Here is a 53,352-nt window from a genome sequence, read left to right as displayed (position 1 = left end):
CCACCGCGGGTGTCGCGCGCCACCAGCACGTCGCCCGCGACGACATAGGCCCTGCTGGGCTTCGGCTTCGCCCCCTCGACATCGTCGAAGAAAGCGAGCTTCGCTCCCGGCTTCACCTGGACGAGCCAAGCATCCGCAAGCGGATCGGCGGGCTGCGCCACCGGCGCCGCCAGCAGCATCGCCGCCAGCATCATATCGTCAGCCCCTGCAACAGCTTGGGCACATCACCGCTTTCGCCGCGCGCTTCGGCCATGAACCAGTCCTTGAGCGGCGGCAGCTTGTCGACTGCCGATAGGCCGAAGCGGCGCACCGCCGCGGCGGTCTTGCCGGGGATGCCGAACAGGCGGGTCAGCCCATCGGTGGCGGCGGCGACCATGAAGGTGTCGAGCCCTCGCCAGCGCTGGTAACGCGCGAGGAGCTGCGGGTCGCCGAGGTCCATGCCGAGCCTTTTGCCGTCGACGAGCACTTCGACCAGAGTCGCGACGTCGCGAAAGCCGACATTGACGCCCTGACCCGCGATCGGATGGATGCCGTGCGCGGCGTCGCCGACCAGAGCGAGGCGGTTCGAAGTGATCCACGCTGCGTGATGAAAGCCGAGCGGGTGGCTGAACCGCCCCGAAAGCGGCCCGAGTTTGCCTAGGAAACCGCCCATCTTCTTTTCGGCCTCGGCGAGATAGGCGCGGTCGGAGATCTTGTTCATTCCCGCCGCGTCGCGCGCATTGACGGTCCAGACCACCGCGGAGCGATGGCCGTTGGCGTCGTCGAGCAAAGGCAGGATCGCGAACGGTCCCTCGGGGTAGAAGATCTCGAAGGCGATGTTCTCGTGAGAATGCTCATGCCCGAGCGTCGCGACCATCGCGGCGTGGTCATAGCTCCACCGCGCTGTCTTGAGCCCGGCGGCATCGCGGGTCGGCGAATTGCGGCCTTCCGCCGCGACGAGCAGCGGCGCGCGGACGACGGCACCCGAATCGAGCGTTGCAGTGACGCCGAACTCGCCGCGCTCGACCGAGACCGCGCGGGTCTGCATCCGCAGATCTACGCCCGGTGCCGCCTGCGCAGCCTCGAACAATGCCGTCCGCAAGATGCGGTTCTCGAACATATGGCCGAGCGCGCCGCCGTCCGGATCGGGCGCGAAATCGAGCTTGCCTGGGGCGAGACCATCGCTGACCCGGATGCCCTCGATCGGGCACCCCTTGCCCGCCAGCCGCGGCGCGACGCCGATCGCTTCGAACATCCGCATCGGCGCGCTGGCAATCGCCGAGGCGCGGCCGTCGAAGCCCGCCGCGAGGATCGTCGCGGGATCGGCGGGATCGACGACGATCGAGCTCAGGCCATGCGCATCGAGCGCCGTTGCCAGCGCACTGCCAACCAGTCCGCCGCCGAGGATGAGAACGTCCGCGCTGTCCATGGCCCTGCCCTAAGAGGTTTTGGGTAGCGGTGCCAGCCCGCGGGACGGGTACAAAACAGGTCCATACTTGACGTCAGACTCCGTGTAGGCGATGAATCCCCCGCACCCCCTGACATTTGCGGAGACTGGGCCATGGCGTCCCGGGCACAACCGTCGCTGTTGCGCGACACCATGAAGGCCGGCGTGCGCCGCAGCAGCGCGCTGATCGTCGGAACCCTGTTGTTCCTCGCGACGGTGGGCGTCGTGCTGGCGCTGCTCACCTATAATTCGCAGGACCCGTCGCTGAACACGGCGTCGGGGGGGCCCGCCCGCAACCTGCTGGGCCTGCCCGGTGCCTGGATCGCCGATCTGCTGCTCGCCACACTCGGGCTCCCGGTGGCGCTGATCGCGCCGGCCGGGCTGATCATCACCAACCGGCTGTGGCTCGATCGACCGCTGGGCAACTGGAAGAAGATGCTCCGTGGCGTCGTGATCGGCGTGGTGCTGATGGCGACGGCGCTCACCTTCTTTTCGAGCGATTCGGTGCTGTGGCTGGTCGGTGGCTGGGGCGGCGTGGTCGGGCTGTCGGTCGCCGGGCTGTTCAACTGGATGACCAGCTTCATCGGCGATCCGGTACTGGTCTTCTGGATCGGGCGCGGGCTGGGGCTCATCTTCGGGCTCGCCGGGCTGTGGATCTGGTGGCGCAGCCTCGACTTCACGCTGCCCGAACGTGCCGGGATCGGCATGCCACGGCTGTTCGGCCCGCCGAAGACGCCGCTGCTACGCGGACCGGACCCTCAGGAGTTCCGCGAGACTGCCCGCGAAACGCGCGAAGCCCGCGAGCCCCGGAAACTGGTGGTGCCCGACAATCGTCCCGGCCCGGTCATCGCCGAGCCCAGCATCGGGCCGTCGCCGGCCAGGCCCAAGCCGCCGGTGCAGAGCAGCCTCGACTTCAAGGATACCTATAAGCTGCCGCCGCTCGACCTGCTCAAGCCGGCGCCGCCGAACCAGAATGCCGGGATCGACAAGCTCGCGCTCGAACGCAACGCGCGGTTGCTCGAGAGCGTGCTCGACGATTTCCATGTGAAGGGCCAGATCGTCGAAGTGAAGCCGGGCCCGGTGGTGACGATGTACGAGCTCGAGCCGGCATCGGGTATCAAGGCCAGTCGCGTGATCCAGCTCGCCGACGATATCGCGCGCAACATGAGCGCGATCTCCGCGCGCGTCGCCACGATCCCCGGCCGCAGCGTGATCGGCATCGAGCTGCCCAATGTGAAGCGCGAATCGGTCAATCTGCACGAACTGATCGGCAGCGAGGCATTCGAGGCGCAGGGTGCGACTTTGCCTTTGGTGCTGGGCAAGAACATCGCCGGCGATCCGGTGATCGGCGACCTCGCCCCGATGCCGCATCTGCTCGTCGCCGGCACCACCGGCTCGGGCAAGTCGGTCGGCCTCAACGCGATGATCCTGTCTTTGCTCTACCGGCTGACACCGGACCAGTGCCGGATGATCATGATCGATCCCAAGATGCTCGAACTGAGCATCTACAAGGACATCCCGCATCTGCTCGCCGACGTGGTGACCGATCCGCCCAAGGCGGTGCGCGCGCTCAAATGGGCTGTCGAGCAGATGGAGGATCGCTATCGGATGATGGCCTCGGTCAATGTCCGCAGCCTCGCCAGCTTCAATGACAAGGTGCGCCAGGCCAAGGCCAAGGGACAAAAGCTCGGCCGGAAAGTCCAGGTCGGCTATGATCCGGACACCGGCCGACCGATCTACGAGGAAGAGACGCTCGACCTCCAGGCATTGCCGCAGATCGTCGTCATCGTGGACGAACTCGCCGATCTGATGATGACCGCGGGCAAGGAAGTCGAGTTCCTGATCCAGCGGCTCGCGCAAAAGGCGCGCGCGGCAGGCATCCACTTGATCATGGCGACGCAGCGCCCCTCGGTCGACGTCATCACGGGCGTGATCAAGGCCAATCTGCCGACCCGCATCTCCTTCCACGTCACGTCGAAGATCGATTCGCGTACCATCCTCGGCGAGCAGGGCGCCGAGCAGCTGCTGGGCAAGGGCGACATGCTCTACATGCCCGGCGGCAAGCAGATCGTCCGCGTCCACGGCCCCTTCGTCAGCGACGAGGAAGTCCAGGCAGTCGCCGATTTCTGGCGTGCGCAGGGCGCTCCCGATTACATCACCGCGGTAACCGAGGAGCCCGAGGATGGCGGATTCGCATTGGAAGGCAGCCCCGATGGCGATGACAGTCCCGAGGACCAGCTCTATCGCCGCGCCACCCAACTCGTCGCCGAAAGCCAGAAGGCTTCGACGTCATGGCTTCAGCGCCAGTTGCGCGTCGGCTACAACTCGGCCGCACGGCTGGTCGAGCGGATGGAGAAGGACGGACTCGTCTCGCGCCCGGATCATGTCGGCCGCCGCGAAGTGCTGATGGATACCGACGGGCGTCCGCTTTGAGGATCGTTTCGGGAGCATGAGGGTTCAGGGGGCATTCAAGCCGAGTTCTTTACCCGCCCTTTCCAAAGCATTCGGAGAAGATAGACGTGTTTGCACGGCCCCTCGCCTTTACCGTTCTCGCAGCGCCCGCGCTGATCGCCGCGGCGCCGACGGGAGAGCTCGCACAGGTGCAACAGCATCTGGCCGGCGTGACCAGCATGACCGCGAATTTCAGCCAGACCGACCGCAACGGCCGCGTGCTGACCGGCACGATGACGCTCAAGCGCCCGGGCAAGATCCGCTTCCAGTACCAAAAGGGCGTGCCCCAGCTGATCGTCGCCGACGGGCGAAGCCTCTATTTCATCGATTATCAGGTTCGGCAGGTCGATCGTTGGCCGATCGGCAATTCGCCGCTCGCGGTTTTGCTCAACCCCAAGCGCGACATCACAAAATTCGCCAAGCTCAACCCGACGAGCGATCCGCGGGTGGTTTCGATCGAAGTGCACGACAGCGCGCATCCCGAATATGGCCGGATCACGATGATCTTCCAGAAGAACGCGGCCGGGCCGGCGGGGCTGATGCTCCAGGGCTGGGTGGCGCTCGACTCGCAGAATAACCGCACGACGATCCGCCTCACCAATCAGCAGATCAACGGCAACGTATCCGACGGAGTGTTCCGCTGGAACGACCCGCGGAGCCAAGGCCCGCGGAATCGCTGAGTTTTCTGAACATCGTTCATGCTGGCGACAGGTTGCGGCCATTAGAAACCAAATTGCGGATGTGGGGCGGTACCCGGGATTTTCCCCCTGTTGCTCGGGATCGAACCATTTCCCGCCTGCGTGACGAACGCTAGGTCGGCCCTCGCTCCATTGCCCCCGGAGCGGGGGCCTTTCCTTTTTAGCCTTTCGCGGCTCCGGCCTGGCGGAGCCCCGTCTCGATCCAGGCGAGCGCGTGACCAGCGGGACCGCGCACGCCCTTCTTCGGATCCTCGGGACGGTCCTGCAAGATATACGGATGCGCGATGAGCCGCTCGAACACCGCCTTGGCACGGATCAGCAGCGCGTGATCGGGCCGGGGCGTCGCCCCGTTCTTGTAGATTGCGACGAGCGTGAGATGCACGGCGCTGGCGAGATGCCAGATCGAATTGAGGCGGATGCCGTCAAGATCGGCGGCCGAACTCAAGCGATCGAGGCACGCGACGAGCGTGGCAAGCGCGGCGGGGTCCGCACGCTTGCGGGCGATCACGGCCGCGGCATGGAGCGCGGCGGGGCTGGCGCCCGGCTGCAGTCCCACCAGAGCTTCGGCAAGATCCTCGTCCGACAGATGTGCCGCACGCGTCTTGAGGCCCCGCGAGGCGTCGCGCAACTCGCTCACCGTTCCCGCGGCATCGAGCTTCTCGATCAGCGCGCGGACCTCCGAATGCGATTCGACCAGCTTTTGCTTCGTGTCCTTCAGCTCCTCCTTCAGCGAGGCGAGCTCCAGTTCGAAATCGCCGAACTTGACCCGTGAAATATAGCGAAGGACGCTCGGCCTGCAGAGGACGTAGAGCGTGACCGCGATGGGGATGAGCAGCCAGAGATGGTCGAGGATCATCTTGGTCCACTGAAAGACCGAGTCGTTCTCCATGCAATTCTCCTCCCCGCCAGTCAGTCTGACGTCGGGTGCTGCACGTGACAATGGGCGCCGTCATGTGGGGCTTGGCGCAGTCCGTGGCGGATCGCGTTGCTCGCGCTACTGGAACCACGTGGGAAACGCGCTACATGCCGGGCGATGAAGATCGCCTCCTGGAACATCAATTCCGTCCGCTTCCGCATCGAGATCGTCGAGCAGTTCCTGCGCGAAGAGGTGCCCGACATCCTGTGCCTGCAGGAGACCAAGGTCATCGACGGCGATTTCCCCGAAGCGCCCTTCCGCGCGCTCGGCTATGATCACGTCATCAAGCACGGCCAGCGGATGCATCACGGCGTCGCGATCATCAGCCGCGTGCCGGTGGCGGAGGATGACCGGTTCGACTGGCAGGCCAATCAGGAAGCGCGGCATGTCGGCGTGCGGCTGCCCAACGGCGTGCGGCTCGAGAATGTCTATGTGCCTGCCGGCGGCGATATCCCGAATCGCGACGTGAACCCGAAGTTCGGCCAGAAGCTCGATTTCGTCGAGCGGATGACGCGCTGGTCCGAGTCGCTCGAGGTGCCGTCGATTCTGACCGGTGATTTCAACATCGCGCCGCTCGAATGCGACGTGTGGAGCCACAAGCAATTGCTCGATGTGGTCAGCCACACGCCGATCGAGGTCGAGGCGCTGGGACGGCTGCAGGCGGCGCATGACTGGGTGGATCTGGGGCGCCGGTTCATTCCCGCGCCTGAGCGCTGCTTCACCTGGTGGAGCTATCGTTCGAAGGACTGGACCGCCAATGACCGCGGGCGCCGGCTCGACCATATGTGGGCGAGCCGCGAAGTCGCCGACAAGGCGACCAGCCACAAGGTGTGCGAGCCGTGCCGTAGCTGGCTCAAGCCCTCGGACCATGTGCCGATCGTCACCGAGTTCGACTTTTGACCGATCCGCGCGCCGTCGCCCGCGCGATCGACGCGCTGCGCCGCGGGTGGCCGGTGGCGATTCGCGGCAGCGACGGCACGCTGAAGCTGCTCGCGATCGAGACTGCGGACGCCGAACGGTTGAAGGCGTTCGATCCCGACAGCGCGGCGCCGGTTCTGCTCTCGGCCGGCCGCGCGGCGACGCTCAAGCTCGCCAACCAGCGCGAAGCGGCGGCGCCCGACGGGCCCGTGCTCGTCGAACGCGTGCCCTGGCTCGATTTCGATACCGCGACGGCGCTCGCCGATCCGCAGCTCGATCTGGCGACGCCGCTCAAGGGACCGTTCCGGGCGATCTGCGTCGAGGCGCCGGAGGCCGCGGCGGCGGCGCTGCGGCTGGCACGGGTGGCGGGGCTGCTGCCGGCGTTCTTCGCGATTGCCGGCGATGCCGACGAGGCGATCACGCCCGCCGATATCGATGCGCACGAAGATGCCGACCGGCTGCGCATCGTCGGGCGGGCACGGCTGCCGGTCGAAGGCGCCGAAGATGCCGAGATCATTGCGTTCCGTACCGACGAGATGCCCGGCGAGCATGTCGCGCTGCTGATCGGCCAGCCCAATGGCGAGCCGCCGCTGGTCCGTCTGCACAGCGAATGCCTGACCGGAGACGTGCTCGGCAGCCTCAAATGCGATTGCGGGCCGCAGCTCAAGGCCGCCATCGCCGCGATCGAAGCCAGCGGCTGGGGGATCCTGCTCTATCTGCGCCAGGAAGGCCGGGGGATCGGGCTGGTCAACAAGCTCAGGGCCTATGCGCTCCAGGACCAGGGCTTCGACACGGTCGACGCCAATACGCGGCTCGGCTTCACGGTGGACGCGCGCAATTTCGGCATCGCCGGACGGATGCTCGCGCTGCTCGAGCAGAAGCGCGTGCGGCTGCTGACCAACAATCCCGACAAAGTCGCCGCGCTCGAGGCGGCGGGGATCGTGGTCTCGGAGCGGGTGGCGCACAAGCTTCCCCCCAATCCGCACAACGAACGCTATCTCGCCACCAAGCGCGACCGCACCGGGCATCAGCTCTGAAAGGTTAGTAAAGGTTAGGCGAAATGCATCTCAGGCGATCAGCCGGGCGACTTCGTCGAAATCATTGGCGATGACGTCGACGCCGAGCGCGAGCAGGCGATCGGCATGGTCGGGCGCACAATGCGTGCCGGCGCACAGACCGATCACATAAGCGCCCGACGCTACCGCACCGGTGACGCCGACCGGCGAATCCTCGAGGATCACGCAGCGGCGGATATCGACGCCGAGCGCCTGCGCGGCGTGGAGATAGATGTCGGGTTCGGGCTTGCCGCGCTCGACATGCTCGCGGCCACTGAAGATCTTGTCGCCGAACGCCGCACGAACGCCGAGGTGATCGAGATGGCGGGTGATCCACTCGGTGCTGCTCGACGAGGCTATCGCCCGGGGCAGCGTTTCGGGAAGGTCCTCGATGAAGCGGATCGCGCCGGCGACCGCGGGAAGCCCCTCCTCCAGAACGCGATTGTCCTCCTCGGCACGCACGGCATGGAAGTCGTCCGGAATCGCGCGGCCGATCCACGATTCGATCGCGCCGAAGAAGTCGGCGCCGGCGAGCCCCATGAAGTTCGCCATCGAATCCTCGGGCGTGGTCGGATGGCCGATGCTGGTGAGATACTCGGCGATCTGGCGGTTCCCCGCATATTCGCTTTCGAGCAGGACCCCGTCGAAATCGAAGATCATCGCATCGAACTTCACGCACGCTCTCCAAACAATATGGTACCGAGGCGGACATGGGTGGCGCCGATCGTCACCGCAGTCTCGTAATCGCTCGACATCCCCATGCTGAGCCCGGTGACGCCGGAATCGCGCGCGAGCTTGGCGAGCAGCGCGAAATAGGGCGCGGGCTCGATTTCCAGCGGGGGAACGCACATCAAACCGGCGACCGGCAGGTCGGCGGCACGGGCCCCGGCGAGCAGGACGGGCAGATCGGTCACCGCGCAGCCGCCCTTTTGCGGCTCATCGCCGATATTGACCTGGACGAAGCAAGTCGGGCGCCTTCCGGTCTTGTCCATCGCCCGCGCCAGTGCATCGACCAGCGAGGGCCGATCGACCGAATGGATCGCGTCGAACAAGACGACGGCTTCCTCGGCCTTGTTCGACTGGAGCTGGCCGACGAGATGGAGGGCAATTCCTGAAGTCGTCTCGCGCAACTCGGGCCATTTGGCCGCGGCTTCCTGGACGCGATTCTCGCCGAACACGCGCTGGCCGGCGTCGATCAGCGGACGAATCGCCGCCGCATCGTGCATCTTTGAGACGGCGATCAGTTCGACATCCGTGGGTTCGCGGCCGGCGATGCGCGCGGCGCGGGCGATCTTCTCGCGAACGTCTGCGAGGCGGGCTGAGGCATCGTCCAGAGGCATGCGGCGCGCTATAGGCGGGCAGATGCGCCCCCGCCACCCTCTGCCGCACCTCTGGCTGATGACCGACGAGCGAATGGGCGATTCGCTATGGAAAGCGCTCGAGCGGTTGCCCCGGGGAAGCGGCGTGGTGTTCCGGCATTATGGACTGGGGCTGGCAGAGCGGCGGGCGTTGTTCGCGAAGGTGGCCAATGTGGCGCGCCGGCGGGGTCTGCTGCTGGTCCGGGCCGGCGCCGAGCGGCTGGGCCGGGAGGACGGCGTGCATGGACGGCGGGGCCACGGCATCCGGACCCGCGCGGCGCATTCGCGGCGCGAAGCAGTCGCGGGAACCCGGGCGGGCGCCGACATGCTGTTCGTCTCGCCGGTATTCGCGACCCGGTCACATCCGGGTGCTCGCGCGCTGGGGCGGGCGCGGCTGGGATTGATGATCCGCAACCTTCCGGTGCCGGTAATCGCGCTCGGCGGCATGAACGGACGCCGGGCAGCCAGCTTGCAGCCGCTGGGGATTTACGGCTGGGCGGCGATCGATGCGTGGACGCCCACTCCTTCGTCATCCCCGCGAAAGCGGGGACCCATCTCCTGAGCGGGCGATAAAATACACCGGCGAAGCCTGGGGACGGCGCCGGGAGATGGGCCCCCACTTTCGCGGGGGTGACGGAATTGGGAAATATTCGAGATCCCGACTTTCGCCGGGAAGGACGCGTGCGGCGTCAGAAGCGGAAGGCGGTGCCTACATAGACCGCCTGGCTGTCACGCCGGTTGTCGGTCAGCTTGGGCAGGCGATCCTGCTCGCTCTTGTAGCGCACGCCCGCGGTCACATCGAGGTTGCGGGTCAGCGAATAGCTGCCGCCGACATCGATCGAATAGCTGGGCTTGTCACCGATCAGCACCGGCGTATCGGCGAGCGGACGCTCGGCGGCGGCCTGGACCCGGCCGGTGACCCGGCCACCGGTATAGCTGACGCCGAGATTGGCGCGTTCGGTGCTGCCCGGCTGGGCCGGAAGCTCGATGCGGGTCACGTCACCGGCGACGGCAAAGCGTTTCCAGCCGACCGAGACGCCCAGATTATAGGCGATCGGCGCGAGGCTGACCGGCGTGGCCGCGGCGACCAGGCTGCGATCGGCGAGCGCGGTGCGAGTCGAGCGCGCCCGAACCGCCACGGTGACGGCGCGGCTGCTGCGGCGCGATTCGGACGGCGTGAAACGGAAGCCGCTTTCGGGCAAGCCGCTGCGCGCGAGGATCGCGGCGAGCTTGGGATCGGCGGCGGCGGGCGTGAAAGTGCCGATGCCGCCGCGCACCGCGGTGCTGCGCTTGGCATAAGCGCGCTCGCCGCGGCCTTCCTGCGCCTGGAGCGCGGGCGCGACGAGAGCGCCGGCGGCGCAGATCGCCCCCAGCCCCATCAACGTCGTCCACCGTGCCAAACGCATTTTCATCCCCTTTTATATGGAGGTGCGTACCATGATTCGGAAGCCAGGTTCCACCTTTCGCTCAAATTTCGCGCCAGTGTTGCCCTAGGCCCACAGATTCAGCAGCGAATCGCCCCTTCTGCCGATGATTCGCCGGCGAGTCGTCGAGGCGCTGCCGCCTTGCTCCCGCCACACGAGCCCCTATAGATGCTTTCGCTTTTCCCTTTCGCCTTTAGGAATGTGTGAATGAACCGCCTGTTGCGCACCGCGATCCTGGGGTCGCTCGCTCTTTCGATCACCGCGTGCGGCGGCCACAAGCGCCCTGAGGCGGATCTGGCCGCTTCGAAGGTGACGACGATCGGGGTGAACTCCTATCTGTGGCGCGCGAGCCTCGACACGCTGAGCTTCATGCCGCTGCTCCAGACCGATTCGAACGGCGGCGTGATCGTCACCGACTGGTATGTGAACCCGAACACGCCGACCGAGCGGATGAAGGTGACCGTGACCGTGCTCGACCAGGATCTGCGCGCCGACGCGCTCCGCGTCGCCGCGCTGCGCGAAGTCAACCGCACCGGCCAGTGGGTCGCAGCCCCCGTGCAGGCCGCGACGGTGCAGAAGCTCGAGGACATCATCCTCACCCGGGCCCGCGATCTGCGCCGGGCCGCCATCGCCAATTAATGGCCCCATCAACGGGACGCGGCGCCGAAGCCGCCCCCGCCAGAGGAAGTTTGTAACGTGTCGCGCTTCAACCCCCTGAAGGCGGACGCGGCGTGGCAGAAGGCGTGGGAAGAGCGCCGCACCTTCGCCGCGCGCGACGATTCGCCCAAGCCCAAGTCGTTCGTGCTCGAGATGTTCCCCTATCCCTCGGGGCGCATCCATATGGGCCATGTCCGCAACTACACGATGGGCGACGTGCTCGCGCGCTTCCGCCGGATGAAGGGCATGGAAGTGCTCCATCCGATGGGATGGGACGCGTTCGGCATGCCCGCCGAGAATGCGGCGATGGAAAAGAAGGTCCATCCGGGAAACTGGACCCGCCAGAACATCGCGACGATGAAGGCGCAATTGAAGCGCCTCGGCTTCGCGCTCGACTGGACGCGCGAGCTGGCGACCTGCGAGCCCGATTATTACGGGCACGAGCAGGCGATCTTCCTCGATTTCTTCGAGAGCGGGCTGGTCTATCGCAAGGAATCGGCGGTCAATTGGGACCCGGTCGACATGACCGTGCTCGCCAACGAGCAGGTCATCGACGGGCGCGGCTGGCGCTCGGGCGCATTGGTCGAGCGCAAGAAGCTCAGCCAATGGTTCCTCAAGATCACCCAATTCGCCGACGAGCTGCTGGAAGGCGTGCAGGGCCTCGAGCACTGGCCCGACAAGGTCAAGCTGATGCAGGAGAACTGGATCGGCAAGAGCGAGGGGCTGCGGTTTAGGTTTGCACCGCTGACGCCGCTCATGGAGCCGATCGAAGTTTATTCGACACGGCCCGACACGATCTTCGGCGCGAGCTTCGTAGCGATTTCGCCCGATCATCCGATCGCCCGTGAAGTCGCCGAGCACTCAGCGGAGGCGGCCGCTTTTATCGACCGTTGCAAGCAGGGCGGCACCACCGCAGCCGAACTCGACACACAGGAAAAGCTGGGTTTCGACACCGGCTATGAGGTCCTACATCCGTTCGACGACGGATGGACGTTGCCAGTCTACATCGCCAACTTCGTATTGATGGAATACGGTACCGGCGCGGTCATGGGCGTGCCTGCGCACGACCAGCGTGATCTCGAATTTGCCCGTAAGTACGGCCTTGAGGTTTGCCGCGTTATTTCCGATCGGGATAAGACTGCGCTCGAGTTCACCGAGAGCGAAGCCTATTCGGGTCCGGGCACACTGGTGAACTCGCACTTCCTCGACGGGATGGACGTGACCGACGCCAAGCGCGCGGTGATCCAGCGCGCGGAAGAAGGCGGCTGGGGCACCGGCACCACCGTGTGGCGCCTGCGCGACTGGGGCGTCAGCCGCCAGCGTTACTGGGGCACGCCGATCCCGATCATCCATTGCGAATCGTGCGGACCGGTGGGCGTCCCGCGCGACCAGCTCCCGGTGGTGCTGCCCGAAGATGTGTCGTTCGACATTCCCGGCAACCCGCTCGACCGGCACCCGACCTGGAAGCATGTCGACTGCCCGAAATGCGGGTCCCCTGCCCGGCGCGAGACCGACACGCTCGACACTTTCGTCGATTCCTCATGGTATTTCATACGCTTCGCCAGCCAGCCGAGCGACAAGCCGTTCGACAAGGCAGTGGCCGAGCAATGGCTGCCGGTGGGCCAGTATATCGGCGGAGTCGAGCATGCGATCCTGCATCTGCTCTATGCGCGCTTCTTCACCCGCGCACTCCAGCATATCGGCAAGCTCGACGTCGCTGAGCCGTTCGCGGGCCTCTTCACGCAGGGGATGGTGACGCACGAGACCTACAAGGCGCGGGACGGGCGCTGGCTCTCGCCCGAGGAAATCCGCAAGGACAGCGCCGGCGTGATCGAGATCGCATCGGGCGATGTCGCCGAGGTCGGCCGCATCGAGAAGATGTCCAAGTCGAAGAAGAACACCGTCGATCCCGAGCCGATCGTCGACCAGTACGGCGCAGACGCGGTGCGCTGGTTCATGCTCTCCGACAGTCCGCCCGAGCGTGACCTCGAATGGAGCGAGAACGGCATCGAAGGCGCGTGGCGCTTCGTCCAGCGGCTGTGGCGGCTGTTCGACGGTCTGGAAGACGCCACGGGCGAGGACAAGGACCTCGACCGCCGCCTCCACCGCACGATCGCCGGTGTCGCCGCCGACATCGAGGCGTTGACCTTCAACAAGTCGGTCGCGCGGCTCTACGAGCTGGTCAACGCGGTCGAGAAGGCGCCGCCCTCGGCATCGCGGAACAGCGCGATCCGCACGATCGTCCGGATCGTCGCGCCGATGGTGCCGCACCTCGCCGAAGAGGCTTGGGCCGCGATGGGCAATGCCGGACTGATCGCCGACGCGGCCTGGCCCGACGTGGACCCCGCACTGCTGGTCGACGACGAAGTCACGATCGCAGTGCAGGTGAATGGCAAGCTGCGCGATACGCTGGTAATGCCCAAGGGCGCGCCGAAGGATGTGATCGAGGCGGCGGCACTTGCCGCCGACAAGATCGTTCGGTCGCTCGAAGGAAAGGCTCCGAGGAAAGTGATCGTCGTGCCCGATCGCCTGGTGAATATCGTCGCATGAGGGCCGCGGCGCTCCTCTGCGCAGCGGCGCTGGCGCTTTCGGGCTGCGGGCTCAAGCCGCTCTATAGCGGCGGGGCCGGTGGGCCGGTCCAGACCATGCTCGCCGGCGTGCAGGTCGCGCCGATCGAGGGAAAATCGGGCTGGCTGGTCTCCAACGCGCTGCGCGACCGGCTGCAGGCGGGCGATACGACGCCGCGCTATCGGCTCGAAGTCCAGCTCGACGATTCGATCGCGGGGCTCGGTGTGCGCAGCGACGACAGCGTCGCGCGCGAGCGGCGGACACTGCGTGCGCGCTATCAATTGGTCGATCTTTCCAGCGGCGGCGTGGTGCTCGACGCGACTGCGGGATCGGACGCGGGCATCGACGTGGTCGGATCCGAATATGCGACGATCGCCGCCGAGAACACCGCGCTCGAGCGGCTCTCGGGAATCGTCGCCGACCAGATCGTCGCGCGAGTGGCGCGCTTCGCCCGGTCGGGCGGCAAGCCTGCGGCCGTGCCCGCGAGCGCGGGCGCTACGGGGCAATGAAGGCTAGCGCGGCGCAGATCCGCGCCGCCGTCGACAAGCCCGATCCGGCGACCCGACTCTATCTGTTCCACGGGCCCGACGAATCGGGTGCGGCCGAGCTCGCCGAGCGGCTGGCGCGGGCGCTGGGGCCTGACGCCGAGCGCGTCGATATCGATATGAAGGCGCTACGCGATCAGCCTGGGCGCTTGGCCGACGAGGCGGCGTCGATGTCGCTGTTCGGAGGCGCGCGTTATCTGCGGATCACCGGCGTCGAGGAAGGCGCGAGCGAGGCGATCGCCTTGCTGCTCGGCGCCGAGCGCGCGGGCAATCCGGTGATCGCGATCGGGCCGGGGCTCAAGGCGAGCGGCAAATTGGTCAAGAGCGCGATCGCAGCGCCCGCTGCGCTGACTTTCGCCTGCTATGTGCCCGAGGGAGTCGACGCGGCGCGGCTGGCGACGACGGTAGCGCGCGAACAGGGCCTGCGGCTCACCGGCGACTTGCCGCAGCGACTGGCGGCGGCGACCGGGGGCGATCGCGCGATCCTGTCGCGCGAAGTCGAGAAGCTGGCGCTCTATCTCGACGCCGCGCCGGACCGCCCGCGCGATGCCGATGGCGCAGCTTTCGATGCGATCGGTGCCGATCTGGGCGACACCGAGTTGTTCCACGCGATCGAAGCGGTGCTCGACGGGCGCGTTGCCGAGATCGGCACCGAACTGGCGCAATTGGGCGACGGCACTGCGATCCCGCTGTTGCGTCAGCTGGCGCGCCGGCTGATGACCCTGGCCGAGCTGCGCGGCGACATGGATCGCGGTGCCAGTGTCGATGAAGTGCTTGAGAAGCATCGTATTTTCTTCCGTGAGAAACCCGCGACAGGGCGTGCGCTGCGCCGCTGGAACGCCGCCCAGATCACCCGCGCGATCGATCGCGTGCGCCAGACCGAACGCGCATTGATGCATTCGGGAAGCGCGGGCGAAGTGCTGGCCGACGCGGAATGTATCGCGATTGCCCGCGCCGCCGCACGGGCGCGAGGCTAGATCCGCTCGCCGGTGAGGCGCTGGCAGACCATATCCAGCTGGTCGAGCGTCGAATAAGCGAGCGTGAGGCTGCCGCCCTTGGCGCCGTGAGCGATCTTGACGTTGAGACCGAGCACGTCGCCGAGCTGGCGTTCGAGCGCTTGAATGTCGGCATCCCGGAACGCGCTCTCCCCGCTCTTGCGCTTCGCGGGCTTGGCATCGCGCGCGAGCTTCTCGGTTTCGCGGACAGACAGGCCCTTCTCGGCGACCACGCGCGCGAGGCGTTCGGCATCAGGAACACCGATGAGCGCACGGGCATGGCCCATCTCGATCGTACCCTCGACCACCATCTGGCGGACGGGTTGAGGAAGATCCAGCAATCGCAACAGGTTAGCGACGTGACTGCGCGATTTGTGGACCAGCCGGGCAAGCGCTTCCTGAGTATGGCCGAATTCACCGATCAACCGCGAATAGGCCTCGGCCTCTTCGATCGCGTTGAGGTCCTCGCGCTGGATATTCTCGACCAGCGCGATTTCCATCGTCTCGGCGTCGCTCAATTCGCGGACGATGACCGGGACTTCGTGGAGCCGGGCGCGCTGCGCCGCGCGCCAGCGACGTTCGCCGGCGACGATCTGGTAACTATGGCCGTGCGGCCGGACGACGATCGGCTGAATCAGGCCGCGTGCGGAAATCGATTCGGCGAGGTCGTCGAGCGCGGCCTCGTCGAAATGGCGGCGCGGCTGGCCGGGATGCGGCGCCATCGCGCTCACCGGCAGCGTGCGCAGCCCGGGCGTGCTGCTGGTCTCCGCCGCGCCCGAAATCGGCGTTTCGGGAACGGTATCGCCGAGCAGCGCGCTAAGGCCGCGGCCGAGGCCGTGCTTGCGGGGGGCGGGTTCGGTCATGCGGCCTTCCTGAGCTTGGGCAGGCGCTCGATCACTTCGCGGGCGAGCGCGATATAGGCCTCGGAACCGGCGCAGCGATAATCATAGATCAGCGCCGGCATGCCGTGACTCGGCGCCTCGGACAGACGGACGTTGCGCGGAATCACCGTATCGAACACCACCTTGCCGAGCACCGCGCGGACATCGTCTGCGACCTGGTCGGTCAGCCGATTACGGCGATCATACATGGTGAGCGCGACGCCGAGGATCGACAGGCCGGGATTGAAGCGACTGCGGATACGATCGATCGTGCTGAGCAATTGGCTGAGGCCTTCCAGCGCGAAGAACTCGCATTGGAGCGGCACGAGGAGCGCGTGCGCGGCGACCATCGCATTGATCGTCAACAAGCCCAGCGAAGGCGGACAATCGATCAGCACGACGTCCCAGCGTTGCGCGGTGTGCCGGCTGAGCGCGGCGTCGAGACGATGGGTGCGCGCTTCAAATTCGATCAGCTCGATTTCGGCACCGGACAAATCCTGTGTCGCGGGGACGATGTCGAGCCGCGGCACCTTGGTAGCGATCGCAACCTGTTCGAGATCGAGCTCGCTGACGAGCAGATCATAGCTCGATTGCGCGCGATGGGCGCGGCCGATGCCGAGACCCGTGGAAGCATTGCCCTGCGGATCGAGATCGATCAGCAACACGCGCTTGCCGGTCGCCGCCAGCGCGGTGCCGACATTGATCGCGGTAGTGGTCTTCCCCACCCCGCCCTTCTGATTGGCGATCGCTATGCAGATCATCTGGGCCGCACCCCTCGGGCCACCACGATACCGGAATCCGGCTGTGTGATGCTTGGTTCCACGTGGAACACACCTTGCCATTTCGGTCGCGCGGCATCCACCTCTGATTGCGCGTTTCTGCCCTTTGGAAGCACCCAGATTGTGGATGAATCTGTGCAGTGGGTTGTGGACACAAGGATCTCGGAGAGCTCGGCCACCGCGCGGGCGGAAACGATTGCGGCGCGATTCACCGGACGGTAGCTTTCGATCTTGCTCTGTTGGACGGTAACGCGGGAAAGTCCGAGTTCAGATACGACGTACCGTAAAAACTCCGCGCGACGAGCACGCGGCTCGACCAGGACCACCGGACGATCGACCAGGATACCGACGACGACGCCGGGTAGCCCCGCCCCGCTTCCCACGTCGACCCACGCCCCGGACGGTGCTTCCACGGCCAAAGGGATGAGCTGTGCCGAGTCGACGAAATGCCGGGCCCACAGCGAATCGAGCGTGGACGCCGCGATCAGATTCTGGTTCGCGGCCTCCGCCAGCAGAAGCGTCCGATAGCGATCGAGCAACGTTTCACGTGAAACACCGAAGGCGTTCCGAATCCAGGCCCGGGCTTCCTCCTCGGTCACGCCGCGGTCCTTCGGGCGTGCAGCAAAATAGCCGACAGGGCTGCGGGCGTGATGCCGCGGATGCGTGACGCCGCCCCGAGCGTATCCGGGCGTGCGGCGCTCAACTTCTCCACCATTTCGTTGGACAATCCCGGGATCTCGGCGAAGTCCAAGGCTGCGTGCAGACGAACATTATCCGTGGCGCGGAGCTGCTCCACCTCTGCTTGCTGCCGTTCGAGATAGGGCGCGTATCGCGCGTCCTCGATGAACTCGGCGAGAAGCTGGCCATCAGCATCCACCTCTTCGACGACGTGCGACAGCTCTACGCCGGGGAAGCGCAGCCATTCCTTTGCCGAACGTCGAGCGCCGTCCAGGCCGACAGGGGCACCGCGCGCATGGACTGCCGAAGCGGTGAGCGACACGGCGAACTGCTTTTCCAAACCCTCGCGCGCATCGCGCCGCGCTGCATGACGTGCAGTCCGCAGGGTACCGAGCACCCCAAGCCTCTCGGCGACCTCGCCCAACCTAGTCTCGGCATTATCGGCGCGCAGGCGGAGGCGGAACTCCGCACGGGCCGTGAGCATACGATAGGGTTCGGTAACGCCCTGCAAGACAAGGTCGTCGACCATCACCCCCAGATAGGAAGTCGCGCGATCGAGGATCAGCGGCTCCAGCCCCCGCGCGTGCGCGGCGGCATTGATACCCGCGATGAGCCCCTGCCCCGCCGCTTCCTCATATCCGGTCGTACCGTTGATCTGGCCCGCGAAATAGAGGCCGGCGATCTCGGGCAGTTCCAGAGTCGCGGCAAGCGCTCGCGGATCGATATAATCATATTCGACCGCATAGCCGGGCGTGACGATGCGAGCGCGCTCGAGTCCCGGAATCGAAGCGACCATCGCCTCCTGGATATCGACCGGGAGCGAGGTCGACATGCCATTGGGATAGATCAGATGCGTGTCCAACCCCTCGGGCTCGAGGAAGATCTGGTGGCCGTCGCGATCGCCGAAACGGTGGATCTTGTCCTCGATCGAGGGGCAGTAGCGTGGCCCCTGCGCATCGATCGCGCCCGTGAACAAAGGCGAGCGGCTCAGGCCGCTGCGGATCGCATCGTGGGTCGCTTCGGTGGTCCGCGTCACGCCGCAATGCAATTGGGGCAGCAAACGCCCAGCGGTCAGCGGCGACATCGTCCAGGGGTCGTCGTCCGAAGGCTGCTCGGCGACGCGCGCCCAATCGACCGTCCGGCCATCGAGGCGGGGCGGCGTACCGGTCTTCAACCGCGCCATCGGCAGCGATAGCGCGCGAAGTTGATCGGCGAGACGTGTCGCCGCCAACTCGCCCACCCTTCCGCCGATCTCACGCTCTTCGCCACGGAAAATCCGCCCGCCGAGGAAGGTACCGGTGGCGAGCACCACCGCGCACGCCTTCAGCAGCCTTCCGTCGGCGAGCCGAACTCCCGCGATCTTCCCACCGACGAGGTCGAGTGAATCCGCTTCGCCTTCGATCAGGTCGAGTCCCGGCTGAGCACGCAGCATCGTCTGGATAGCGGCGGCATAGCGCACGCGATCGGCCTGCACGCGCGGCCCCTGGACCGCAGTGCCCTTACTGCGATTGAGCATTCGATAATGGATGCCAGCGGCATCGGCGGCACGCGCGATCAGACCGTCAAACGCGTCGACTTCGCGGACGAGATGGCCCTTGCCGAGCCCGCCGATAGCAGGGTTGCAGGACATCGCGCCGAGTTTGGTCAAGTCGAAGCTCAGCAACGCCGTCCGCGCGCCGCGGCGCGCAGACGCCGCCGCGGCCTCCGTGCCGGCATGGCCTCCGCCGATTACGATGACATCGAACATGCGCCGTTCGCTAGAGATTCGTGCGCGCGCCGTCAAAACGTTCCACGTGGAACGTCCTATTTGCCGATGCAGAAACGCGCGAAAAGCGAGTCCAGCATCGCCTCCACCCCCGCCCTTCCGGTAATGGCGTCGAAGGCGCCCCGGGCGGTGCGCAGCTCCTCAGCGACCAACAGCAAGTCATGCTGCGTCGCAGCACGGTCCAGTGCACCGGCCGCCGTTGCGGCAAGATCCCGCTGTCGGCGATTGAGCGCCAGAAGGTCCGGCGGCGGCAGGAGAGTCGCCGCCAATGCCTCGAGCCGCTTCCAAAGCAATTCGATTCCCGCCCCGGTGGCCGCTGAGACGGCCAAATCCTTGCCCGTCGCCTCGCGGCCTGGAAGATCGGCGCGCGCGTGGAGCCAAAGCACCGCCGGATGGTCGGGCGGCGGCACGTCGCCGAGCCACAACAGGATGTCGGCTTCCTCCAGCGCGGCGCGTGCGCGATCGATTCCGATCGCCTCGATCGGGTCGGCGGTCGCCTCGGCGAGGCCGGCGGTGTCGATCAGCAGATAGGCCGTACCGCCACGCGCCACGGGTGCTTCGATCCGGTCGCGCGTGGTGCCGGCAATCGGGGATACGATCGCAGCTTCGCGTTCGACCATTGCGTTGAGCAATGTCGACTTGCCGGCATTGGGTGGACCGGCGAGCACGACGCGCAACCCGTCCCTGAGCCGTTCGACCGGCGGGCGCACCGTGACCTGCCGGATCTCCGCCGCCAGTGTGGCTGCCGCATCGTGAAGCCCGGCCAGCGAATGCGCGCCGGCGACATCGTCTTCGTCGCTGTGATCGAGCTGGGCTTCGACCTCGGCGGCCAGCATCAGCAGGCGACGCGACCAATCCTCCACCTGCCGGCGGACCGCACCCTCGGCCGAACGCACGGCGATTCGGCGCTGCGCCTCGGTCTCGGCCATCAGCAGGTCGCCCAGCCCTTCCGCTTCGCTCAGGTCGATCCGGCCGTTGAGCAATGCCCGGCGCGTGAATTCGCCCGGCTCGGCATGGCGTAGGCCTTCGAGCGCGCCGAGCGCGGCCTCGATCGACCGTACGACCGCGCGACCGCCATGGAGATGAAGCTCGACGAGATCCTCCCCGCTGGCGCTGCGTGGGCCGGGAAAGAGCAGGACGAGCCCGCGATCGAGCAATTCTCCGCTCGCCGGATCGCGCAGCGCGCGCAGCCCTGCATGTCGCGGAGCGGGAAGGTCACCTGCCAGCAGCGCCGCCGCTTCGAACGCACGCGATCCGCTCAGGCGCACTATCGCGATGGCGGCGGGCGGGGTTCCGCTCGACACCGCAAAGATGGTATCCATTTCAGCCGCTTTGCTTGCCGCTCTCGAACATCGTCCGCCAGAAGCTCATCGCCCCGTCGCCCATCGGCCCCCAATTGCGGATCATGTCGGCGAATCCTTCGGGAGTTCCTTGTTTTTCAATGGCTTCCACCATCATCTGGACATAGCGGTCGTGTACCGGCGAGAGGTCAGGAAGTCCCATGGCGCGGCGCGCCTCCTCGGGCGTGCAATCGACTTCGACATTGATCTTCATAGGCGCCGTCTCCGTTGCGCGGGCCGCGGGGCGGCTGCTAGTCTTGCCGCATGTATGCGCGCGACCATGCCCTGATCGCAACGCCCATCGGAGCGATCCGGATCGAGGGCGACGAGGCGGTGCTGACAGCGATCCGCATCGGCGGCGACCCCACGCGCTCGCCAGGCAGCGCGCAGGCGGTGCGCGAAGCCGTCGAACAACTCGAGCAATGGCTCGCCAAAGAACGTCAGGAATTCGATCTGCCGCTGGCCCCGATGGGTACGCCGCGCGGCGAGGAACTGCGCGCCGGGCTGATCGCGATCGGCTATGGCGAGACGCTGAGCTATGGCGCGTTGGCGCGGGTGCTGGCGTCGAGCCCGCGGGCCATCGGCCAGCTTTGCGCGCGAAACCCCTTCCCGATCGTCGTCCCCTGCCACCGCGTGGTCGGCAGCGGCGGAACGCTCGGGCATTATTCGGGTGGCGACGGGCCCAAGACCAAATCCTGGCTGCTCGAGCATGAGCGACGGCCTTCAGAAGGGACCTTGTTATGACGGTGCGCATCGATGCGAGCGACGGCAGCGGCAGATTCCTTGCCTATGTCGCCGAACCCGAGGGCATTCCGCGCGCCGCGATCGTGGTGATTCAGGAGATCTTCGGAGTGAATCCGGGGATCCGCCAGAAATGCGACGATTGGGCCGCGATGGGCTATCTCGCGCTCGCGCCCGATTTGTTCTGGCGGCTGCAGCCGGGGATCGAGCTCGATCCCGACATTCCCGAGCAATTCCAGCAGGCGCTCGGCTGGATGAACAAGTTCGACCAGACCAAGGGCATCGAGGACATCGAATCGACGATAAAGGCGGCGCGGGCGAAGCTGGGCGGCAGCGGCAAGGTCGGCGCGGTGGGCTATTGCCTCGGCGGGCGCCTCGCCTTCATGACCGCGACGCGAACCGATTCGGACGCGACCGTCGGCTATTACGGCGTCAACATCGACAATCTGCTCGGCGAGAAGCACGCGATCGCCAACCCGGTGCTGCTCCACATCGCGGGCGCCGATCACTTTGTGACGCCGGACATCCAGGCGAGGATGCACGAAGGGCTCGACGACCATCCCAAGGTGACCTTGTTCGACTATCCCGGCGAGGATCACGGCTTCGCGGCGGAGATGGGCAAGCGCCGGTCCGACGCCGCGGCGCAGCTGGCGGACGAACGCACGGCGGCGTTCTTCGCGGAGCATCTGGGCTAGCTATCGGTGAACACGCGCGCCCGCTGGACTGTCTCCATTCTTGTGGTCGGAGCGGCGCTGCTGGCACTCGCAAAGGCAGATAATCTGATCTTCGGCGCTGCCGTCGCGAACGCGGAGCACCGACCCGCTTTGCTGCGAAACGCTGAATGGAAGAAGCCAGCGCCCGTGTTTGGGAGAAGGTTCCACAAGGGTGTGCCCGAAAGCGAACTCCTCTCATGGCTGCGCGCCAACCAGTTCGTCATCGAACGAGCGACGCGCGTCGCCACGCGACGAATCCAGAGCCTACCATGCAACGAACGCGTCGAGATCAAATGGTCGACCAGCGGCGAAGGACTGCTTCAGGGAGCCGATGCCAGAGTCTCGGAGGCAGGCTGCCTCTAGCGTTCACCCGAAGAAGCTTAGAATCCCCGGCGTCTGGTGCGTGCCGACCCAGCCTTCGTAGATCATCCGGAAGGCCACGAAGACGATCACCGCGAGGCCGATATAGGCGATCCAGCGGTGGCGATCGATCAACTTGGCGATGAAATTGGCCGCCAGGCCCATCAAGGCCACCGAAAGCAGCAGTCCGACCACGAGGATGCCGGGATGCGCCCGCGCCGCGCCGGCGACGCCGAGGACATTGTCGAGGCTCATCGACACATCGGCGATCGCGACCGCCCAGGCGGCACCGGCGAAGGTGCGCGCAGAACGGACGCCAGAGCGTTCGTCCCCCGCGATTTCCTCCGAGCCCGGGCTCTCGCCCATATGCCTGATTTCGCGCCAGAACTTCCAGCTCACCCAGAGCAGCAGCAGCCCTCCGGCAAAGACCAGCCCGACGATCCCCATCAGCCAGCTGACGAGCAGGGCGAAGATGATACGCAGCACCAATGCAGCGCCGATGCCGATCAGGATGACCTTCCTGCGCTGGTCGGCGGGAAGGCCCGCGGCGAGCGCGCCGACGACGATCGCATTGTCGCCGGCGAGGACGAGGTCGATCATCAGCACCGAGCCAAACGCCGCGAGCGCCGCCGGCTCGGTGATGTTCGAGAAATCGGCGACGATATGGTGCCAGATGTCGAGCGGCGATCCCATCCCGCCGGCTGTGGCGGCGGCAGACAACAATGCGAACAGGCTCAAACGATCGACTCCCCGAAATATTCGACCACCGGCATCGGCTCATAGAAGCCGTGGAGCAGCCTGCGCCAGTCCTGATAACGGTCGGACATGCGGAAACCCTCGCGATGCGCGGCGATGTCGGTCCAAACCACGCGGAGCAGATATAGGTCCGCGCGTTCGGCAGCGGGACGAACCTCGATCTCGACGAATCCCGGCGAGGCGGCGATCAGCGGCCGTGCTTCGCGCATTGCGGATTCGAAAGCCTCGCTTTGGCCTGGGCGAACGTTGAGGAGGGCGTGTTCTACGATCATCCCCGTCCCGCTTCCTGGCGGACCTGGCCGCGCGCTCGTATAATCCATACTCGTCATCCCGGCCGAAGTGCCGGGATCCACTGTGCCGCGAGGGCAAAGACAGGAGCCTCCTGCGCTTCGCCCAGCCTCGCGGTGGACCCCGGCACAAGGCCGGGGCGACGGTGTTGGCTATTGATTCATGCTGTCGAAGAAGTCCTCGTTGGTCTTCGAGTCCTTCATCTTGTCGAGCAGGAATTCCATCGCGTCGATCGTGCCCATCTGCATGAGGATGCGGCGCAGCACCCACATCTTGGAGAGCTTGTTCTTGTCGACGAGCAGCTCTTCCTTGCGGGTGCCCGACTTGCCGACGTCGAGCGCCGGGAAGATGCGCTTGTCGGCCACCTTGCGGTCGAGGACGATTTCCGAGTTGCCGGTGCCCTTGAACTCTTCGAAGATGACTTCGTCCATGCGGCTGCCGGTATCGATCAGCGCAGTGGCGATGATCGAAAGCGACCCGCCCTCCTCGATATTGCGCGCGGCACCGAAGAAGCGCTTCGGACGCTGGAGCGCATTGGCATCGACGCCGCCGGTCAGCACCTTGCCCGACGAGGGGACGACGGTGTTGTAGGCGCGGCCGAGACGCGTGATCGAGTCGAGCAGGATCACTACGTCCTTCTTGTGCTCGACGAGGCGCTTGGCCTTTTCGATCACCATCTCGGAGACCTGGACGTGGCGCTGCGCCGGCTCGTCGAAGGTCGAGGAGATCACCTCGCCCTTCACGCTGCGCTGCATGTCGGTGACTTCCTCGGGCCGCTCGTCGATCAGCAGCACGATCAGGAACACCTCGGGGTGGTTCTCGGTGATCGCGCGGGCGATGTTCTGGAGCAGCACGGTCTTGCCGACGCGCGGCGGCGCGACGATCAGTGCGCGCTGGCCCTTGCCCTGCGGAGCGACGATGTCGATCACGCGCGCCGACTTATCTTTGATCGTCGGATCGAGCGTGTCGAGCGTCAGCTTGCTCTCAGGGTAGAGCGGGGTGAGATTGTCGAAATTGACGCGGTGGCGAACCGCGTCGGGATCGTCGAAATTGACCGAGACCAGCCGCGTCAGCGCGAAATAGCGCTCGCCGTCCTTGGGTCCGCGGATCTCGCCTTCGACCGTGTCGCCGGTGCGCAGGCCGAATTTGCGGACCTGGTTGGGCGAGACATAGATGTCGTCGGGGCCGGCGAGATAATTGGCCTGCGGGCTGCGCAGGAAACCGAAGCCGTCGGGCAGCACTTCGATCGTGCCTTCGCCCATGATCTGCTCGCCATTCTCGGCCTGGGCCTTGAGGATGGCGAACAGCAGATCCTGCTTGCGCAGCGTCGACGCGCTTTCGACGCCCAGCTCTTCGGCCATGCTGACCAATTCTGCGGGCGGGGTTTTCTTGAGTTCCTTGAGATGCATGGGGAGTCCGGGTGCTGGGAAGCTATGGGGAGAGCGTCGGTCGGCGGATGCGCACGATGGGCGATGCTGGAAGGAAGGAACCGCCGCCCGGAAGAGCGTTCGGTCTGATCTGCGAATTAGGTGTGGGTCTCGGTCAAGTCAACGGGCATCGCACCGATTTGCGCGCAGGATAATTGCGGAAAGCCCCGGAGCTGCCGCAAAATTAGAACGGCTTGACCACCACGAGCACGACGATGAGCACCACTGCCAGCGCGGGGACCTCGCCCAGCAGGCGCAGCCGGCGCGGCGAGAGGCTGCCCTGCCCCCTGGCCAGCTTCTTCGAATAGCCGACCGCCCAGCCATTATAGCCGCTGAGCGCGATCACCAGCAGCAGCTTGGCATGGAGCCAGCCGAGCCCGGGCTCGCCGTCGAACAGCCCGAAATTGGCGGCGAGCGCGAGCCCGAGCAGCCAGACGATCCCCATCGAGGGCACGAGGATCGTACGCCGGAGCAAGGCCTCGCGTTTTTCCCAATCGGCGGCCTGCGGGGTACCGAGCGCTTCCTGGTGATGGACGAGATAGCGCGGCAGCAGAAACAGGCCCGCCATCCAGAAGATCACGAAGATGATGTGAAACGCCTTGACCCACAGATAGGCGTTGCCGAGAAATCCAGTCATGCTCGCCTCCGCTCGCGGGCCGTCATTTTCCGCTCCTCACCCGCGCCAGCAACTGCTCGACATGCGCGATCGGCGTGTCGGGCAGGATGCCATGGCCGAGATTGAAGATATGCGGGCGTTCTGAAAAGGCCAAAAGGATACGGTCGACCGCGCTTTCCAGTGTCGGACCGCCGGCGATCAGCGCGAGCGGATCGAGATTACCCTGCACCGGTAGGTTCGCGGTCAGCGAGGCATGCGCCCAGACGGGATCGACGGTCTCGTCGACACCGATCGCATCGACGCCCGTCTCGCGCGCATAAGCGGGAAGCTTGCCGCCGGCACCTTTCGGAAAGCCGATCACCGGCACGCCGGGCGCACGCTGGTGGAGCGCCGCCACGATGCGTGCGGTCGGCGCGATTACCCATTGCTCGAACTGCGCGGGAGAAAGACTGCCCGACCAGCTGTCGAACAACTGGACCGCCTCCACGCCCGCCTCGATCTGGCCGAGCAGATATTCGATCGTGCAATCGGCGATGCGTGTCACCAGCGCCTGCATCAGTTCGGGATCGCGATAAGCGAGCCGCCGTGCCTCGGCTTGCTCGCGGCTGCCCTGCCCGGCGATCATATAGGTCGCGACGGTCCAGGGACTGCCTGCAAAGCCGAGGAAGGTGGTCTGGGGGGGCAATAAGGCCGCTACCCGCCGGACGGTGCCATAGACGGGTTCGAGTGCCTCAGCGTTCGGCTGAAGGGCGTCCAGTACATTCCGGGCCTGGACGGTCGGTGCGAGCCGCGGGCCTTCGCCAGTTTCGAACCAGAGATCCTGTCCCAGCGCCATCGGCACGATGAGGATGTCGGAGAACAGGATCGCGCCGTCCATGCCGAAGCGTCGGATCGGCTGGAGCGTGATCTCGGCGGCCGCGTCGCTGTCCATCGCCAGGGCGAGAAAGCCGCCTTTCTCCTCCCGGAGCGCACGATATTCGGGGAGGTACCGGCCCGCCTGGCGCATCAGCCAGATCGGCGGCACCGACTGGCGTTCACCCTTGAGAGTCGCGAGCAACGGTTTGGACGACGGGGAGGTCAGAAACGCCTCTTTCCTATATCTATAAGATAAGAATCTAAGGGTTGTTGGAGTCAGTAGGAGCGTGGAAGCCGGGGCTTAGCCACTTGCCCGGAAACTGCCAACAGATTGACTCCGCGCAGCCCACGGCGCCGCCCGGATTCGGATTCCGTGTCCCCGCTTTCCACAGCCTGTGAACCGGAACCGGGGGCTGGGGACGGGGTTGTGGAAGAATCGCGCATCGGGTCCCCGGTTTCGCGCGCTTGGCCGCCGCGCACGGTTGCGCTAGCGGCTGTTGGGCATGTTCTCCACAGATTCACGCACGGCCTCCTGATGCGCCTCCATCTCCATCTGCTCTCCGACTCCACCGGCGAGACTTTGGAGAATATCGCCAAGGCCGCGCTGGCGCAGTTCGACGATGTCGAGACGCTGCGGCACTTCTGGCCGATGGTGCGCAGCGAAGCGCATCTCGAGCGGATCCTCGAGGAAATCGCGCAGAATCCCGGCCTGGTGATCTTCACTCTGGTCAACAACGACGTCCGCCGCACGCTCGAGACGCGCTGCCGGGCGATGGGCTTGCCGGCGATCGCGCCGCTCGATCCGGTGAGCCATGCGCTTTCCAATCTGCTCGGACAGGAAGCAAAGGCGCGCCCCGGGCGGCAGCACACGCTCGACGCCGCTTATTTCGCGCGCGTCGACGCGATCCAGTTCACCATGGCGCATGACGACGGCATCGGCGCCGAGGATTGGGAGGAATGCGACATCGTCCTCGCCGGCGTGTCGCGCTCGTCCAAGACGCCGACGTCGATCTACCTCGCCAATCGCGGCTACAAGACCGCCAACATCCCGATCGTGGTCGAATCCCCGCCGCCGCCCGAACTCTTCACGCTCCGGCATCCGCTGATCGTCGGGCTCACCACCAGCGCCGACCGGCTCGTCCAGATCCGCCGCAACCGGCTGCTCTCGCTCAACCAGAGTCCGGAAACCGCCTATGTCGACCAGGATTCGGTCCAGCGCGAGATCGCTTATGCCCGGCGCATGTTCGCCGACAATGGCTGGCCGGTTATCGACGTGACGCGACGCTCGATCGAGGAGACGGCGGCGGCGATCATCCAGCTCTGCAACGAGCGGACATTGCGGGAGAAGGATGCATGAACCCTTCGACTCCGCTCAGGCCAGGTCTGATCCTCGCCTCGCAGAGCGCATCGCGCCGGGCGATGCTCGATGCGGCCGGCGTGCCCCATGAAGCCGTCGCCGCGCTGGTCGACGAGGCTTCGGCGAAGGATGCGCTGATCGCGGGGGGAATTTCCGCGCGGGATCTCTCGGATGCGCTCGCCGAATTGAAGGCGCTCAAGGTCTCGCGGATGGCGCCGGGTGCGCTGGTGCTCGGTTGCGACTCCGTCGTCGCGCTCGACGACGGCACCTTGCTCGACAAGCCGGTCAGCCGCGAGAACGCCGCCGAGCATCTGCGGATGATGTCGGGCCGGCACCACGATCTCTACAGCGCGGCGGTGATCGCCGAGGGTGGACGCGGCGTCTGGCGGCATGTCGATCGCGCGCGGATGCATGTGCGGACGCTGTCCGAGACCTTCATCGCCGAATATCTCGATCGGGAATGGCCGGCGATCGGCGGATGCGTCGGCTGCTATAGAATGGAGGGGCCGGGCGTGCAGCTCTTCAGCCGCACCGAGGGAAGCCATTTCACCATTCTCGGCATGCCGATGCTACCATTGCTCGATTATCTGCGCGTCCGGGGAGTGCTGACGCCATGACGCCATATGCCGAAGTCATCGGCGATCCGATCGCGCATTCGAAGTCGCCGCTGATCCACGGCTTCTGGCTCAAGGCGCTGGGAATCGACGCAGAATATCGCGCGACGCACGTCACGCCCGAGGGGTTGGCCGACTATTTCGACGCGCGCCGCGCCGATCCCGCCTGGCGCGGGACCAACATCACCATCCCGCACAAGCAGGCGGCGCTCGACCATGTCGAGGATCGCGGCGACGTGCGCGGCACGATTGGCGCGATCAACACGGTGGTGCGCGCCGAAGACGGCGCGCTGGTCGGCACCAATACCGACGCCGGTGGATTCTATGCGCCGATCGCGGGGCTCGACCTCGAAGGCCGGCACGCGGTGGTGATCGGCGCGGGCGGGGGGGCGCGCGCGATCCTGTTCGCATTGTCGAGGATCGGGATCGGCCGCGTGACGATCCTCAACCGCAACGTGCTCAAGGCCGCGGCCCTGCTGTCGAGCTTCGGGATCAAGGGCGATGCGGTGCCGCTCGGCAGCCCGCTTCCGCCTGCCGACCTGCTGGTCAACGCCAGCGCATTGGGGATGGGCGGGCAGCCGCCGCTCGATCTCGACCTCGCACCGTTGCCCGAGGACGCAGTGGTCTACGACATCGTTTATACGCCGCTGGAGACGCCGCTGCTCGCGCAGGCGCGGGCGCGGGCGCTCGATACGGTCGACGGGCTGGACATGCTGATCGGCCAGGCCGCTTTGGCGTTCGAACTGTTCTTCGGTGCCGAGCCGCCGCGCGCGCGCGACGACGAACTGCGGGAATTGCTGGAGAAATGATCACCGTCGGCCTCACCGGGTCGATCGGCATGGGCAAGTCGACCGTCGCGCGGATGTTCGCTGACGAAGGCGTGCCGCTGTTCGACGCGGACGAGACCGTGCACGATCTGCAGGGCCCCGGCGGCGCGCTGGTCGAGGCGATCGAGGCGGCCTTTCCCGACACGACCGGCAAACAGGGCGTCGACCGCGCGGCATTGCGCGACGCGGTGTTCGGCGACGAGGCGGCGTTTGCCCGGCTGGAGGCGCTGGTGCATCCGGCGGTCGCGCGCGCGCGCGACGCGTTCCTCGCGGCCAATGCCGGCGCGCCGATCGTGATGCTCGACGTACCCTTGTTGTTCGAAGCGGGCGGCTGGGCGGCGGTCGACAAGATCGTGGTCGTATCGGCGCCGCCCGAAGTCCAGCGGGCGCGGGTGCTGGGCCGTCCGGGCATGACCGTCGAGCGTTTCGAATCGATCCTCGCGCGCCAGCTTTCCGATCCGGAGAAGCGCGCCCGCGCCGATTTCGTGATTTCCACCGATGGCCCGCTGGAGGAAACCCGCGCGCAGGTGCGCCACGTCCTCACTTGCCTAGCCGCGCGCGCGGGAGGATAAGGCGGCATGCGCGAAATCGTGTTCGATACCGAAACGACGGGGCTCAGCTTCGCGGGCGGAGACCGGCTGGTCGAGATCGGCTGCATCGAACTGGTCAACCGCGTGCCCACCGGCCGGCATTTGCACCATTATATCAACCCCCAGCGCGACATGCCGGCCGAGGCCGAACGCGTCCACGGGCTGAGCGCGCGCTTCCTTTCGGACAAGCCGCTCTTCCACGACGTGGTCGAGGAGCTGATCGAGTTTCTCGGCGATTGCCCGTTGGTCGCGCACAATGCCGGGTTCGACTTCTCGTTCCTCAACGGCGAGCTCGGCCGCTGCGGCCGGCCGGTGATCGACCATGGCCGGATGGTCGACACGCTGGCGATCGCGCGGGTCAAGCATCCCGGCGCCAAGCACACGCTCGATGCCCTGTGCACGCGCTACGGAATCGACCTCAGCGCACGCACGCTCCACGGCGCGCTGCTCGACGCGCAATTGCTCGCGCAGGTCTATGTCGAGCTCACCGGCGGGCGGCAGATCACTTTGGGCCTCGCGGTCGACGCGCCGGTGATGCGCGAGACGCCCGCCGAGGCCGCGAACCGGGTCCATGTGCGACCTGCCCGGCATTTTGCGGCATCGGCCGTGGAACTTGAGCGCCACGCAGCCTTTGTCCAGAAGTTGGAGGACCCGCTCTGGGCATCGGCGGCATCCGGTTGATTGGATGCGGTCGACGCTCGCGTCGGAGCGACCTCATTTTGAAGCGGAGGTAATGTCATGGATATCCGAGTCTCTGGCCATCAGGTCGAAACCGGCGCAGCACTCAAGACGCTGGTCACCGAACGACTCCAGGGTATCGCCGACAAATATTTTTCGCGCGCCCTCTCGGCGCAGGCCACGTTCGGCAAGGGGCCGCACGACAATGGCTTCACGTGCGACATCGTCATGCACGTGATGCAGGGACTGGTGCTCAAATCGTCGAATTCGGGGATGGAGGCCAATGGCGCGTTCGACGGCGCCGCCGATCGCATCGACAAGCAGCTCCGTCGCTATACTCGCCGGCTCAAGGACCGGCAGAACGGCACCGTCAATGCCTTCGCCGAGAACGGCGCCTATGACAATGCCGGCTATACCCTGTTCGAGGAGCCGGCGGCGGAGGAAGAGCCCGCCGAGGCGCCCCTGATCATCGCCGAGACGCGTGTCGACGTGCCCGAGGCGACGGTTTCGGACGCCGTGATGATGCTCGATCTGCGCCACACCAATGCGCTGCTGTTCCGCAATACCGCGACCGGAACCCACAACATGGTCTATCGCCGCGGCGACGGGACGATCGGCTGGGTTGAGCCGAACCGCACACAGGCCTAGGGGGAGAGCGCCCCGGGGGGGCGGAACGCTTTGGACAACCGATGACCGAACTCAGCGATTTGCTGACGCCCGAGGCAGTATTTGCCGGCCTGGGTGCTGCAAACAAGAAGACATTGTTCCAGCAGCTCGGCACCGCCGCGGCGCGCGCCTACGGCGTGGACGCGAAGCTGGTGACCGAGCGGCTCGGCGAACGCGAGAAGCTCGGCTCGACCGGCTTTGGCGGCGGAATCGCGATTCCGCACGGCAAGCTGGACGGGCTGAAGCACGTCGCCGGCGTGTTCGTTCGGCTCAACCAGCCGATCGATTTCGCCGCGATCGACGATCTGCCGGTCGATCTGGTGTTCATGCTGCTCTCGCCCACGGGCGCGGGCGCCGAGCATCTCAAGGCGCTCGCCTGCGTGTCGCGCAAGCTGCGCGACCGCAATTTCGCCGCCAAATTGCGTGGCGCGGGCTCGGACGACGCGCTGTTCGCGCTGCTCGCCGGGGTGGAGACGCGCGACGCCGCCTGAGCCTCGCCCTGAGCCGCGGGGCGCCGAAGCGCATTTCCGTGCGCTCGAATCGCTCTATGCCGCCGCGCCGATCAATCGGCTGTTCGAATCCGCGCTCGAGATCGCCGAGGGTGGAATCGCACGGATCCGGTTCCGCATCGATTCGCGCTATTTCCACGCCGCTGGCGCGGCGCACGGAACGAGCTATTTCAAGATGCTCGACGACGCGGCCTTCTATGCCGCCAACAGCCTCGTCACCGATCGCTTCCTGCTCACCACTGCGTTCAACCTTCTCTTCACCAAACCGCTGGGCGAGGGCCCGGTGATTGCCGAGGGCCGCTGGGTGAGCGGGCAGCGCCGGGTGTTCGTCGCCGAAGCGCGGCTGATCGACGCGAGCGGCGAGGAAGCGGCACGCGGCACCGGCACCTTCATGCGCTCGCGGATCCCGCTCGCTTCGCTCCCTGGTTATCGGACGGCGTGATGGCGCGGCTGACCAGCGCAACGCTGGTCAGCGCCTTGATTCGACGTGTGAATCAGGCAGGCGGATCGGCGATGGTGCTCGCCAAAGGCGACGCGACCGCAGGCGGAATCCTGTTGCTGACGTACCAAAAAGGCACAAATCCGCGCTTCTTCGAACGCGGTCTTGGTCCAAAGGGTGTCCCTGAGCTGATCACTTCGGGGCCCCGCGAAACCGCCGACGAGGGGGAGGTCACGGCGTACTGGCAGCGCCGGCGGGGCTATGACTCGGATTTGTGGGTGATCGAACTGGATATCGCGGATGCCGAACGCTTCGCCGCTGAAACGTTTAACGTTGATTGACATTGCGCGCCCGCGCGGGGAAAGGCGGCAGACGTTCCATAGCGTTGTGCCGATCGGGGTGTGAGACCGGACGGTTACGCAGTCGGGGGGGAAGCCCGGCAGACCAGGTTTGTTGACGGTCTGTCGCGCGCCAACCGCATAATATTGAAGCATAATGAAGTTCATGCCACGCGCCGCGACCTTCGCGGCTGTGACTTTTTGCGCTGGCGCACTTGCGAATGCAGCCACGCTTGACGCCGGTCTCGTGAACCAGGAAGTTCCGGTCCAGGCAGTCAACACTCAGGAACACCAAGTTGTTCCGGCGCCGGCGATCGTGGCGCAGCCGGTCCTGAAGCAGGACGGCGAGATCGTGCAGCCGCTCCCGGAAGCGGCGCTCAAGGAAGATCAGGATTTCGCGACTCTCTCCGCCGCGGTGGCCGCGCATGAGGGCGGCGCCGGCGCCGATGCCGAGCTCAACTGCCTCGCGGTCGGTGTCTATTACGAAGCGAAGAGCGAGCCGCTCGCCGGCCAGCTCGCCGTTGCCGACGTCATCATCAATCGCACCAAGTCGGGCCGGTTCCCCAAGTCGATCTGCTCGGTGATCACCCAGCGCGGCCAGTTCTCGTTCGTGCGCGGCGGCAAGCTGCCGACTCCGCCGGCGAACGCCCAGTGGCGCAAGGCGCTCGGCGTCGCCAAGGTCGCGCAGCAGGATCTGTGGGACAGCCCGGCCGAGAACGCGCTGTATTTCCACGCGCGCTACGTGAAGCCGAGCTGGGGCCGTGCGCGTGTCGCCACGGTGGGCAACCACATTTTCTATCGCTGATTCTGGCGCGGGGCTTTCCCGCGTTCGCTGAATGTTCTAACAGCCGGGGATGACCTCCCCGGCTGTTTTGCCATCCGATGCGCCCCTGGTGGCGAGCGAAGTCGCCCGCGGCGTCACGCGGATGCTGCTTCGCCACGATTGCGTCGCGATCGCCGAAGTGCCGCTCGACGGCGGCCGGCGGGCCGATCTTATGGCACTCGATGCGCGCGGCAATATCGTGATCGTCGAGATCAAGGTGTCGCGCGCCGATCTGCTCGGCGACGGCAAATGGACCGATTATCTCGCGCATTGCGACCGCTTCTTCTGGGCGGTGCCCGCCGGGTTCGACCTGCGGCCGTTCGAGCAGGAGGGATTTCTGCCGCAGCGCGCGGGGCTGATCGTCGCCGATCGCTACGACGCGGCGGTGGTGCGCGAGGCGGCGACGGTGCCGCTGGCCGCCGCGACGCGCAAGAAATGCACCCTTGCCTTCGCCCGGCGCGCCGCGCGGCGCGTGACGCACCTGCTCGACCCCGAGGCCGAGCAGGTCTTCTGAGCCTCAGTTCGCGCCGGGTCCCGTCGCGCCGGTCTTCGCGCCTGCCTTCGGCGCATCGGCGAGCAGCTTGGCGATCGCCGGGTAGCGCGTATTCTCGCGGGCATAGTCGCGTGCCGATTTGCCGCTGCCGTAGTCGGCGCGGTCGGGATTGGCCTTGGCGTCGAGCAGCTGGCGGACGATGTCGGCATTGTGCATCTGCACCGCGCGGATCAGCGGCGTCTCGCCGCCGCTGTTGGCGAGGTTCACGTTGGCGCGGTACTTGATCAGGATTCCGACGCCCTCGTTCCAGTTCTGCTCGATCGCAATGATGAGCGCGGTGTTGCCGCGGGCATCCTGCAGGTTCGGGTTGATGTCGTCGGCCTGGAGCAGCACGCGCAGATAGAGCGCGTCCGAGCGCCTGGCGACGATGTGCAGCGCACCCTCGCCGCTGCCGCGCTCCTTGGTGTTGACGATGCGCAGCGAGCGATCGAGCAGGAACTTGTTGACCTTGGCGCCGTCCGAATCCCGGATGGCCTTGAGGAACTCGTAGCCGTCCGAAAACTGCTGCGCGACGGCGGGAACCGCAGCGAGCGCCAAGGCGGCGACGGCGGCTACGCGGAACACACGAAAACCCATGATGCGGCTGAACCCCTGACTGAACCCCGTTCTTGCAAGCGCTCGACTAACAGATCATGGCTGACGGCGCCATGTACAGGATGTTTCCAGCCCTCGCTTTGCTCTGCGCGATCCCGCTTGCGGGATGCGGCGCCGCCAAGCCCGAGGAGCCGCCGCTCGCCGGTGCGCGGATCGGCGGGCCGTTCACGCTCATCGACCAGAATGGCAGGACCGTGCGCGACGGAGATTTCGCCGGCCGGTACCGCATCGTCTATTTCGGCTACACCTATTGCCCCGACGTCTGCCCGACCGACATGGCCAAGATCGGCCAGGCGATGAAGATCCTCGACAAGGAAGCGCCGCGCATTGCGGCGAAGGTCGTACCGATCTTCATCACCGTCGATCCCGAGCGCGATACGCCGGCAGCGATCAAGCAGTTCGTGGCGAACTTCCACCCCGGCATCGTCGGCCTCACCGGAAGCCCGCAGGCGATCGCCCAGGTGGCCAAGAGCTATGCCGTCTATTTCAAGAAGCAGCCGCCGGGACCCGGTGGCGGCTATATGGTCGATCACCTCGCGGTCGCCTTCCTGATGGGTCCCGACGGCGCGCCGATCACGTCGCTGCCGATCGACAAGGACGGGCAGGCGATCGCCGAGCAAGCGAAGCACTGGGTCCGATGAGCGCGCGCTTCTGGGAGGACGTGCCGCTCGCGAAGCTCGATCGCGCCCAATGGGAAGCCCTGTGCGACGGCTGCGGCAAATGCTGCGTCCACAAACTCGAGGACGAGGAGACCGGCGAGCTGCACGCGACCAACGTCGCCTGCCGCCTGCTCGATCGGCGCATGGGACGGTGCAGCGACTATCGCCACCGCCATGCCTATGTCAGCGAATGCGTGCGGCTCAACGCGAACAACGTCGCCGGAATCGAATGGCTGCCCTCGACCTGCGCCTATCGCCTGCGCGCGGCGGGCGAGCAGCTCCCCGAATGGCATTATCTGGTGTGCGGCGATCGCGAGGCAGTACACGCGGCCGGCCAGTCGACGCGCGGCTGGACGATCTCCGAGGACGATGCCGGGGACTTCGAGCACCATCTGGTGGACCGCACGCTTTGAGCCGCGGAATCGAAGTCGTCCGCCATGCGCGGGCGCGCTGCATGCGGCTCGCAGTCGATCCGCGCGACGGGCGGATACGGCTGACATTGCCCCCACGCGCCTCGCTCAAAAAGGGTCTGGCCTGGGCCGAGGAACAGAGCGGCTGGATCGCGGCGCAGCAAGCGCGGCTCCCCGAAATGCGCCCACTGACGCCAGGTGCGTATTTTCCGCTCGCCGGCCGCGAGACCGAGATCGTCTCGGTCCCCTCGGCGCCGCGCACCCCGAAGCTGGACGGCGGCACGCTGATCTGCGGCGGCCCGCGCGAAGGACTTGAGCGCCGCGTCGAGCGCTGGCTGCGCGCCGAGGCACTGCGCGTGCTCAGCGCCGAGACCGCCGAATATGCCGAACGCGCCGGCGTGATCGTGACGCGGGTGTCGGTCGGCGATCCGCGCGGCCGCTGGGGGAGCTGCGCTTCATCGGGGGCGATCCGCTATAGCTGGCGGCTGATCCTCGCGCCCGATTTCGTCCGCCGCGCGACCGTCGCGCACGAAGTCGCGCATCGCATCCACATGAACCACTCGCCGGTCTTTCACCGGCTGGTGGCCGAACTCTACGAAGCCGATCCCGGCCCCGCGCGCGCATGGCTGCGCCGCAACGGCGCCGGGCTGCACTGGATCGGCCGCTGCAATCCGCTCGTCGGTTAAGAACCCATACAAGCTGTTGATAAATTTCGGTCATCCCGGCCCCTTCGACTGCCTGCAAGGCAGGCGCTCAGGACAGGCTTGAGCCGGGATCCCGCTTCTTCTGTCCGGCCTGAAGGCGGCGGGACCCCGGCTCAAGGCCGGGGTGACGAGAAACAATATTCAACCTAGAGCACCGCAGCTTCCATTCGCCACGGCGTGATTCCAGCGGCCTAGAAGCCTTCCTCGCTGGGGGGCGGCGTGCGATCCCGTGGCGGCGGCTGGCGGCGATCGTCGCGCGGTTGGGTGCGCACCGGCCCTGATGGTGCCGGCGGGCCGTTGCCGGTCATCCGGTCGATCCAGTCCTGGTCGAGCCGTTCGTCCGGGGGCGTCTGTTCCTCGGTGCCGTCGCTGCGCGGCTGCTGGTCTTCGGGCAGCGGATTGCCGTCGGGATCGACGAACATGCCGTTGTCGGGCTGCGCGTAATAGGCATTGTCCTCGGGCTCGAGCTGCCATTCGGGCAAAGTGACCTGCGTATCGAATTGCTCGACCGGGCGTTTCGCCACGGCCTTGGTCATGAAGGCGGCGAAGGCGCGCGCCGGCGCGGTGCCGCCCTGCAGCCCGGGGACGACCTTGGCATCGTCGCGGCCCATCCACACGCCGGTGGTGAGCCCGGAGGAGAAACCGATGAACCAGCCGTCCTTGTTCGAGCTGGTGGTCCCGGTCTTGCCCGCTACCGGCCGCCCGATCTGCGCCGCATGGCCGCTGCCGGTGGCGACTGCGGTCTGGAGCAGGTCGGTCATCTGCGCCGCGACATAGGGCGCGACCAGCACATGGCTGGTATCGACTTCGTGCTGGTAGATCACTGCGCCGTTCGCGGTGACGCGCGTGATGCCGTACGGCGTGACCGCGACACCCTTCTGCCCCACCGAGGCGAAGGCGCGGGTCATGTCGATCAGCCGGACGTTCGACGTGCCGAGCACCATCGCCGGCTGGGTGTTGATCGGCGTGGTGATGCCGAAGCGGCGCGCCATGCTGGCCACCGTGCTGAAACCCACTTCCTGGCCCAGCTTCGCCGCGATCGTATTGAGCGAATAAGCGAAGGCGGTGCGCAGCGAGACGGGGCCCGAATTGCGGCCCGAATTGTTGCGCGGAGTCCAGCCGTTGATCGTCACCGGCTCGTCGACCACCGTATCGTCGAGCTTGTGCCCGGCTTCGAGCGCGGAGAGATAGACGAACAGCTTGAACGCCGATCCCGGCTGGCGGACGGCCTGGGTCGCGCGATTGTAGATGGAGGCGACATAGTCCTTGCCGCCGACCATCGCGCGGACCGCGCCGTCGCGGTCTAGGCTGACGAGCGCGCCCTGGGCATTGCCGGGCGCGTTCTTGCGGATCGCCTCGTCGGCGGCGCGCTGCATGTCGAGATCGAGCGTGGTCCACACCTCGAGCGGCGCCTCGCTCTCGTCGATCAGCATCTCGAGCTGGGGAAGCGCCCAGTCGGTGAAATAGCGCACGCTGTTCTGGCGCGGCTCGGGCGCGAGCTTGACGGTGCGCGGGTCGGTGGCGGCTGCGGTGGCGCGGCTGATCTTGCCGGTCTCGGCCATCACGTCGAGCACCACGCTGGCGCGGCTCACTGCGGCCTCGGCGTCGGCGGTCGGCGAATAATGCGACGGCGCCTTGACGAGGCCGGCGATCACCGCGGCCTCGGCGAGGCTCAGCTCGCTGGCGGAATGGCCGAAGAACTTGCGGCTCGCAGCGTCGATGCCATAGGCGCCGCCGCCGAAATAGACCTTGTTGAGATAGAGCTCGAGGATCTGGTCCTTCGAGAACTTCCGCTCCATCGCCAGCGCGAGCACCGCCTCGCGCATCTTGCGCCCGAAATCATATTTGTTCGACAGGAAGATCGTCCGTGCGACCTGCTGCGTAATCGTCGAAGCGCCCTGCAGGCGGCGGCCCGAGCCGCGATTGGCGATGCCGGTGCGCACCGCGCGCGCGAGGCCCCAGGGATCGACGCCCCAGTGATCCTCGAAGCGGCGATCCTCGACGGCGATGATCGCGTCCTTCATCACCTGCGGGATCTGATCGTATCGGATCCACTCGCCATAGCTCGGCCCGAGCGACACCAGGACGGTGCCGTCGGCGGCATGGACGCGGATCATCTGGCCGTTGGGCGAGGATTTGAGCTCGTCATAGCTCGGCAGCGAGCTGCGCGTCGAATAGACTGCGATTCCCAGCGCGACGGCGGCGATCAGCCCGGCCGTCACGCCGGCGATCACCGTCCACAAGGCAAGGCGTTTCCATCCGGATCCGGTGCGCCACCAGGATTTCGAGCGAGCGGGTTTCGGTTTTCTGGAAGCCATCGAAGCGGTGGTTAAGCCCTAAAGCCGCGGCTCACAAGAATCAGGAGCCGGAGGGTTCGCTGCTAGCGCCGTTCGGGTTGCCGCCGCGTGAACGAAAATCCAGGCTCACCGAATTCATGCAATAGCGCAGGCCCGTCGGCGGGGGGCCATCGGGGAAGACATGGCCGAGATGGCCATCGCAGCGCGCGCAACGCACCTCGACGCGGCGCATTCCGTGACTGACATCGGCATGCTCGACGACGCGGTCGGGCGCGACCGGCTGCGTGAAGCTCGGCCAGCCCGACCCCGAATCATATTTGTCGGCGCTGTCGAACAGATCGAGCTGGCACGCGGCGCAGCGATAGATGCCGTCGGCCTTGTTGTCGTTGTAAAGCCCCGAAAAGGCGCGCTCGGTGCCGGCTTCGCGCAGCACATGATATTGTTCGGGCGTGAGCCGCTTGCGCCACTCGGACTCGGACAGGTTGAGCTGCTCCATGGACTCTAGATGTGTGCCCGGCCGCGGCGCGCGTCAATCCGGCTCCATATTAACCCGGATCAAGTCGCTGCGGGCCTTGAGCTGGCGTTTGAGCGTGTCGGCGCGCGGCGCCCAGAGGAAGCCGAAGCTCACTGCGCCGTGCCTGCTCGTCACGGCATGATGCAGCCGGTGGGCCTGGACGATCCGCTTCATGTAGGTCGAGCGTGCGACATAATGGTGCGCCAGGCGGCGATGGACGATCACGTCGTGAAAGCCGAAATAGATCGCCCCGTAAGCGGCGATTCCCGCACCGATCCATGTCGTACCCGGCCACCAGCCGAGCTGCACGCCGCCGAGCAGCAGCACGATCGAGGGAATCGCGAAGATCACGGCGTAGAGGTCGTTGCGCTCGAACATGCCGGTGCGCGGGGCATGGTGGCTCGCATGGAGGAACCAGCCGGGCCCGTGCATCACCCAGCGATGCGCTGCGTAAGCGAAGGCCTCCATCCCGGCGACGGTTGCGGCGAACAGCAGGATTCCGATTGCCGGGTGCATGGCGGCGATATAGCGCGCCGGAACCATGCAGATAAGGTTCGCTTTCCTCATCGCCGCCGCCCTGCTGTCGAGCTGCGCGGTCCCCGAGGCGCGGCTACGGTCGGGACTGATCCGCGCCGGCCTGCCCAGGCCGCTGTCGGCGTGCATGGCCGAGCGGATGGTCGATCGGCTGTCGCTCAAGCAGCTGATGCGAATCGCCGATCTGCCTTATGCCGGCGGTGCCGAATCGGTCGATCAATTCCTCCACCGGGTGCGGGCGCTAGGGGACGCGGAGATTCTCGGAGTCACCTCGAGCTCGGCGGCACTCTGCGCAACGGGGCTCGCGGACTAACGCGCGCTCGATCCTCCCCCGCCAGGGGGAGGTGGCGCCGAAGGCGACGGAGGGGGCGGTAAGCGACCAACTGGCCGTCGTGCTTCCTCCCCCTCCGTCAAGCTGCGCCTGCCACCTCCCCCTGGCGGGGGAGGATGAAGCCAAACCGCCCACACGGAACCATATTGCAATTACCTCGCAATCGCATTTACGCGGAAAAGATTTGGATTCATCGGCGCGGCGTGCTTAAGGCCTCCGCAAATTGATCCCGCCGGCAAGATAGGGGCGCGCCCATGAACATCCACGAATATCAGGCCAAGGAATTGCTCGCCAAGTTCGGCGTTCCGGTTCCCGCAGGCTATGCCGCCCTCAGCGTCGAAGAGGCCGTCGCGGCTTCGAAGAAGCTCCCCGGGCCGCTCTATGTCGTCAAGGCGCAGATCCATGCCGGCGGCCGCGGCAAGGGCAAGTTCAAGGAACTGGGCCCCGATGCCAAGGGCGGCGTCCGCCTCGCCAAGACCGAGGACGAGGTCCGCGCCGCCGCGACCGACATGCTCGGCAATACCCTGGTGACGATCCAGACCGGCGAGCACGGAAAGCAGGTCAATCGCCTCTACGTCACCGACGGCGTCGACATCGCCAAGGAATTCTACCTCGCGCTCCTCGTCAATCGCGCCACCGGCCGCATCTCGATGGTCGCCTCGACCGAGGGCGGCATGGACATCGAGACCGTCGCGCACGACACGCCCGAGAAGATCCATTCGATCGACATCGACCCGGCGACCGGCTTCATGCCGCATCACGGCCGCGCCGTCGCCGCCGCGCTCGGGCTGACCGGCGATCTCGCCAAGCAGGCCGCCTCGACCGCCTCGAAGCTGTACGACGCCTTCCTCGGCACCGATGCCGAGCAGATCGAGATCAATCCCCTTGCGGTCACCGACGACGGCAAATTGATGGTGCTCGACGCCAAGGTCGGCTTCGACGGCAATGCGATGTTCCGCCACAAGGACCTCGCCGAACTGCGCGACGAGACCGAAGAGGATCCGATGGAGCTCGAGGCGTCGAAATACGACCTCGCCTACATCAAGCTCGACGGCGATATCGGCTGCATGGTCAACGGCGCCGGCCTCGCCATGGCGACGATGGACATCATCAAGCTGAACGGCATGTTCCCGGCCAACTTCCTCGATGTCGGCGGCGGCGCCAACAAGGAAAAGGTCACCGCGGCGTTCAAGATCATCCTGAGCGATCCGGCGGTGAAGGGCATCCTCGTCAACATCTTCGGCGGGATCATGCGCTGCGACATCATCGCCGAGGGCATCGTCGCCGCGGCGAAGGAAGTGAACCTCTCGGTTCCGCTGGTCGTCCGCCTCGAAGGCACCAACGTCCAGCAGGGCAAGGACATCCTCGCCAATTCGGGCCTGCCGATCGTCGCCGCCAACGATCTGGGCGACGCTGCGAAGAAGATCGTCGCGGAGGTCCAGCAGGCGGCATGACCGAGGCGCCCGGCACGGCGGAAGGCGAATGCCGCTGCGGGCGGGTTCGCTTCCGCCTGTCCGGCGCCCCCCTCTTCACTGCCGCCTGCCATTGCCGCGGCTGTCAGCGGATGAGCGGCAGTGCCTATTCGGTGAGCGGCGCCTGGCCCGCCGACAAGTTCGAAGTCACCGCCGGCGAACCGGTGATCGGCGGGCTTCACGGCGCGACGCGGCATTATTTCTGCGACCATTGCATGAGCTGGATGTTCACGCGGCCCGAGGGTTTCGACACCTTCGTCAACGTGCGCACCACGCTGCTCGACGTGCCGCCGTCCGATCCGCCCTTCTTCGAAACCTGGACGTCCGAGGCCTTGCCCTGGGCGAAGACCGGCGCGACGCATAGCTTCGCAACCTTCCCGCCGCCCGAATCATTCGAGCCGCTCGTCGCAGAGTTCGCCGGTTCGCGCGCAGGTTGACGTTCGCGTAAACGTAAGCCAGTGGAGTTTTATTCGAGGCTCGACCTTTCCTCCCCGGAAACTGGGATGAGCCTAGGGAGAGAAGCAGATGAAGGTCCTGGTGCCGGTCAAGCGGGTGCTTGACTATAATGTGAAGCCTCGCGTGAAGGCCGACGGGACGGGGGTCGACCTCGCCAACGTCAAGATGAGCATGAATCCGTTCGACGAGATCGCCATCGAAGAGGCGGTCCGGCTGAAGGAGAAGGGCGCCGCGACCGAAGTCGTCGTCGTCACGATCGGCGTGCCCAAGGCCGAGACCGACGTTCTGCTCACTGCCCGCGCCATGGGCGCCGACCGCGCGATCCTGATCGCCACCGAGGACGAAGTCGAGCCGCTCGGCGTCGCCAAATTGCTCGCCAAGGTCGCCGAAGAGGAACAGCCCGGGCTGATCATCCTCGGCAAGCAGGCGATCGACGACGATTCGAACCAGACCGGCCAGATGCTCGCGGCCTTGCTCGGCTGGCCGCAGGGCACCTTCGCGTCGAAGGTCGAACTGGGCGGCAACGGCGTCAAGGTCACGCGCGAAGTCGATGGCGGGCTCGAGACGGTCGATCTCAAGCTGCCGGCGATCGTCACCACCGATCTGCGCCTCAACGAGCCGCGCTACGCGACTTTGCCCAACATCATGAAGGCCAAGACCAAGCCGGTCGCGAAGAAGACGATCGCCGATTACGGCGTCGACGTCTCGCCACGCCTCAAGACGCTTAAGGTGGTCGAGCCCGGCAAGCGCCAGGCGGGCATCAAGGTCGGCAGCGTCGACGAGCTGGTCGAGAAGCTCAAGGGTCTGGGAGTCGCGAAATGAAGACGCTCGTCTGGGTCGAACACGACAACAAGCAGGTCAAGGACGCGACGCTCGCCGCCGTCACCGCGGCTTCGCAGCTGGGGGAAGTCCACCTCCTCGTCGCCGGTTCGGGCTGCGCCGCGGTGGCCGACGAAGCCGCCAAGATCGCCGGCGTGGGCAAGGTCCATCTCGCCGACGATTCGGCGTACGAACACGCGCTCGCCGAGAATGTCGCGCCGCTGATTGCCTCGCTGATGGAAAGCCACGACGCGGCAGTCTTCCCGGCGACCACCACCGGCAAGAACATCGCGCCGCGCGTCGCCGCGCTGCTCGACGTGATGCAGATCTCCGACATCCTCTCGGTCGAGGGGCCGGATACCTTCACGCGGCCGATCTACGCCGGCAACGCCATCGCCACGGTGCAGACCAGCGACAAGAAGCTGGTGATCACCGTGCGCGGCACCGCCTTCGCCAAGGCGGCGACCAGCGGCGGCTCGGGCACGGTCGAGGCGGTGTCTGGTGCGGGCGACAAGGGTCTGTCGGCCTTCGCCGGTGCCGAGATCGCCGAATCGACGCGCCCCGAGCTGACCGCCGCCAAGGTGATCGTCTCGGGCGGCCGCGCGCTGCAGAACGGCGAGAACTTCCACGCGATCATCGAGCCGCTCGCCGACAAGCTCGGCGCCGCGGTCGGCGCCTCGCGCGCGGCGGTCGACGCGGGCTATGTCCCGAACGACTATCAGGTCGGCCAGACCGGCAAGATCGTGGCCCCGGAAGTCTATATCGCGATCGGCATCTCGGGCGCGATCCAGCATCTTGCCGGCATGAAGGACTCGAAGACGATCATCGCGATCAACAAGGACGAGGACGCCCCGATCTTCCAGGTCGCGGACATCGGCCTGGTCGGCGACCTGTTCAAGATCGTCCCGGAGCTGACCGAGAAGCTCTGAGGCGCGCTTCTGTGTAGAAAAAGGGGCGGCTGGCGGCGGCTGCCCCTTTTTCTTGCGGATATGCCGAGTCACGCGGGCTTGCCAAATTCAGCGCGGGCTCGGTACGCCTGCGAAATGGCGAACGGGGTTTTCATTCATCGCGAGGACTCGATTTATCGTGATACCCCGGCGATTCGATATCACTTCCCCAAACAATATCTGGAGCGAGCTCGTGCCTGCGTTGGCGACTGGATCCTCTACTATGAGCCGGTCAAGGTTAGGAACACACGCGGCTACTGGGCCGCGGCCCGGGTAGATACGATCGTTCCTGATCCGGATGCCGACGGCATGTACTATGCGATGATCGCCGAAGGCGATTTCGTGCAATTCAGCACGCCCGTCCCGTTCAAATTGGACGATACCTTAGTCGAGCGCGGCTTGCTGAATGCGCGAGAAGGGATATCGGGTCGAGCGCAAGCTGCGGTTCGCGCAATCTCAGCCCAGGATTTCGTCCGAATCGTCAATTTGGGGCTGCGCGATGGGGAGATCCTGCCGCGCCAAGACCGCTTGCATTCTACCGAATTCCTGCGCGAGCCTGCCATGCCCTTTGACTTCGGCGAGAGGGCGCGCGTTCCTCAGTTGGTATCGCGCCCAATTAGGGACCGCGCGTTCCGCAAGACGGTGCTTGAAGCATATGACTCACGCTGCGCATTGACGGGGCTCAAGCTGATAAATGGCGGCGGCCGGGCGGAAGTTGAGGCTGCGCATATCCAATCCGTCGAGAAGAACGGACCGGACATCGTGTCTAATGGGTTAGCCCTGTCCGGGACGGTGCATTGGATGTTCGATCGCGGTCTCATCTCGTTGAACGATGATCTTTCGGTCCTGATTTCGCGCTATGTTAACGACCGCGACAGCGTGGAGGGACTTCTCAATCAGTCGGGCTATGCCCGCCTGCCAGGGCGACCGGCCGACCGCCCGCATCCATTGTTTCTGGCATGGCATCGGGAACATTGCTTTAAAGCGTGAAAGCGCCGCGCGAGCGTTGGACTTGCGGCCAACTCGCTCAGGCTTAACAGTCGCCGTCGCGCCCACTCCCTCTCAATCCTCCGGCTTGATGCTCTCGACCAGGATGTTCTTGCGGCCGGGCGGCGCCGAATTGACTGCCTCGCGCGCGTCGCACTTCGGATCGGGCGCGAAGGCGTACCAGTGGATCCGGGTGCGTTGGCGTAGCGTCCGGTAGAGCTTGCCGGTCGCCGGATCGGTCATCTGCGCGTCGAATCGTCCATCGGTGGACATGACCGCGCGCCACTCGAGCGGCTCTGCCCGCAATGTCGCCTTCCCCGCGTCGAGATAATCGTTCTGGATCATCGCCGGCTCGAGCTGCACCACCAGATCGCGCCCGCGCATGATGTTGGTGAAGCCGACATTTGAGAATTCCTCGACCGACCAGCTCCCGTCGGCCGCCGCCTCGCCCCAGCCGACTCGCAACGGGCTGCCGCGGCGCACTGCGGCGATCAGTGCGTCCCGGTTTCCGGCGACATCCTCTCCCTGAGGACCGTTGGCGAAGAGGAAACGCCAGTCCGGGGCGCAGGGCTCCGACAGTGCGAACGCAAGGAGGGTGGCGAGCAGCATCAGCGCGGATCCTAATCGACCAATGGGGTTCCGTCGATGATTGCCCCAAGTTGCGTGCGCTGCATTCGTATGTGCGCGCCATGATCCCGGCGGCGCTCGCGGAGTTCGGCGCGGGGATGACGGCGGGCAATATCATGGCGCCGGGCGGCTTCCTGGTCTGGTGCGTCGCGATGCTGGCCGAGCGCCGTGCGCTCAATCCTGTCGTTCTGCGATCAGTTTGAGCGCGAGCATCCGGCGCGGCGGCGCGAACCGTAGCACCAGATAGCCGGCCACCGCCGACAGGACGGATCCGGCAAGCACGCCGATCTTCACTTCGTCGGCGAGTGCCTCGTTGCCCGGGAACGCCAGCCCGCCGATGAACAGGCTCATCGTGAAGCCGATCCCCGCGAGCAGCGACACGCCATAGATTTGCGGCCAGCTCGACCAGCCCGGCTTGGCCGCGAAGCCGGTCTTGTGCGCGATCCAGACGCTGCCGAGGATGCCGAGCTGCTTGCCGAGGAACAGTCCCGCTGCGATTCCCAGCGGCAACGGAGCCAGCAGGATCGCCGGCGATATGCCGTGCAGCGACACGCCGGCATTGGCGAAGCCGAACAAGGGCACGATCAGGAAGGCCGACCAGGGGTGCAGCGCGTGCTCGAGCCGGTGGAGCGGCGACTGCGCATCGTCAGGCGCGCCGGGAGAGCGCGTGATCGGGATCATCATCGCGGCGGCGACTCCGGCGACCGTTGCGTGGACGCCCGACAGGAACACGAAATACCACAGCACGGCCGCGAGCGGCAGATACACCGCGAGCCGCCTGACGCCGAAGCGATTGAGCGCGAACATCGCGAGCATCACCCCCCCTGCTGCGGCAAGCGCCGCCAGATCGAGCCCGGCAGTGTAGAACAAGGCGATGATCGCCACCGCGCCGAGATCGTCGACGATCGCCACCGTGGTGAGGAACAGCTTGAGCGCGGTCGGCGCCCGCTTGCCGAGGATCGCGAGCACGCCGATCGCGAAGGCGATGTCGGTGGCGGCGGGAACCGCCCAGCCGCTGGCCAGTTCGCTCTGCCCGCGCGTCACGAACAGGTAGATCGCCGCGGGCACTGCCATCCCCGCGGCGGCGGCCAGTACCGGCAGCCGCCGCCGCTCCCAACTCGCCAGCCGCCCGTCGACGAACTCGCGCTTGATCTCGAGGCCGACGAGCAGGAAGAACAATGCCATCGCCGCATCGTTGATCCACAGATGCACGTTCATCGGCCCGTAGCGCGGGCTGATCACCGGCCCGGTCTCGAGATGCAGCGCGTGGAAATAGGCCTCGCGCCAGCCGGGCACGTTCGCCGCGATCATCGCCAGCGCCGCCGCGCCGATCAGCACAATCCCGCCCGCTGCCTCGCTGTGCAGGAAATCGCGCGTCGCCGAACGTGCGCGATGGAGGAGCGGTGCCCGGCTCACCCCCGGGCGAGCGCTTCGGCGATGAGCTTGCGGCTGTTCTCGATCCCGTAGAGCGCGATAAAGCTGCCCATGCGCGGACCCTGCTCGGAGCCGAGCAGGGTTTCGTAGAGCGCCTTGAACCAGTCGCGGAGATTCTCGAACCCGCCGGTCTTGCCGATCTCGTAGACGATGTTCTGGATGTCCTCGGCCGAGGCGTCGGCGGGAAGGCCCCCCAGTTCGGTGTCGAGCCGCCGCAGCGCCTCGACCTCGACGCCCTCGGGCGCCCGCTTCTTCAGCGTCGGGGTGACGAAATCGCGTGCGTAAGCGAGCGCATAGCCGATCAGATCGTCGAGCGCGGGATAGCTTTCGGGCGTCGCATCGGGGACGTAATTGGCGAGATAGGCCCAGACCTGCTCCTTGCTCGCCTCGCCCATCACCCCGACGAGGTTGAGCAGCAAGCCGAAGGTGACCGGCAGCGTCTCGGTGGGCGGCGGGCCGTTATGGATGTGGTGCACCGGGTTGCCGAGCTTCTGCTCGACCGGTTGGGCGGCATAATTGCCGCGGAACTGCCAGTAATCGTCCACGGCGCGCGGGATCAGCCCGAGATGCAGCGCCTTGGCCTTTTTCGGCTCGCGATAGATGTAGAAAGCGAGGCTCTCGTCGGGGCCATAGGTCAGCCATTGCTCGAGGCTGAGCCCGTTGCCCTTGGACTTGGAGATCTTTTCGCCCTTCTCGTCGAGGAACATCTCGTAGTTGAAGCCCTCGGGCGGCTTGCCGCCCAGCACCCGCGCGATCTTCGACGACTGGATCACCGAATCGATCAGGTCCTTGCCCGCCATCTCGTAATCGACGCCGAGCGCCACCCAGCGCATCGCCCAGTCGACCTTCCACTGAAGCTTGGCCCGTCCGCCGAGGATCGACTGCTCGATCCGCTCGCCTTCATCCTCGAATGCGATCATCCCGCTCTCGGCGTCGAGCACTTCGATCGGAACCTGGAGGACGATGCCCGATTTCGGGCTGACGGGCAGCACCGGCGAATAGGTCGCCTGGCGCTCCTTGCGCAGCGTCGGCAGCATCACCTCCATGATGCCCTGATAGTGTCGCAGCACGCCCTTCAGCGCGTCGTCGAACGTGCCGCCTTCGTAATAGTCGGTCGACGAGACGAACTCGTAATCGAACCCGAAGCGGTCGAGGAATTCGCGGAGCAGCGCGTTGTTGTGCGCGGCGAAGCTGTCATGCGTGCCGAACGGATCGGGGATGCGGGTCAGCGGCCTGCCCAGATGCTCGGCCAGCATCTCCTTGTTGGGCACGTTGTCCGGCACCTTGCGCAACCCGTCCATATCGTCGCTGAACGCGATCAGCCGCGTCGGAATGTCGGACAGGGTCTCGAACGCGCGACGCACCATCGTCGTGCGCAGCACTTCGTTGAACGTGCCGATATGGGGCAGCCCCGATGGGCCATAGCCGGTCTCGAACAGCACATGGCCCTTCGCGGGTACGCCGTCGGGGTAGCGCTTGAGAAGCTTTCGCGCCTCTTCATAGGGCCAGGCCTTGGAGTCGAGCGCGGCGGCGCGGAGTTCAGGTGCGATGTCGGTCATGATCCGGCGCGTCTAGCGAAGACCGGCGCAGGGAGCCAGCGCCGCGCACCGCGGACTGCATTATGAACGGAGCAAGGGGACGCGGGGAATGTCCGCTAGGAGTGGAAAGCGGAATGGTAGCTTTTAGACTGGCAACCCCTTCAAGCTGCTAATGGCGGCATGTGCGCGATCACGCCAGGTGCGTGCTAGTTAACGACCGGTCGCACTGCCTTCCAAGGCGCTTCGGCACATCGTGATGGCTTACAGTGACTCGCCGTAATCACCTGTCGGCGGACCCAATGCACCCGCGTGTCCGGTGTGGCCGGCTCAAATTGTACCACTATGCGTTCCCTTCCTCCGACTTCCTTTAGATAGCGCTGTAAGGTCTCAGCGGTTATTTCCTGACTATTCCACAGGAAGCGCCCGGCCTTTGGAACCTCGAGCTTGTACCCGTTCAAATAGGTAGTCAGATCATCTGCGGGGAAAGCTGCAGATTTGCCTGCGATTTCCTCCCGGTCCTCGATTGGCGCATAGCCACATCCCCCGAGGTCGATGATGATGAGAGCGAACAGCCATGTACGCATCGAATCATGGTGTCAGGTATTCAAGATGCCCGCAACGAGTCTTCACTGCCGGTCGGTTTCTAACGCCGCGCGTCCGGCGAGCTAACGTCTGGGATGGGGCGGGAGCAGACATGCCGTCCCCTTTCGATGTAGGATTTGCCGCGCGCGACTCGCGAATTCGACTGGCGGTGCGGAACGAAAAGCGTACAGATTGACGCGCCGATGACGCCGCCTTTGCCTTATCCCGCGCTCCACGCCAGCCATGGCGGCATCTGGATCGCCACTGCGGAGGAGACGCGCGCCGTCAGCCGAGGCGAGGCGATACGGATCGCTGCGGACACGCCGACGATCCTGCTCAACGCGCCGCTGATCGGGCAAAGGCTCGGCCATCCGGAGATCAACGGGCTCGATCTGCTCGAATTGTTCGCGTTTCTCCACCCCGCACGCTTCATGGTGCCCACGCCCAAGGGCCTTGCCCGCGCCGCCGGTCTCGCAATTCCCGAAAGCGATGCGGAGGTCGCCCCGTTGCTGCGCCGCGCGGCGGAGGCTCTGCTGGCGGTCCCCGACGGCGATTGGCCCGAGCGGGAGGGCGCGTGGAATTCCCTCCAGTCGCTGTTCCGTTTGCGCTGGCCCTGGGCGCCCGCGTTGAGCCCCAGGATCGGCAAGCCTGGCCAGGCCGAACGCTGGCTGTTCTCGAAGCTGCCCGAATGGGAGGAGCGCCCGCCGCGCGCCGCGCCCCGCACCGTTACGCTCTCCGAAGGCGACGTCGCGGAGCGGCTTGCCCGGCTCACCGGCAACGGTGCCGAGCGGCGCCAGGGGCAGCGCGACTATGCCACCGCCGCGGCCGGCGCCTTCGCGCCGCGCGAGATGCGCGATTCGCCCAATCTCATCCTCGCCGAGGCGGGAACGGGGATCGGCAAGACGCTCGGCTATCTCGCCCCCGCGTCGCTCTGGGCCGAGCGCGCCGAGGGACCGGTCTGGGTGTCGACCTTCACCAAGGCACTGCAGCGCCAGCTCGCGCACGAGAGCGAGCGGCTGTTTCCCGATCCCGAGACGCGCAGGCGGCGGATCGTCACGCGCAAGGGCCGCGAGAATTATCTCTGCCTGCTCAATCTCGAAGACGCGCTGCAGGGCGGGTTCGCCGGCCGTGCGGCGATCCTCGCGCAGCTGGTGGCGCGCTGGGCGGCGTACAGCGCCGACGGCGACATGGTCGGCGGCGACCTGCCCGGCTGGCTGCCCACCTTGTTCCGCCGCAACGGTTCGACGGCGCTGACCGATCGTCGCGGCGAATGCATCTATGCCGGCTGCCCGCATTACCGGAAATGCTTCATCGAGCGTGCCGCGCGGGCGAGCGCCGAGGCCGATATCGTCATCGCCAACCATGCGCTGGTGATGGTCAATGCGGCGCGCGGAAGGGAGTCGGCGACTCGGCCGACGCGCTATGTCTTCGACGAAGGGCATCATCTGTTCGACGCCGCCGACGCGATGTTCTCGGCGGCGCTCACGGGCCAGGAGGCGATCGAGATCCGCCGCTGGATCACGGGCCCCGAATCGGGCTCGCGCGGCCGCCGGCGCGGGCTGGCGGCGCGGCTTTCCGACGTCGCCAGCTATGACGAGGAAGGCGGCCTTGCGATCGCCGAGGCAGTCGATGCCGCCCGCGCGCTGCCCAGCGACGGCTGGCTCCAGCGGCTGAACGAAGGCGAGCCGTTCGGACCGGTAGAGGCGCTGCTCGCGGCAGTACGCGGGCTGGTCTACGCGCGGGACGTCAACGGCTCGGGCGATGCGGGCTATGGCCTCGAGACCGAGCTCGCCGAGCCCGACGGCGCTTTGGTCGAAGCGGCGGGGCCTGCGGGGGCGGCGCTCGACGCGCTTGTCCGCCCATTGGTCAAGCTCGGCCGGCGGCTCGAAGCGGTGCTCGCCGATGCGCCCGACTGGATGGACGGCCCGGCGCGTGCGCGAATCGAAGGCGCGATCGCCTCGCTCGGCTGGCGTACCGAAACCGTGGGCGCCTGGCTCGCCTTGATCGCGCGGATCGGCGGGCCGGCGGATCCCGAATATGTCGACTGGCTCGCAGTCGATCGGGTCGAGGGGCGCGAATATGATGTCGGGCTCCACCGCCATTGGCTCGATCCCTCGAAGCCTTTCGCGAAGACCGTGCTCGAACCGGCGCACGGTGCGGTGATCACGTCGGCGACGCTGCGCGCCGGCGGCGACTGGAACGTTGCCGAGGCGCGGTCGGGCGCGTCGCATCTGCTGCGCCCGGCGCAGCGCTTCGAAGCGGTCAGCCCGTTCGACTATCCCGGCCAGGCCGAAGTGCTGATCGTCACCGACATCAAGCGCGGCGACCTGCCCGCGCTCGCCAATGCCTATGCCCGGTTGGTGGTCGCCGCGGACGGCGGCACGCTCGGGCTGTTCACGGCGATCCGCCGGCTGCGCGCGGTCCATGCCCGCATCGCCGATCGGCTCGCGCGCGAAGGCCTGCCGCTGCTCGCCCAGCATGTCGATCCGATCGACACGGGTACCCTGGTCGACATCTTCCGCGACGATCCGCGGACCTCGCTGATCGGCACCGATGCGCTCAGGGACGGTGTCGATGTCCCCGGCCATTCGCTGCGGCTGGTGGTGATGGAAGGCGTGCCCTGGCCCAAGCCGAGCGTGCTCCACGCGGCGCGGCGGCTGGCGGGCGGCGGCACCGCTTATGACGATCGCATCGTCCGCGCGCGGCTGGCGCAGGCGTTCGGCCGGTTGATTCGCCGCGCCGACGATCGCGGCAGCTTCGTGTTGCTGTCGGCGGCGAGCCCTTCGCGGCTGCTCGATGCCTTTCCGCCGGGGACACCGGTGGCGCGCGTCAGCCTCGACGAGGCGGTCGAACGCGTGCGGCTTTCCTTGGAGGCGCGCTTGCGGCATGAGGCCCGCGCCAACGCCTGACGGGGACCCGATGAAGACGCTGACGCTGCTCCGCCACGCCAAGTCGGGCTGGGACGATCCGGTCGCACGCGATTTCGATCGGCCGCTCAATCCCAAGGGCCAGCGCGCCGCCGCGATGGTCGGCCGGCACATGAAGTCGCTGGGCCTCGCCTTCGAGTGCGTCATTGCCTCGCCCGCGGCGCGCGTAGTCGAGACGCTCGATCATGTCGGCCAGGGCTATGGCAGCGATCTCGCCCCCGCCTGGGATCAGCGCATCTATCTCGCCTCGGCCGCGACCCTGCTCGATGTGGTCCATGGCCTGCCCAACGGTGCCGACCGCGTCCTGCTCGTCGGGCATAATCCGGGACTCGAGGAACTGGTGCTGCTGCTGGTGCCCGATGGCGGCACGCTGCGCGACGAAGTCGAGATCAAATTTCCCACCGCGACCTTGGCGGAAATGGCCTTCGACATCGCCAGCTGGGATGAAGTGCAGGCCGGCAGCGCCACGCTGGCGCGCTTCGTCCGCCCGCGCGATCTCGATCCGGGACTGGGGCCGGATGCCCCCTAGCCGCCATCCTCGTCGAGCGCCTTGATCAGCGCGTCGCGGATCGCAGTGAAGGCCTGGGCACTGTTTCGCGGCGCTCTTCGGCTGGCGGCCTTTTCGTCGGCCAGCAGCTTCTGCACGCCGCGGATCGTATAGCCCTCATCGGCGAGGAGATGGTGGATGCGCCGCACCAAAGCGACATCGTCGGGGCGGTAATAGCGGCGGTTGCCCGCGCGGGTCAGCGGACGGAGCTGGGGGAAACGGGTCTCCCAGTACCTTAATATATGTTGGGGTCGGCCGATTTCCTGCGCGAGTTCCCCGATGGTGCGGAGGGCGCCTGCCGCCTTCTCCGAGGGGGGCATGGCCCCTCTCAGTTGCCTGCCACGATGCGGTCGCGCATCATCTGGCTGGCCCTGAAAGTGAGCACCCTGCGGGGTGCGATCGGCACTTCGACACCGGTCTTGGGATTGCGGCCCACCCGTTCGCCCTTGTCGCGCAGGATGAAGCTGCCGAAACCGGAAATCTTGACGTTCTCGCCCTTCGAAAGGGCTTCGCACATATGCGCGAGAATCTGCTCGACGAGACGCGAAGCATCGGCACGCGAAAGCCCGACTTCGCGATGTAGCGATTCGGCCAAATCTGCCCTGGTCAGCGTGCCCGCGGCCGGCATGTCGGCATGTCCCCCAAAATAAATCTATGTTCAGTCTTGACTCTATCAGATTGCGATCGCCCCGCAAACCTCAACATTTCGCTGAGGTAACGACTCGTGCGCAAGCTGACACATATCAGAAACGTACGACCGCTGCACCCCAGGTAAAACCCCCACCCATGGCCTCGAGGACCAGGAGATCTCCGGGCTTGATTCGTCCATCGCGAGCGGCCGTGTCGAGCGCCAGCGGCACCGATGCCGCCGAGGTGTTGGCATGCTGATCGACCGTCACCACGACCTTCTCCGGGGCCAGTCCCAATTTGCGAGCGGTGGCATCTAGAATGCGGGCATTGGCCTGGTGCGGGACCACCCAGTCGACGTCCTGCGAGGACAATCCCGCGGCACCGAGCGACTCCTCCATGACCGCGGCGAGATTCACCACCGCGTGACGAAAGACCTCGCGGCCCTTCATCCGCAGCTTGCCCACGGTACCCGTGGTCGAGGGGCCGCCATCGACGTAAAGAAGATCGTTGTGGCGCCCATCGGCGTGGAGCCGGGTCGTGAGAATGCCGCGGCCGGTCGTCTCGTCGCTCTCCTGCGCCTCGAGAACGATTGCGCCGGCGCCGTCGCCGAACAGCACGCAAGTGGTGCGGTCCTCCCAATCGAGGATGCGGCTGAAAGTCTCCGCGCCGATCACCAGCGCGCGCTTGTGCGCTCCGGCGCGAAGCATCGAATCGGCCACCTGCAGGGCGTAGAGGAAGC

62 protein-coding genes (2 of these 62 only partly in view) are annotated in these 53,352 nt (G+C 66.3%); 35 read left to right on the top strand and 27 right to left on the bottom strand.

The window, feature by feature from the left end; all coding sequences use genetic code 11:
- Together BR78_RS21030 and BR78_RS0115280 are read right to left on the bottom strand one after the other, a co-directional pair.
- On the bottom strand, window positions 1-194 hold the 5' end (the start) of the coding sequence (locus tag BR78_RS21030) for a hypothetical protein (RefSeq protein WP_051683353.1). The gene continues 460 nt to the left of window position 1, outside the view; only the first 194 of its 654 coding nucleotides appear in the window; it begins with the start codon at window positions 192-194; the stop codon falls past the left edge of the window.
- On the bottom strand, window positions 191-1,408 hold the full coding sequence (locus BR78_RS0115280) for a UbiH/UbiF/VisC/COQ6 family ubiquinone biosynthesis hydroxylase (protein ID WP_029936957.1): 1,218 nt from the start codon (window positions 1,406-1,408) through the stop codon (window positions 191-193). Before BR78_RS0115280 ends, BR78_RS21030 begins: the two co-directional genes overlap by 4 nt.
- A 132-nt stretch (window positions 1,409-1,540) precedes the next feature.
- Here BR78_RS0115280 and BR78_RS0115275 point away from each other — a divergent pair, with 132 nt between their 5' ends.
- The gene (locus BR78_RS0115275; protein WP_029936956.1) at window positions 1,541-3,859 is read left to right on the top strand and encodes an FtsK/SpoIIIE family DNA translocase; all 2,319 of its coding nucleotides are present in this window, start codon (window positions 1,541-1,543) and stop codon (window positions 3,857-3,859) included.
- Window positions 3,860-3,945: 86 nt separating this feature from the next.
- On the top strand, window positions 3,946-4,557 hold the full coding sequence (locus BR78_RS0115270) for an outer membrane lipoprotein carrier protein LolA (RefSeq protein WP_029936955.1): 612 nt from the start codon (window positions 3,946-3,948) through the stop codon (window positions 4,555-4,557).
- A 178-nt stretch (window positions 4,558-4,735) separates the two neighbouring features.
- Here BR78_RS0115270 and BR78_RS0115265 read toward each other — a convergent pair whose 3' ends face one another.
- A complete protein-coding gene (locus BR78_RS0115265; protein WP_029936954.1) occupies window positions 4,736-5,464 on the bottom strand; it encodes a hypothetical protein in 729 nt (242 codons plus the stop codon).
- A 144-nt stretch (window positions 5,465-5,608) separates the two neighbouring features.
- On the opposite strand from BR78_RS0115265, the gene BR78_RS0115260 reads away from it, so the two are divergent.
- Together BR78_RS0115260 and ribA are read left to right on the top strand one after the other, a co-directional pair.
- Window positions 5,609-6,391 carry an exodeoxyribonuclease III gene (locus BR78_RS0115260; RefSeq protein WP_029936953.1) on the top strand — a complete coding sequence of 261 codons (783 nt, stop codon included), beginning with the start codon at window positions 5,609-5,611 and terminating at the stop codon, window positions 6,389-6,391.
- Window positions 6,388-7,446 carry a GTP cyclohydrolase II gene (ribA, locus tag BR78_RS0115255; RefSeq protein ID WP_029936952.1) on the top strand — a complete coding sequence of 353 codons (1,059 nt, stop codon included), beginning with the start codon at window positions 6,388-6,390 and terminating at the stop codon, window positions 7,444-7,446. Before BR78_RS0115260 ends, ribA begins: the two co-directional genes overlap by 4 nt.
- A 30-nt stretch (window positions 7,447-7,476) precedes the next feature.
- Here ribA and BR78_RS0115250 read toward each other — a convergent pair whose 3' ends face one another.
- A complete protein-coding gene (locus tag BR78_RS0115250; protein WP_029936951.1) occupies window positions 7,477-8,139 on the bottom strand; it encodes an HAD family hydrolase in 663 nt (220 codons plus the stop codon).
- Window positions 8,136-8,804: a YggS family pyridoxal phosphate-dependent enzyme gene (locus BR78_RS0115245; protein ID WP_029936950.1), complete on the bottom strand. Its 669-nt coding sequence runs from the start codon at window positions 8,802-8,804 to the stop codon at window positions 8,136-8,138. The genes BR78_RS0115250 and BR78_RS0115245 overlap by 4 nt, the downstream gene beginning before the upstream one ends.
- A gap of 22 nt (window positions 8,805-8,826) precedes the next feature.
- Here BR78_RS0115245 and BR78_RS0115240 point away from each other — a divergent pair, with 22 nt between their 5' ends.
- The gene (locus BR78_RS0115240; protein WP_051683352.1) at window positions 8,827-9,384 is read left to right on the top strand and encodes a thiamine phosphate synthase; all 558 of its coding nucleotides are present in this window, start codon (window positions 8,827-8,829) and stop codon (window positions 9,382-9,384) included.
- Window positions 9,385-9,511: 127 nt separating this feature from the next.
- Here the strand turns inward: BR78_RS0115240 and BR78_RS0115235 are convergent, their stop codons facing one another.
- Window positions 9,512-10,228, bottom strand: coding sequence for a hypothetical protein (locus tag BR78_RS0115235; protein ID WP_051683375.1), 717 nt, complete (start codon window positions 10,226-10,228; stop codon window positions 9,512-9,514).
- Window positions 10,229-10,453: 225 nt separating this feature from the next.
- Between BR78_RS0115235 and BR78_RS0115230 the strand changes: the two genes are divergently transcribed.
- From BR78_RS0115230 to holA, 4 genes are read left to right on the top strand one after another with little or no spacing between them, the layout of a single operon-like run.
- Window positions 10,454-10,885 (top strand): DUF3576 domain-containing protein, encoded by a 432-nt coding sequence (locus tag BR78_RS0115230; RefSeq protein WP_029936947.1) that lies wholly within the window; start codon window positions 10,454-10,456, stop codon window positions 10,883-10,885.
- 57 nt (window positions 10,886-10,942) lie between these two features.
- On the top strand, window positions 10,943-13,453 hold the full coding sequence (gene leuS / locus BR78_RS0115225) for a leucine--tRNA ligase (protein ID WP_029936946.1): 2,511 nt from the start codon (window positions 10,943-10,945) through the stop codon (window positions 13,451-13,453).
- Window positions 13,450-13,980 carry an LPS assembly lipoprotein LptE gene (gene lptE / locus BR78_RS0115220; protein ID WP_029936945.1) on the top strand — a complete coding sequence of 177 codons (531 nt, stop codon included), beginning with the start codon at window positions 13,450-13,452 and terminating at the stop codon, window positions 13,978-13,980. The genes leuS and lptE overlap by 4 nt, the downstream gene beginning before the upstream one ends.
- The gene (holA, locus tag BR78_RS0115215; protein ID WP_029936944.1) at window positions 13,977-14,993 is read left to right on the top strand and encodes a DNA polymerase III subunit delta; all 1,017 of its coding nucleotides are present in this window, start codon (window positions 13,977-13,979) and stop codon (window positions 14,991-14,993) included. Before lptE ends, holA begins: the two co-directional genes overlap by 4 nt.
- Here the strand turns inward: holA and BR78_RS0115210 are convergent.
- The 6 genes from BR78_RS0115210 to BR78_RS0115185 are packed head-to-tail and all read right to left on the bottom strand — an operon-like array spanning window position 14,990 to window position 20,668.
- Window positions 14,990-15,874, bottom strand: coding sequence for a ParB/RepB/Spo0J family partition protein (locus BR78_RS0115210; RefSeq protein WP_029936943.1), 885 nt, complete (start codon window positions 15,872-15,874; stop codon window positions 14,990-14,992). The two genes, holA and BR78_RS0115210, sit on opposite strands and share 4 nt — an antisense overlap.
- On the bottom strand, window positions 15,871-16,653 hold the full coding sequence (locus BR78_RS0115205) for a ParA family protein (RefSeq protein WP_029936942.1): 783 nt from the start codon (window positions 16,651-16,653) through the stop codon (window positions 15,871-15,873). The genes BR78_RS0115210 and BR78_RS0115205 overlap by 4 nt, the downstream gene beginning before the upstream one ends.
- Window positions 16,650-17,270: a 16S rRNA (guanine(527)-N(7))-methyltransferase RsmG gene (rsmG, locus tag BR78_RS0115200; RefSeq protein WP_029936941.1), complete on the bottom strand. Its 621-nt coding sequence runs from the start codon at window positions 17,268-17,270 to the stop codon at window positions 16,650-16,652. The genes BR78_RS0115205 and rsmG overlap by 4 nt, the downstream gene beginning before the upstream one ends.
- Entirely contained in the window at window positions 17,267-19,096 is a 1,830-nt protein-coding gene (gene mnmG, locus BR78_RS0115195) for a tRNA uridine-5-carboxymethylaminomethyl(34) synthesis enzyme MnmG (RefSeq protein ID WP_029936940.1), read from the bottom strand. Before mnmG ends, rsmG begins: the two co-directional genes overlap by 4 nt.
- Before the next feature lie 56 nt (window positions 19,097-19,152).
- Window positions 19,153-20,436 (bottom strand): tRNA uridine-5-carboxymethylaminomethyl(34) synthesis GTPase MnmE, encoded by a 1,284-nt coding sequence (gene mnmE, locus BR78_RS0115190; protein ID WP_029936939.1) that lies wholly within the window; start codon window positions 20,434-20,436, stop codon window positions 19,153-19,155.
- Window position 20,437: 1 nt separating this feature from the next.
- Complete coding sequence (locus tag BR78_RS0115185) at window positions 20,438-20,668, bottom strand: DUF6489 family protein (protein ID WP_029936938.1); 231 nt, start codon at window positions 20,666-20,668, stop codon at window positions 20,438-20,440.
- A 50-nt stretch (window positions 20,669-20,718) separates the two neighbouring features.
- Here BR78_RS0115185 and BR78_RS0115180 point away from each other — a divergent pair, with 50 nt between their 5' ends.
- The 3 genes from BR78_RS0115180 to BR78_RS0115170 are packed head-to-tail and all read left to right on the top strand — an operon-like array spanning window position 20,719 to window position 22,271.
- Window positions 20,719-21,198, top strand: a complete 480-nt coding sequence (locus BR78_RS0115180) for a methylated-DNA--[protein]-cysteine S-methyltransferase (protein WP_029936937.1) — start codon at window positions 20,719-20,721, stop codon at window positions 21,196-21,198.
- The gene (locus BR78_RS0115175; RefSeq protein WP_029936936.1) at window positions 21,195-21,890 is read left to right on the top strand and encodes a dienelactone hydrolase family protein; all 696 of its coding nucleotides are present in this window, start codon (window positions 21,195-21,197) and stop codon (window positions 21,888-21,890) included. Before BR78_RS0115180 ends, BR78_RS0115175 begins: the two co-directional genes overlap by 4 nt.
- 6 nt (window positions 21,891-21,896) lie before the next feature.
- Window positions 21,897-22,271, top strand: a complete 375-nt coding sequence (locus tag BR78_RS0115170) for a hypothetical protein (protein ID WP_029936935.1) — start codon at window positions 21,897-21,899, stop codon at window positions 22,269-22,271.
- A 3-nt stretch (window positions 22,272-22,274) separates the two neighbouring features.
- Here the strand turns inward: BR78_RS0115170 and BR78_RS0115165 are convergent, their stop codons facing one another.
- The 5 genes from BR78_RS0115165 to hemE all read right to left on the bottom strand — a co-directional run bounded on the left by BR78_RS0115165 (window position 22,275) and on the right by hemE (window position 26,436).
- Window positions 22,275-22,961 carry a TerC family protein gene (locus BR78_RS0115165; protein WP_051683374.1) on the bottom strand — a complete coding sequence of 229 codons (687 nt, stop codon included), beginning with the start codon at window positions 22,959-22,961 and terminating at the stop codon, window positions 22,275-22,277.
- Between the two features lie 41 nt (window positions 22,962-23,002).
- Complete coding sequence (locus BR78_RS0115160) at window positions 23,003-23,296, bottom strand: antibiotic biosynthesis monooxygenase family protein (RefSeq protein WP_029936933.1); 294 nt, start codon at window positions 23,294-23,296, stop codon at window positions 23,003-23,005.
- A 168-nt stretch (window positions 23,297-23,464) separates the two neighbouring features.
- Window positions 23,465-24,721 (bottom strand): transcription termination factor Rho, encoded by a 1,257-nt coding sequence (gene rho / locus BR78_RS0115155; protein WP_029936932.1) that lies wholly within the window; start codon window positions 24,719-24,721, stop codon window positions 23,465-23,467.
- A 202-nt stretch (window positions 24,722-24,923) separates the two neighbouring features.
- Complete coding sequence (locus tag BR78_RS0115150; RefSeq protein ID WP_029936931.1) at window positions 24,924-25,376, bottom strand: CopD family protein; 453 nt, start codon at window positions 25,374-25,376, stop codon at window positions 24,924-24,926.
- A 22-nt stretch (window positions 25,377-25,398) separates the two neighbouring features.
- Window positions 25,399-26,436 (bottom strand): uroporphyrinogen decarboxylase, encoded by a 1,038-nt coding sequence (gene hemE / locus BR78_RS0115145; RefSeq protein ID WP_029936930.1) that lies wholly within the window; start codon window positions 26,434-26,436, stop codon window positions 25,399-25,401.
- Between the two features lie 309 nt (window positions 26,437-26,745).
- Between hemE and BR78_RS0115140 the strand changes: the two genes are divergently transcribed.
- From BR78_RS0115140 to BR78_RS0115090, 11 genes are all read left to right on the top strand, one after another.
- The gene (locus BR78_RS0115140) at window positions 26,746-27,567 is read left to right on the top strand and encodes a pyruvate, water dikinase regulatory protein (protein ID WP_197021385.1); all 822 of its coding nucleotides are present in this window, start codon (window positions 26,746-26,748) and stop codon (window positions 27,565-27,567) included.
- Window positions 27,564-28,184, top strand: a complete 621-nt coding sequence (locus BR78_RS0115135; RefSeq protein ID WP_029936928.1) for a Maf family protein — start codon at window positions 27,564-27,566, stop codon at window positions 28,182-28,184. The genes BR78_RS0115140 and BR78_RS0115135 overlap by 4 nt, the downstream gene beginning before the upstream one ends.
- Window positions 28,181-28,990, top strand: a complete 810-nt coding sequence (aroE, locus tag BR78_RS0115130; RefSeq protein WP_029936927.1) for a shikimate dehydrogenase — start codon at window positions 28,181-28,183, stop codon at window positions 28,988-28,990. The genes BR78_RS0115135 and aroE overlap by 4 nt, the downstream gene beginning before the upstream one ends.
- Complete coding sequence (gene coaE / locus BR78_RS0115125; RefSeq protein ID WP_029936926.1) at window positions 28,987-29,580, top strand: dephospho-CoA kinase; 594 nt, start codon at window positions 28,987-28,989, stop codon at window positions 29,578-29,580. Before aroE ends, coaE begins: the two co-directional genes overlap by 4 nt.
- 6 nt (window positions 29,581-29,586) lie before the next feature.
- Window positions 29,587-30,279, top strand: coding sequence for a DNA polymerase III subunit epsilon (gene dnaQ, locus BR78_RS0115120; RefSeq protein WP_029936925.1), 693 nt, complete (start codon window positions 29,587-29,589; stop codon window positions 30,277-30,279).
- A 57-nt stretch (window positions 30,280-30,336) separates the two neighbouring features.
- The gene (gene hpf, locus BR78_RS0115115) at window positions 30,337-30,924 is read left to right on the top strand and encodes a ribosome hibernation-promoting factor, HPF/YfiA family (RefSeq protein ID WP_029936924.1); all 588 of its coding nucleotides are present in this window, start codon (window positions 30,337-30,339) and stop codon (window positions 30,922-30,924) included.
- A gap of 41 nt (window positions 30,925-30,965) precedes the next feature.
- On the top strand, window positions 30,966-31,433 hold the full coding sequence (locus BR78_RS0115110) for a PTS sugar transporter subunit IIA (RefSeq protein WP_029936923.1): 468 nt from the start codon (window positions 30,966-30,968) through the stop codon (window positions 31,431-31,433).
- Entirely contained in the window at window positions 31,366-31,893 is a 528-nt protein-coding gene (locus tag BR78_RS0115105) for a PaaI family thioesterase (RefSeq protein ID WP_051683351.1), read from the top strand. The genes BR78_RS0115110 and BR78_RS0115105 overlap by 68 nt, the downstream gene beginning before the upstream one ends.
- Window positions 31,893-32,231, top strand: coding sequence for a DUF1491 family protein (locus BR78_RS0115100; protein ID WP_029936921.1), 339 nt, complete (start codon window positions 31,893-31,895; stop codon window positions 32,229-32,231). Before BR78_RS0115105 ends, BR78_RS0115100 begins: the two co-directional genes overlap by 1 nt.
- A 154-nt stretch (window positions 32,232-32,385) precedes the next feature.
- Window positions 32,386-33,033, top strand: a complete 648-nt coding sequence (locus BR78_RS0115095) for a cell wall hydrolase (RefSeq protein ID WP_029936920.1) — start codon at window positions 32,386-32,388, stop codon at window positions 33,031-33,033.
- A 49-nt stretch (window positions 33,034-33,082) separates the two neighbouring features.
- Window positions 33,083-33,565, top strand: a complete 483-nt coding sequence (locus tag BR78_RS0115090) for an MmcB family DNA repair protein (RefSeq protein WP_051683350.1) — start codon at window positions 33,083-33,085, stop codon at window positions 33,563-33,565.
- A gap of 3 nt (window positions 33,566-33,568) precedes the next feature.
- Here BR78_RS0115090 and BR78_RS0115085 read toward each other — a convergent pair whose 3' ends face one another.
- Window positions 33,569-34,180, bottom strand: coding sequence for an ankyrin repeat domain-containing protein (locus BR78_RS0115085; RefSeq protein ID WP_037566752.1), 612 nt, complete (start codon window positions 34,178-34,180; stop codon window positions 33,569-33,571).
- Window positions 34,181-34,236: 56 nt separating this feature from the next.
- Between BR78_RS0115085 and BR78_RS0115080 the strand changes: the two genes are divergently transcribed.
- From BR78_RS0115080 to BR78_RS0115070, 3 genes are read left to right on the top strand one after another with little or no spacing between them, the layout of a single operon-like run.
- Window positions 34,237-34,839, top strand: coding sequence for an SCO family protein (locus BR78_RS0115080; RefSeq protein ID WP_231478272.1), 603 nt, complete (start codon window positions 34,237-34,239; stop codon window positions 34,837-34,839).
- Window positions 34,836-35,270 carry a YcgN family cysteine cluster protein gene (locus tag BR78_RS0115075; RefSeq protein ID WP_029936916.1) on the top strand — a complete coding sequence of 145 codons (435 nt, stop codon included), beginning with the start codon at window positions 34,836-34,838 and terminating at the stop codon, window positions 35,268-35,270. The genes BR78_RS0115080 and BR78_RS0115075 overlap by 4 nt, the downstream gene beginning before the upstream one ends.
- A complete protein-coding gene (locus BR78_RS0115070; RefSeq protein ID WP_029936915.1) occupies window positions 35,267-35,953 on the top strand; it encodes a M48 family metallopeptidase in 687 nt (228 codons plus the stop codon). Before BR78_RS0115075 ends, BR78_RS0115070 begins: the two co-directional genes overlap by 4 nt.
- Before the next feature lie 209 nt (window positions 35,954-36,162).
- Here the strand turns inward: BR78_RS0115070 and BR78_RS0115065 are convergent, their stop codons facing one another.
- From BR78_RS0115065 to BR78_RS0115055, 3 genes are read right to left on the bottom strand one after another with little or no spacing between them, the layout of a single operon-like run.
- The gene (locus tag BR78_RS0115065; RefSeq protein WP_029936914.1) at window positions 36,163-38,289 is read right to left on the bottom strand and encodes a transglycosylase domain-containing protein; all 2,127 of its coding nucleotides are present in this window, start codon (window positions 38,287-38,289) and stop codon (window positions 36,163-36,165) included.
- A gap of 40 nt (window positions 38,290-38,329) precedes the next feature.
- Window positions 38,330-38,764 carry a peptide-methionine (R)-S-oxide reductase MsrB gene (gene msrB / locus BR78_RS0115060; protein WP_029936913.1) on the bottom strand — a complete coding sequence of 145 codons (435 nt, stop codon included), beginning with the start codon at window positions 38,762-38,764 and terminating at the stop codon, window positions 38,330-38,332.
- A 33-nt stretch (window positions 38,765-38,797) separates the two neighbouring features.
- Window positions 38,798-39,298: a sterol desaturase family protein gene (locus BR78_RS0115055; RefSeq protein WP_037566915.1), complete on the bottom strand. Its 501-nt coding sequence runs from the start codon at window positions 39,296-39,298 to the stop codon at window positions 38,798-38,800.
- Between the two features lie 25 nt (window positions 39,299-39,323).
- Here BR78_RS0115055 and BR78_RS0115050 point away from each other — a divergent pair, with 25 nt between their 5' ends.
- The 6 genes from BR78_RS0115050 (at window position 39,324) to BR78_RS0115020 (ending at window position 44,331) form a co-directional block, all read left to right on the top strand.
- Entirely contained in the window at window positions 39,324-39,629 is a 306-nt protein-coding gene (locus tag BR78_RS0115050; RefSeq protein ID WP_029936911.1) for a hypothetical protein, read from the top strand.
- Between the two features lie 272 nt (window positions 39,630-39,901).
- Complete coding sequence (gene sucC, locus BR78_RS0115040; protein ID WP_029936910.1) at window positions 39,902-41,101, top strand: ADP-forming succinate--CoA ligase subunit beta; 1,200 nt, start codon at window positions 39,902-39,904, stop codon at window positions 41,099-41,101.
- Complete coding sequence (locus BR78_RS0115035) at window positions 41,098-41,556, top strand: GFA family protein (RefSeq protein ID WP_029936909.1); 459 nt, start codon at window positions 41,098-41,100, stop codon at window positions 41,554-41,556. Before sucC ends, BR78_RS0115035 begins: the two co-directional genes overlap by 4 nt.
- An 88-nt stretch (window positions 41,557-41,644) precedes the next feature.
- A complete protein-coding gene (locus tag BR78_RS0115030) occupies window positions 41,645-42,397 on the top strand; it encodes an electron transfer flavoprotein subunit beta/FixA family protein (RefSeq protein WP_029936908.1) in 753 nt (250 codons plus the stop codon).
- Window positions 42,394-43,323 carry an electron transfer flavoprotein subunit alpha/FixB family protein gene (locus BR78_RS0115025; RefSeq protein ID WP_029936907.1) on the top strand — a complete coding sequence of 310 codons (930 nt, stop codon included), beginning with the start codon at window positions 42,394-42,396 and terminating at the stop codon, window positions 43,321-43,323. The genes BR78_RS0115030 and BR78_RS0115025 overlap by 4 nt, the downstream gene beginning before the upstream one ends.
- A 114-nt stretch (window positions 43,324-43,437) precedes the next feature.
- Window positions 43,438-44,331 (top strand): HNH endonuclease, encoded by an 894-nt coding sequence (locus BR78_RS0115020; protein WP_029936906.1) that lies wholly within the window; start codon window positions 43,438-43,440, stop codon window positions 44,329-44,331.
- A gap of 72 nt (window positions 44,332-44,403) precedes the next feature.
- Here BR78_RS0115020 and BR78_RS0115015 read toward each other — a convergent pair whose 3' ends face one another.
- Window positions 44,404-44,937 (bottom strand): hypothetical protein, encoded by a 534-nt coding sequence (locus tag BR78_RS0115015; protein ID WP_029936905.1) that lies wholly within the window; start codon window positions 44,935-44,937, stop codon window positions 44,404-44,406.
- Between the two features lie 71 nt (window positions 44,938-45,008).
- Between BR78_RS0115015 and BR78_RS21805 the strand changes: the two genes are divergently transcribed.
- Complete coding sequence (locus tag BR78_RS21805; protein ID WP_197021384.1) at window positions 45,009-45,158, top strand: hypothetical protein; 150 nt, start codon at window positions 45,009-45,011, stop codon at window positions 45,156-45,158.
- Here BR78_RS21805 and nhaA read toward each other — a convergent pair.
- Window positions 45,130-46,371: a Na+/H+ antiporter NhaA gene (gene nhaA, locus BR78_RS0115005; protein ID WP_029936904.1), complete on the bottom strand. Its 1,242-nt coding sequence runs from the start codon at window positions 46,369-46,371 to the stop codon at window positions 45,130-45,132. The two genes, BR78_RS21805 and nhaA, sit on opposite strands and share 29 nt — an antisense overlap.
- Window positions 46,368-47,948 carry a lysine--tRNA ligase gene (locus BR78_RS0115000; RefSeq protein ID WP_029936903.1) on the bottom strand — a complete coding sequence of 527 codons (1,581 nt, stop codon included), beginning with the start codon at window positions 47,946-47,948 and terminating at the stop codon, window positions 46,368-46,370. The genes nhaA and BR78_RS0115000 overlap by 4 nt, the downstream gene beginning before the upstream one ends.
- Window positions 47,949-48,712: 764 nt before the next feature.
- On the opposite strand from BR78_RS0115000, the gene BR78_RS0114995 reads away from it, so the two are divergent.
- Complete coding sequence (locus BR78_RS0114995) at window positions 48,713-51,418, top strand: ATP-dependent DNA helicase (protein ID WP_029936902.1); 2,706 nt, start codon at window positions 48,713-48,715, stop codon at window positions 51,416-51,418.
- A 10-nt stretch (window positions 51,419-51,428) separates the two neighbouring features.
- Complete coding sequence (locus BR78_RS0114990) at window positions 51,429-51,965, top strand: SixA phosphatase family protein (protein ID WP_029936901.1); 537 nt, start codon at window positions 51,429-51,431, stop codon at window positions 51,963-51,965.
- On the opposite strand, the gene BR78_RS0114985 is transcribed toward BR78_RS0114990, so the two are convergent.
- The 3 genes from BR78_RS0114985 to BR78_RS0114975 form a co-directional block, all read right to left on the bottom strand.
- Complete coding sequence (locus BR78_RS0114985; protein ID WP_029936900.1) at window positions 51,962-52,303, bottom strand: MerR family transcriptional regulator; 342 nt, start codon at window positions 52,301-52,303, stop codon at window positions 51,962-51,964. The genes BR78_RS0114990 and BR78_RS0114985 overlap by 4 nt on opposite strands.
- A gap of 8 nt (window positions 52,304-52,311) precedes the next feature.
- Window positions 52,312-52,611 (bottom strand): integration host factor subunit alpha, encoded by a 300-nt coding sequence (locus BR78_RS0114980; RefSeq protein ID WP_029936899.1) that lies wholly within the window; start codon window positions 52,609-52,611, stop codon window positions 52,312-52,314.
- A 115-nt stretch (window positions 52,612-52,726) separates the two neighbouring features.
- Window positions 52,727-53,352, bottom strand: the 3' portion of a protein-coding gene (locus BR78_RS0114975; RefSeq protein ID WP_029936898.1) for a beta-ketoacyl-ACP synthase III. The gene runs 346 nt beyond the window's last position; 626 of the gene's 972 nt are visible here — the last part of the coding sequence; the start codon falls outside the window, past its right edge — the gene reads right to left on this strand; the stop codon is at window positions 52,727-52,729.

The sequence above is a fragment of the Sphingomonas sp. UNC305MFCol5.2 genome (genome assembly GCF_000712135.1).
Classification (GTDB): Bacteria; Pseudomonadota; Alphaproteobacteria; order Sphingomonadales; family Sphingomonadaceae; genus Sphingomonas.
This window is presented reverse-complemented; position numbering and strand designations above follow the sequence as displayed.

Coding starts and splice junctions, on each gene's coding strand:
- BR78_RS0115280 (WP_029936957.1), bottom strand. CDS start 1,408: ATGGACAGCGCGGACGTTCTCATCCTCGGCGGCGGACTGGTTGGCAGT.
- BR78_RS0115275 (WP_029936956.1), top strand. CDS start 1,541: ATGGCGTCCCGGGCACAACCGTCGCTGTTGCGCGACACCATGAAGGCC.
- BR78_RS0115265 (WP_029936954.1), bottom strand. CDS start 5,464: ATGGAGAACGACTCGGTCTTTCAGTGGACCAAGATGATCCTCGACCAT.
- BR78_RS0115260 (WP_029936953.1), top strand. CDS start 5,609: ATGAAGATCGCCTCCTGGAACATCAATTCCGTCCGCTTCCGCATCGAG.
- BR78_RS0115245 (WP_029936950.1), bottom strand. CDS start 8,804: ATGCCTCTGGACGATGCCTCAGCCCGCCTCGCAGACGTTCGCGAGAAG.
- BR78_RS0115240 (WP_051683352.1), top strand. CDS start 8,827: ATGCGCCCCCGCCACCCTCTGCCGCACCTCTGGCTGATGACCGACGAG.
- BR78_RS0115235 (WP_051683375.1), bottom strand. CDS start 10,228: ATGCGTTTGGCACGGTGGACGACGTTGATGGGGCTGGGGGCGATCTGC.
- BR78_RS0115230 (WP_029936947.1), top strand. CDS start 10,454: ATGAACCGCCTGTTGCGCACCGCGATCCTGGGGTCGCTCGCTCTTTCG.
- lptE (WP_029936945.1), top strand. CDS start 13,450: ATGAGGGCCGCGGCGCTCCTCTGCGCAGCGGCGCTGGCGCTTTCGGGC.
- holA (WP_029936944.1), top strand. CDS start 13,977: ATGAAGGCTAGCGCGGCGCAGATCCGCGCCGCCGTCGACAAGCCCGAT.
- BR78_RS0115210 (WP_029936943.1), bottom strand. CDS start 15,874: ATGACCGAACCCGCCCCCCGCAAGCACGGCCTCGGCCGCGGCCTTAGC.
- BR78_RS0115205 (WP_029936942.1), bottom strand. CDS start 16,653: ATGATCTGCATAGCGATCGCCAATCAGAAGGGCGGGGTGGGGAAGACC.
- mnmG (WP_029936940.1), bottom strand. CDS start 19,096: ATGTTCGATGTCATCGTAATCGGCGGAGGCCATGCCGGCACGGAGGCC.
- mnmE (WP_029936939.1), bottom strand. CDS start 20,436: ATGGATACCATCTTTGCGGTGTCGAGCGGAACCCCGCCCGCCGCCATC.
- BR78_RS0115185 (WP_029936938.1), bottom strand. CDS start 20,668: ATGAAGATCAATGTCGAAGTCGATTGCACGCCCGAGGAGGCGCGCCGC.
- BR78_RS0115180 (WP_029936937.1), top strand. CDS start 20,719: ATGTATGCGCGCGACCATGCCCTGATCGCAACGCCCATCGGAGCGATC.
- BR78_RS0115175 (WP_029936936.1), top strand. CDS start 21,195: ATGACGGTGCGCATCGATGCGAGCGACGGCAGCGGCAGATTCCTTGCC.
- BR78_RS0115165 (WP_051683374.1), bottom strand. CDS start 22,961: ATGGGATCGCCGCTCGACATCTGGCACCATATCGTCGCCGATTTCTCG.
- BR78_RS0115160 (WP_029936933.1), bottom strand. CDS start 23,296: ATGATCGTAGAACACGCCCTCCTCAACGTTCGCCCAGGCCAAAGCGAG.
- rho (WP_029936932.1), bottom strand. CDS start 24,721: ATGCATCTCAAGGAACTCAAGAAAACCCCGCCCGCAGAATTGGTCAGC.
- BR78_RS0115150 (WP_029936931.1), bottom strand. CDS start 25,376: ATGACTGGATTTCTCGGCAACGCCTATCTGTGGGTCAAGGCGTTTCAC.
- BR78_RS0115140 (WP_197021385.1), top strand. CDS start 26,746: ATGCGCCTCCATCTCCATCTGCTCTCCGACTCCACCGGCGAGACTTTG.
- BR78_RS0115135 (WP_029936928.1), top strand. CDS start 27,564: ATGAACCCTTCGACTCCGCTCAGGCCAGGTCTGATCCTCGCCTCGCAG.
- aroE (WP_029936927.1), top strand. CDS start 28,181: ATGACGCCATATGCCGAAGTCATCGGCGATCCGATCGCGCATTCGAAG.
- coaE (WP_029936926.1), top strand. CDS start 28,987: ATGATCACCGTCGGCCTCACCGGGTCGATCGGCATGGGCAAGTCGACC.
- dnaQ (WP_029936925.1), top strand. CDS start 29,587: ATGCGCGAAATCGTGTTCGATACCGAAACGACGGGGCTCAGCTTCGCG.
- hpf (WP_029936924.1), top strand. CDS start 30,337: ATGGATATCCGAGTCTCTGGCCATCAGGTCGAAACCGGCGCAGCACTC.
- BR78_RS0115110 (WP_029936923.1), top strand. CDS start 30,966: ATGACCGAACTCAGCGATTTGCTGACGCCCGAGGCAGTATTTGCCGGC.
- BR78_RS0115100 (WP_029936921.1), top strand. CDS start 31,893: ATGGCGCGGCTGACCAGCGCAACGCTGGTCAGCGCCTTGATTCGACGT.
- BR78_RS0115095 (WP_029936920.1), top strand. CDS start 32,386: ATGAAGTTCATGCCACGCGCCGCGACCTTCGCGGCTGTGACTTTTTGC.
- BR78_RS0115090 (WP_051683350.1), top strand. CDS start 33,083: ATGACCTCCCCGGCTGTTTTGCCATCCGATGCGCCCCTGGTGGCGAGC.
- BR78_RS0115085 (WP_037566752.1), bottom strand. CDS start 34,180: ATGGGTTTTCGTGTGTTCCGCGTAGCCGCCGTCGCCGCCTTGGCGCTC.
- BR78_RS0115080 (WP_231478272.1), top strand. CDS start 34,237: ATGGCTGACGGCGCCATGTACAGGATGTTTCCAGCCCTCGCTTTGCTC.
- BR78_RS0115075 (WP_029936916.1), top strand. CDS start 34,836: ATGAGCGCGCGCTTCTGGGAGGACGTGCCGCTCGCGAAGCTCGATCGC.
- BR78_RS0115065 (WP_029936914.1), bottom strand. CDS start 38,289: ATGGCTTCCAGAAAACCGAAACCCGCTCGCTCGAAATCCTGGTGGCGC.
- msrB (WP_029936913.1), bottom strand. CDS start 38,764: ATGGAGCAGCTCAACCTGTCCGAGTCCGAGTGGCGCAAGCGGCTCACG.
- BR78_RS0115055 (WP_037566915.1), bottom strand. CDS start 39,298: ATGCACCCGGCAATCGGAATCCTGCTGTTCGCCGCAACCGTCGCCGGG.
- BR78_RS0115050 (WP_029936911.1), top strand. CDS start 39,324: ATGCAGATAAGGTTCGCTTTCCTCATCGCCGCCGCCCTGCTGTCGAGC.
- sucC (WP_029936910.1), top strand. CDS start 39,902: ATGAACATCCACGAATATCAGGCCAAGGAATTGCTCGCCAAGTTCGGC.
- BR78_RS0115035 (WP_029936909.1), top strand. CDS start 41,098: ATGACCGAGGCGCCCGGCACGGCGGAAGGCGAATGCCGCTGCGGGCGG.
- BR78_RS0115030 (WP_029936908.1), top strand. CDS start 41,645: ATGAAGGTCCTGGTGCCGGTCAAGCGGGTGCTTGACTATAATGTGAAG.
- BR78_RS0115025 (WP_029936907.1), top strand. CDS start 42,394: ATGAAGACGCTCGTCTGGGTCGAACACGACAACAAGCAGGTCAAGGAC.
- BR78_RS0115020 (WP_029936906.1), top strand. CDS start 43,438: ATGGCGAACGGGGTTTTCATTCATCGCGAGGACTCGATTTATCGTGAT.
- BR78_RS0115015 (WP_029936905.1), bottom strand. CDS start 44,937: ATGCTGCTCGCCACCCTCCTTGCGTTCGCACTGTCGGAGCCCTGCGCC.
- BR78_RS0115000 (WP_029936903.1), bottom strand. CDS start 47,948: ATGACCGACATCGCACCTGAACTCCGCGCCGCCGCGCTCGACTCCAAG.
- BR78_RS0114995 (WP_029936902.1), top strand. CDS start 48,713: ATGACGCCGCCTTTGCCTTATCCCGCGCTCCACGCCAGCCATGGCGGC.
- BR78_RS0114990 (WP_029936901.1), top strand. CDS start 51,429: ATGAAGACGCTGACGCTGCTCCGCCACGCCAAGTCGGGCTGGGACGAT.
- BR78_RS0114985 (WP_029936900.1), bottom strand. CDS start 52,303: ATGCCCCCCTCGGAGAAGGCGGCAGGCGCCCTCCGCACCATCGGGGAA.
- BR78_RS0114980 (WP_029936899.1), bottom strand. CDS start 52,611: ATGCCGGCCGCGGGCACGCTGACCAGGGCAGATTTGGCCGAATCGCTA.